Source organism: Marinobacter sp. bablab_jr008, assembly GCF_016464145.1.
Taxonomy (GTDB): Bacteria; Pseudomonadota; Gammaproteobacteria; order Pseudomonadales; family Oleiphilaceae; genus Marinobacter; species Marinobacter nauticus.
In genome coordinates, this window is sequence record NZ_JACDWW010000059.1 from 288358 (window position 1) to 344282 (window position 55925).

Annotated in this window: 60 protein-coding genes (2 of these 60 only partly in view); 29 read left to right on the forward strand and 31 right to left on the reverse strand. The window is 57.0% G+C overall.

Going from position 1 to position 55925, the window contains the following annotated elements; genetic code table 11:
• Positions 1-773: the 3' portion of a Leu/Phe/Val dehydrogenase gene (locus JIF53_RS09925; RefSeq protein ID WP_153740993.1), read on the forward strand. The gene continues 325 nt to the left of window position 1, outside the view; only the last 773 of its 1098 coding nucleotides appear in the window; its start codon lies beyond the left edge, outside the window; it ends in the stop codon at positions 771-773.
• Positions 774-863: 90 nt separating this feature from the next.
• Positions 864-2276, forward strand: coding sequence for a sodium-dependent transporter (locus JIF53_RS09930; RefSeq protein ID WP_199452384.1), 1413 nt, complete (start codon positions 864-866; stop codon positions 2274-2276).
• Positions 2277-2283: 7 nt separating this feature from the next.
• On the opposite strand, the gene JIF53_RS09935 is transcribed toward JIF53_RS09930, so the two are convergent.
• Genes JIF53_RS09935 through JIF53_RS09945 form a run of 3 tightly spaced genes read right to left on the reverse strand, consistent with a single transcriptional unit; the run spans position 2284 to position 5343 of the window.
• Positions 2284-3180 carry an NAD-dependent protein deacetylase gene (locus JIF53_RS09935; protein WP_023009147.1) on the reverse strand — a complete coding sequence of 299 codons (897 nt, stop codon included), beginning with the start codon at positions 3178-3180 and terminating at the stop codon, positions 2284-2286.
• A gap of 28 nt (positions 3181-3208) precedes the next feature.
• Positions 3209-3760 (reverse strand): DUF1415 domain-containing protein, encoded by a 552-nt coding sequence (locus JIF53_RS09940; RefSeq protein ID WP_183576603.1) that lies wholly within the window; start codon positions 3758-3760, stop codon positions 3209-3211.
• Positions 3757-5343 carry an ABC-F family ATPase gene (locus JIF53_RS09945; RefSeq protein ID WP_023009149.1) on the reverse strand — a complete coding sequence of 529 codons (1587 nt, stop codon included), beginning with the start codon at positions 5341-5343 and terminating at the stop codon, positions 3757-3759. Before JIF53_RS09945 ends, JIF53_RS09940 begins: the two co-directional genes overlap by 4 nt.
• Before the next feature lie 180 nt (positions 5344-5523).
• Between JIF53_RS09945 and JIF53_RS09950 the strand changes: the two genes are divergently transcribed.
• The gene (locus JIF53_RS09950) at positions 5524-5802 is read left to right on the forward strand and encodes a peptidylprolyl isomerase (RefSeq protein ID WP_199452385.1); all 279 of its coding nucleotides are present in this window, start codon (positions 5524-5526) and stop codon (positions 5800-5802) included.
• A 57-nt stretch (positions 5803-5859) separates the two neighbouring features.
• Here the strand turns inward: JIF53_RS09950 and JIF53_RS09955 are convergent, their stop codons facing one another.
• The gene (locus JIF53_RS09955) at positions 5860-6687 is read right to left on the reverse strand and encodes a DUF2059 domain-containing protein (protein ID WP_011786327.1); all 828 of its coding nucleotides are present in this window, start codon (positions 6685-6687) and stop codon (positions 5860-5862) included.
• Between the two features lie 189 nt (positions 6688-6876).
• Here JIF53_RS09955 and JIF53_RS09960 point away from each other — a divergent pair, with 189 nt between their 5' ends.
• Positions 6877-7506: a lysozyme-like domain containing protein gene (locus JIF53_RS09960; RefSeq protein ID WP_183576605.1), complete on the forward strand. Its 630-nt coding sequence runs from the start codon at positions 6877-6879 to the stop codon at positions 7504-7506.
• A gap of 1 nt (position 7507) precedes the next feature.
• On the opposite strand, the gene JIF53_RS09965 is transcribed toward JIF53_RS09960, so the two are convergent.
• On the reverse strand, positions 7508-8407 hold the full coding sequence (locus JIF53_RS09965) for a LysR family transcriptional regulator (RefSeq protein WP_031210210.1): 900 nt from the start codon (positions 8405-8407) through the stop codon (positions 7508-7510).
• A 127-nt stretch (positions 8408-8534) separates the two neighbouring features.
• Between JIF53_RS09965 and JIF53_RS09970 the strand changes: the two genes are divergently transcribed.
• Entirely contained in the window at positions 8535-8729 is a 195-nt protein-coding gene (locus JIF53_RS09970; RefSeq protein ID WP_014422246.1) for a hypothetical protein, read from the forward strand.
• Positions 8730-8815: 86 nt separating this feature from the next.
• Here JIF53_RS09970 and JIF53_RS09975 read toward each other — a convergent pair whose 3' ends face one another.
• Together JIF53_RS09975 and JIF53_RS09980 are read right to left on the reverse strand one after the other, a co-directional pair.
• Positions 8816-10498 carry an AMP-binding protein gene (locus JIF53_RS09975; protein ID WP_199452386.1) on the reverse strand — a complete coding sequence of 561 codons (1683 nt, stop codon included), beginning with the start codon at positions 10496-10498 and terminating at the stop codon, positions 8816-8818.
• A 315-nt stretch (positions 10499-10813) separates the two neighbouring features.
• A complete protein-coding gene (locus JIF53_RS09980; protein WP_031211329.1) occupies positions 10814-11242 on the reverse strand; it encodes an Lrp/AsnC family transcriptional regulator in 429 nt (142 codons plus the stop codon).
• A gap of 115 nt (positions 11243-11357) precedes the next feature.
• Between JIF53_RS09980 and JIF53_RS09985 the strand changes: the two genes are divergently transcribed.
• Both JIF53_RS09985 and JIF53_RS09990 read left to right on the forward strand, forming a co-directional pair.
• A complete protein-coding gene (locus JIF53_RS09985; protein WP_199452387.1) occupies positions 11358-12458 on the forward strand; it encodes an arginine N-succinyltransferase in 1101 nt (366 codons plus the stop codon).
• A complete protein-coding gene (locus JIF53_RS09990; RefSeq protein ID WP_199452388.1) occupies positions 12448-13248 on the forward strand; it encodes a DUF1338 domain-containing protein in 801 nt (266 codons plus the stop codon). The genes JIF53_RS09985 and JIF53_RS09990 overlap by 11 nt, the downstream gene beginning before the upstream one ends.
• Positions 13249-13260: 12 nt before the next feature.
• Here JIF53_RS09990 and JIF53_RS09995 read toward each other — a convergent pair whose 3' ends face one another.
• Positions 13261-13920 (reverse strand): protein-L-isoaspartate(D-aspartate) O-methyltransferase, encoded by a 660-nt coding sequence (locus JIF53_RS09995; RefSeq protein WP_023009156.1) that lies wholly within the window; start codon positions 13918-13920, stop codon positions 13261-13263.
• 176 nt (positions 13921-14096) lie between these two features.
• On the opposite strand from JIF53_RS09995, the gene JIF53_RS10000 reads away from it, so the two are divergent.
• The 4 genes from JIF53_RS10000 to JIF53_RS10015 all read left to right on the forward strand — a co-directional run bounded on the left by JIF53_RS10000 (position 14097) and on the right by JIF53_RS10015 (position 17344).
• Complete coding sequence (locus JIF53_RS10000; protein WP_023009157.1) at positions 14097-14762, forward strand: hypothetical protein; 666 nt, start codon at positions 14097-14099, stop codon at positions 14760-14762.
• 162 nt (positions 14763-14924) lie between these two features.
• Positions 14925-16583 carry a L,D-transpeptidase family protein gene (locus tag JIF53_RS10005; protein ID WP_199452389.1) on the forward strand — a complete coding sequence of 553 codons (1659 nt, stop codon included), beginning with the start codon at positions 14925-14927 and terminating at the stop codon, positions 16581-16583.
• A complete protein-coding gene (locus tag JIF53_RS10010; RefSeq protein WP_199452390.1) occupies positions 16583-17038 on the forward strand; it encodes a hypothetical protein in 456 nt (151 codons plus the stop codon). The genes JIF53_RS10005 and JIF53_RS10010 overlap by 1 nt, the downstream gene beginning before the upstream one ends.
• Positions 17039-17167: 129 nt before the next feature.
• A complete protein-coding gene (locus JIF53_RS10015; protein WP_011786343.1) occupies positions 17168-17344 on the forward strand; it encodes a DUF1328 domain-containing protein in 177 nt (58 codons plus the stop codon).
• A gap of 2 nt (positions 17345-17346) precedes the next feature.
• On the opposite strand, the gene JIF53_RS10020 is transcribed toward JIF53_RS10015, so the two are convergent.
• Positions 17347-18243: a DMT family transporter gene (locus JIF53_RS10020; protein ID WP_011786344.1), complete on the reverse strand. Its 897-nt coding sequence runs from the start codon at positions 18241-18243 to the stop codon at positions 17347-17349.
• 95 nt (positions 18244-18338) lie between these two features.
• Positions 18339-18578, reverse strand: coding sequence for a TIGR02647 family protein (locus tag JIF53_RS10025; protein ID WP_011786345.1), 240 nt, complete (start codon positions 18576-18578; stop codon positions 18339-18341).
• Between the two features lie 181 nt (positions 18579-18759).
• Here JIF53_RS10025 and JIF53_RS10030 point away from each other — a divergent pair, with 181 nt between their 5' ends.
• The 5 genes from JIF53_RS10030 (at position 18760) to JIF53_RS10050 (ending at position 24521) form a co-directional block, all read left to right on the forward strand.
• On the forward strand, positions 18760-20115 hold the full coding sequence (locus JIF53_RS10030) for a dicarboxylate/amino acid:cation symporter (RefSeq protein ID WP_114434135.1): 1356 nt from the start codon (positions 18760-18762) through the stop codon (positions 20113-20115).
• Between the two features lie 129 nt (positions 20116-20244).
• Positions 20245-20958, forward strand: a complete 714-nt coding sequence (locus JIF53_RS10035; protein ID WP_114434134.1) for a lytic transglycosylase domain-containing protein — start codon at positions 20245-20247, stop codon at positions 20956-20958.
• Positions 20958-21719, forward strand: a complete 762-nt coding sequence (locus tag JIF53_RS10040) for a spermidine synthase (RefSeq protein ID WP_114434133.1) — start codon at positions 20958-20960, stop codon at positions 21717-21719. Before JIF53_RS10035 ends, JIF53_RS10040 begins: the two co-directional genes overlap by 1 nt.
• Positions 21720-21856: 137 nt before the next feature.
• Positions 21857-23770: a hypothetical protein gene (locus tag JIF53_RS10045; protein WP_199452391.1), complete on the forward strand. Its 1914-nt coding sequence runs from the start codon at positions 21857-21859 to the stop codon at positions 23768-23770.
• A gap of 58 nt (positions 23771-23828) precedes the next feature.
• Positions 23829-24521, forward strand: coding sequence for a pseudouridine synthase (locus tag JIF53_RS10050; protein ID WP_011786350.1), 693 nt, complete (start codon positions 23829-23831; stop codon positions 24519-24521).
• Between the two features lie 15 nt (positions 24522-24536).
• On the opposite strand, the gene yeiP is transcribed toward JIF53_RS10050, so the two are convergent.
• Positions 24537-25103, reverse strand: coding sequence for an elongation factor P-like protein YeiP (gene yeiP, locus JIF53_RS10055; RefSeq protein WP_011786351.1), 567 nt, complete (start codon positions 25101-25103; stop codon positions 24537-24539).
• 73 nt (positions 25104-25176) lie between these two features.
• Entirely contained in the window at positions 25177-25674 is a 498-nt protein-coding gene (locus tag JIF53_RS10060; protein WP_011786352.1) for an acyl-CoA thioesterase, read from the reverse strand.
• Positions 25675-25877: 203 nt separating this feature from the next.
• Here JIF53_RS10060 and JIF53_RS10065 point away from each other — a divergent pair, with 203 nt between their 5' ends.
• Positions 25878-27743 carry an alkaline phosphatase D family protein gene (locus JIF53_RS10065; protein ID WP_199452392.1) on the forward strand — a complete coding sequence of 622 codons (1866 nt, stop codon included), beginning with the start codon at positions 25878-25880 and terminating at the stop codon, positions 27741-27743.
• Between the two features lie 38 nt (positions 27744-27781).
• Here the strand turns inward: JIF53_RS10065 and JIF53_RS10070 are convergent, their stop codons facing one another.
• From JIF53_RS10070 to JIF53_RS10080, 3 genes are all read right to left on the reverse strand, one after another.
• Positions 27782-28480: a crotonase/enoyl-CoA hydratase family protein gene (locus JIF53_RS10070; protein WP_022991508.1), complete on the reverse strand. Its 699-nt coding sequence runs from the start codon at positions 28478-28480 to the stop codon at positions 27782-27784.
• Positions 28481-28576: 96 nt separating this feature from the next.
• Positions 28577-31156 (reverse strand): DUF2339 domain-containing protein, encoded by a 2580-nt coding sequence (locus JIF53_RS10075; protein ID WP_199452393.1) that lies wholly within the window; start codon positions 31154-31156, stop codon positions 28577-28579.
• Between the two features lie 27 nt (positions 31157-31183).
• Positions 31184-31558, reverse strand: a complete 375-nt coding sequence (locus JIF53_RS10080) for a hypothetical protein (RefSeq protein ID WP_121207245.1) — start codon at positions 31556-31558, stop codon at positions 31184-31186.
• A 122-nt stretch (positions 31559-31680) separates the two neighbouring features.
• Between JIF53_RS10080 and JIF53_RS10085 the strand changes: the two genes are divergently transcribed.
• Positions 31681-32424 (forward strand): substrate-binding periplasmic protein, encoded by a 744-nt coding sequence (locus JIF53_RS10085; protein ID WP_199452394.1) that lies wholly within the window; start codon positions 31681-31683, stop codon positions 32422-32424.
• Between the two features lie 57 nt (positions 32425-32481).
• Here the strand turns inward: JIF53_RS10085 and JIF53_RS10090 are convergent, their stop codons facing one another.
• From JIF53_RS10090 to JIF53_RS10100, 3 genes are all read right to left on the reverse strand, one after another.
• A complete protein-coding gene (locus tag JIF53_RS10090; protein WP_199452395.1) occupies positions 32482-34623 on the reverse strand; it encodes a methyl-accepting chemotaxis protein in 2142 nt (713 codons plus the stop codon).
• A 221-nt stretch (positions 34624-34844) separates the two neighbouring features.
• Positions 34845-35699, reverse strand: a complete 855-nt coding sequence (locus JIF53_RS10095) for a hypothetical protein (RefSeq protein ID WP_153740972.1) — start codon at positions 35697-35699, stop codon at positions 34845-34847.
• Between the two features lie 63 nt (positions 35700-35762).
• The gene (locus JIF53_RS10100) at positions 35763-36440 is read right to left on the reverse strand and encodes an NAD(P)H-binding protein (RefSeq protein WP_199452396.1); all 678 of its coding nucleotides are present in this window, start codon (positions 36438-36440) and stop codon (positions 35763-35765) included.
• Positions 36441-36537: 97 nt separating this feature from the next.
• Here JIF53_RS10100 and arfB point away from each other — a divergent pair, with 97 nt between their 5' ends.
• Positions 36538-36951: an alternative ribosome rescue aminoacyl-tRNA hydrolase ArfB gene (arfB, locus tag JIF53_RS10105; RefSeq protein WP_199452397.1), complete on the forward strand. Its 414-nt coding sequence runs from the start codon at positions 36538-36540 to the stop codon at positions 36949-36951.
• 429 nt (positions 36952-37380) lie between these two features.
• Positions 37381-37554 (forward strand): hypothetical protein, encoded by a 174-nt coding sequence (locus tag JIF53_RS19425; protein ID WP_226538144.1) that lies wholly within the window; start codon positions 37381-37383, stop codon positions 37552-37554.
• A gap of 168 nt (positions 37555-37722) precedes the next feature.
• Here JIF53_RS19425 and merR read toward each other — a convergent pair whose 3' ends face one another.
• Positions 37723-38157 (reverse strand): Hg(II)-responsive transcriptional regulator, encoded by a 435-nt coding sequence (gene merR / locus JIF53_RS10115; protein WP_011783479.1) that lies wholly within the window; start codon positions 38155-38157, stop codon positions 37723-37725.
• Positions 38158-38230: 73 nt separating this feature from the next.
• Here merR and merT point away from each other — a divergent pair, with 73 nt between their 5' ends.
• The 5 genes from merT (at position 38231) to JIF53_RS10140 (ending at position 41407) form a co-directional block, all read left to right on the forward strand.
• Positions 38231-38587, forward strand: a complete 357-nt coding sequence (merT, locus tag JIF53_RS10120; protein WP_011783480.1) for a mercuric ion transporter MerT — start codon at positions 38231-38233, stop codon at positions 38585-38587.
• A 15-nt stretch (positions 38588-38602) separates the two neighbouring features.
• A complete protein-coding gene (gene merP, locus JIF53_RS10125; protein WP_011783481.1) occupies positions 38603-38905 on the forward strand; it encodes a mercury resistance system periplasmic binding protein MerP in 303 nt (100 codons plus the stop codon).
• A complete protein-coding gene (merF, locus tag JIF53_RS10130) occupies positions 38902-39162 on the forward strand; it encodes a mercury resistance system transport protein MerF (protein WP_014421551.1) in 261 nt (86 codons plus the stop codon). Before merP ends, merF begins: the two co-directional genes overlap by 4 nt.
• Entirely contained in the window at positions 39104-40558 is a 1455-nt protein-coding gene (gene merA / locus JIF53_RS10135) for a mercury(II) reductase (RefSeq protein WP_206769573.1), read from the forward strand. Before merF ends, merA begins: the two co-directional genes overlap by 59 nt.
• A gap of 357 nt (positions 40559-40915) precedes the next feature.
• Positions 40916-41407 (forward strand): hypothetical protein, encoded by a 492-nt coding sequence (locus tag JIF53_RS10140; protein WP_011786374.1) that lies wholly within the window; start codon positions 40916-40918, stop codon positions 41405-41407.
• A gap of 16 nt (positions 41408-41423) precedes the next feature.
• On the opposite strand, the gene JIF53_RS10145 is transcribed toward JIF53_RS10140, so the two are convergent.
• Positions 41424-42329: a DMT family transporter gene (locus JIF53_RS10145; protein ID WP_023009181.1), complete on the reverse strand. Its 906-nt coding sequence runs from the start codon at positions 42327-42329 to the stop codon at positions 41424-41426.
• A gap of 120 nt (positions 42330-42449) precedes the next feature.
• On the opposite strand from JIF53_RS10145, the gene JIF53_RS10150 reads away from it, so the two are divergent.
• Positions 42450-43382 carry a helix-turn-helix domain-containing protein gene (locus JIF53_RS10150; RefSeq protein ID WP_199452398.1) on the forward strand — a complete coding sequence of 311 codons (933 nt, stop codon included), beginning with the start codon at positions 42450-42452 and terminating at the stop codon, positions 43380-43382.
• A 21-nt stretch (positions 43383-43403) separates the two neighbouring features.
• Here the strand turns inward: JIF53_RS10150 and mtgA are convergent, their stop codons facing one another.
• From mtgA to JIF53_RS10185, 7 genes are all read right to left on the reverse strand, one after another.
• Positions 43404-44111 (reverse strand): monofunctional biosynthetic peptidoglycan transglycosylase, encoded by a 708-nt coding sequence (gene mtgA, locus JIF53_RS10155; protein ID WP_011786377.1) that lies wholly within the window; start codon positions 44109-44111, stop codon positions 43404-43406.
• 11 nt (positions 44112-44122) lie between these two features.
• Entirely contained in the window at positions 44123-45862 is a 1740-nt protein-coding gene (locus JIF53_RS10160; protein WP_199452399.1) for an N-acyl-D-amino-acid deacylase family protein, read from the reverse strand.
• Between the two features lie 77 nt (positions 45863-45939).
• Complete coding sequence (locus JIF53_RS10165) at positions 45940-47247, reverse strand: MFS transporter (RefSeq protein WP_183576677.1); 1308 nt, start codon at positions 47245-47247, stop codon at positions 45940-45942.
• A 17-nt stretch (positions 47248-47264) separates the two neighbouring features.
• Positions 47265-47774 carry a hypothetical protein gene (locus tag JIF53_RS10170; protein WP_199452400.1) on the reverse strand — a complete coding sequence of 170 codons (510 nt, stop codon included), beginning with the start codon at positions 47772-47774 and terminating at the stop codon, positions 47265-47267.
• On the reverse strand, positions 47774-48103 hold the full coding sequence (locus JIF53_RS10175) for a DUF883 family protein (RefSeq protein WP_011786381.1): 330 nt from the start codon (positions 48101-48103) through the stop codon (positions 47774-47776). The genes JIF53_RS10170 and JIF53_RS10175 overlap by 1 nt, the downstream gene beginning before the upstream one ends.
• Before the next feature lie 149 nt (positions 48104-48252).
• Positions 48253-49713, reverse strand: coding sequence for a diguanylate cyclase (locus tag JIF53_RS10180; RefSeq protein ID WP_228285520.1), 1461 nt, complete (start codon positions 49711-49713; stop codon positions 48253-48255).
• Between the two features lie 77 nt (positions 49714-49790).
• Complete coding sequence (locus JIF53_RS10185; protein ID WP_199452401.1) at positions 49791-51107, reverse strand: methyl-accepting chemotaxis protein; 1317 nt, start codon at positions 51105-51107, stop codon at positions 49791-49793.
• Positions 51108-51301: 194 nt separating this feature from the next.
• Between JIF53_RS10185 and JIF53_RS10190 the strand changes: the two genes are divergently transcribed.
• Both JIF53_RS10190 and eutC read left to right on the forward strand, forming a co-directional pair.
• Entirely contained in the window at positions 51302-52705 is a 1404-nt protein-coding gene (locus JIF53_RS10190; RefSeq protein WP_199452402.1) for an ethanolamine ammonia-lyase subunit EutB, read from the forward strand.
• A gap of 2 nt (positions 52706-52707) precedes the next feature.
• Positions 52708-53532 carry an ethanolamine ammonia-lyase subunit EutC gene (eutC, locus tag JIF53_RS10195; protein WP_199452403.1) on the forward strand — a complete coding sequence of 275 codons (825 nt, stop codon included), beginning with the start codon at positions 52708-52710 and terminating at the stop codon, positions 53530-53532.
• A gap of 6 nt (positions 53533-53538) precedes the next feature.
• On the opposite strand, the gene JIF53_RS10200 is transcribed toward eutC, so the two are convergent.
• The 4 genes from JIF53_RS10200 to JIF53_RS10215 form a co-directional block, all read right to left on the reverse strand.
• Positions 53539-53925 (reverse strand): DUF2750 domain-containing protein, encoded by a 387-nt coding sequence (locus JIF53_RS10200; RefSeq protein WP_041654930.1) that lies wholly within the window; start codon positions 53923-53925, stop codon positions 53539-53541.
• A gap of 36 nt (positions 53926-53961) precedes the next feature.
• Positions 53962-54600, reverse strand: a complete 639-nt coding sequence (locus tag JIF53_RS10205; protein ID WP_199452404.1) for an SDR family oxidoreductase — start codon at positions 54598-54600, stop codon at positions 53962-53964.
• Positions 54601-54668: 68 nt separating this feature from the next.
• Positions 54669-55001 carry a ribbon-helix-helix domain-containing protein gene (locus JIF53_RS10210; RefSeq protein ID WP_199452405.1) on the reverse strand — a complete coding sequence of 111 codons (333 nt, stop codon included), beginning with the start codon at positions 54999-55001 and terminating at the stop codon, positions 54669-54671.
• A 54-nt stretch (positions 55002-55055) separates the two neighbouring features.
• Positions 55056-55637, reverse strand: a complete 582-nt coding sequence (locus JIF53_RS10215; protein ID WP_199452406.1) for a DJ-1/PfpI family protein — start codon at positions 55635-55637, stop codon at positions 55056-55058.
• Positions 55638-55796: 159 nt separating this feature from the next.
• Here JIF53_RS10215 and JIF53_RS10220 point away from each other — a divergent pair, with 159 nt between their 5' ends.
• Positions 55797-55925: the start of a glutathione S-transferase family protein gene (locus JIF53_RS10220; RefSeq protein ID WP_114435461.1), read on the forward strand. It continues 540 nt past the right edge of the window; 129 of the gene's 669 nt are visible here — the first part of the coding sequence; it begins with the start codon at positions 55797-55799; its stop codon lies off the right edge, out of view.

The window sequence follows — 55925 nt, forward strand, 5'->3', positions numbered from 1 at the left end:
ACATTGCGGCCGAAGACTCCGGCACCAGCGTGCCGGATCTGAAAGTGATGGGGCGCCATACCCGCCATGTGGCCGGCGTTGCCTACCGTACCGGATTCGACGGCACCCCCAGTAACGGGGATCCCTCTCCTGTCACCGCTTACGGCACCTTTGTTGGCCTCAGAGCAGCAGTAAAACACCGGCTCGGCAGCGACGACCTTACCGGCCTGAAAGTAGCCATCCAGGGCATCGGTAATGTCGGGTTCCGTCTGGCCCAACACCTGAAAGACGCTGGCGCTGAACTCTGGGTGAACGATATTCACGCCGACAACATGCAGCGGGCTGTCGACCAGCTCGGCGCACACGCCGCCTCGGCGGAAGACATACTGACTCTGCCCGTAGATGTTATCGCACCCTGCGCCATGGGCGCCGTCCTGAACGACCGCAGTATTCCTGCCATTCGCGCCGGTATCGTCGCAGGCGCGGCCAATAATCTGCTGGATCGCCCGGAACACGACGCGGCACTGAAACAGCGGGGCATTCTGTACGCTCCAGACTTTGCGATTAACGCCGGCGGCATCATTGATGTGTTCTACGAACGCACAGGCGCATCCCCGGAAAAAGTGCGCGCCCATGTGGAAACCATCGGCGACACCCTGACCGAAATTTTTAACCGTTCTGACCGCACCGGGCTCCCTACCGGTGAAATTGCCAATGAACTGGCTGAAGAACGGTTCACCAAGCATGCCGCGGGTGCTGGGCTGGCGCCCCAGCGGCTGTCTCGCACCGGATAACCTGACACCGGTGCTTCCCCTTGGGAGTCGCAGTCTCTGCGGCTCCATTTTTAACCCCAGTAACAAAAACAAGACCTTCGGGAGAAAACCATGTCTGTCTCATCATCCGGTTCTGCTGCCTATTCCGGCAGCCTTGAGGGCTCCAATGCCCAGCGCGGGCTCTGGTCATCACGGCTCGCGTTCATCCTCGCGGCCACCGGTTCCGCTGTGGGCCTCGGAAACATCTGGAAATTCCCCTACGTAACCGGCGAAAACGGCGGTGGCGCTTTTGTGTTGGTGTACCTGCTGTGCATCGCCATCATCGGTATTCCCATCATGATGGCCGAGGTGATGATCGGCCGTCGTGGTGGCCACAGCCCGGTTAACAGCATCAAGGCGATTGCCCAGCGGGACGGACTGAACCCGGCCTGGAAACTGGTCGGCGCCGTGGGCATTCTTGCAGGCTTCCTGATTCTGTCGTTTTACTCGGTGATTGGTGGCTGGGCCATTTCCTACGTTGGCACCACCGCCAGCGGCCAGCTCTCCGGTCAGACCGCAGACGCCGTGGGTGCTATTTTCTCGGGTCTGCTGAGCAATCCCGGCACCCTGTTGCTGTGGCACACCGTATTCATGGCCCTGGTGATGCTGGTGGTGGCGAAAGGTGTGCGCTCCGGCCTGGAGCGGGCCGTCAGCATTCTGATGCCGGCGCTGTTTGTGCTGCTACTGATTGTGGTGGGCTACGCCATGACCACCGGCCACTTTGGCCAGGCAGCAGCCTTCCTGTTCCAGCCGGACTTCTCGAAACTCACCACGTCCGGCGTACTGGTGGCTCTGGGGCACGCATTCTTTACCCTGAGCCTGGGTATGGCGGTGATGATGGCCTATGGTTCTTACCTGCCCAAGAAGATATCCATTGCCAAAACTTCCATTACCGTCTCGGTGATTGATACCGGTGTCGCCCTGCTGGCCGGCCTGGCCATTTTCCCGATCGTCTTTGCCAACGGTCTGGAGCCCGGTGCTGGCCCCGGCCTGATTTTCCAGACCCTGCCCCTGGCCTTCGGTCAGATGCCCATGGGCTCACTGTTCGGCACCTTGTTCTTTATACTTCTGATTTTCGCCGCCTGGACCTCTGGCATTTCCCTGCTGGAACCGATCGTTGAATGGCTGGAAGAACAAAAAGGCATGAACCGCACCGTCAGTACGCTGGGTGCCGGTGTGGTGTGCTGGGCTCTGGGTATTGCCTCTATTCTGTCGCTGAACCTGTGGGCGGATTTCGCACCACTGGGCTTCATCCCGATGCTGGAAGGCAAAACCATCTTCGACCTGCTGGACTTCTTCACCGCCAACATCCTGCTGCCGCTGGGTGGGCTACTGGTCGCGCTGATGGCCGGCTGGGTAATGTCGAAACCGGCCATGGAGAAGGAGCTGGCCCTGTCACCGGGTACGTTCAACCTGTGGTTTGTCACCGTGCGCTTCATCACCCCGATTGCGGTGGGCGTGGTGTTCATCTACAACCTGATGTAAATAACGCTCACAACTGATCGAGGGAGGCCTTCAGGGTCTCCCCGATCCTCGCGTTCAGTTTCAGATCCACCAGATCCTCAGCCCGGGTCCGCCCCAGATTCAGGGTGGCAATGGGCTTTTTCCACTCGCTGGCGTAGCGGCAGAAACGGAAGCCGGAATACACCATCAACGACGAACCGATCACCAACAGGCCATCGCTCGCCTTGAGTACATCAAGCGCAGAGTACACCCTGTCCTTTGGCACATAATCCCCGAAGAACACTACATCCGGTTTCAGGATACCGGCGCATCTGGGGCAGTCCACCGGTCGGAACTCGGAAAAATCCACATCCAGATCGGCATCCCCATCCGGTGCCGTCTCCGCTGTGTACTTCCGAAATCCGGGATTGAGCTCGGCGCAACGGTCATGTACCTCATCCCGGGGGCAACGATAGCCGCAGCCCATACACACGACTTCGTCCGCCCGCCCGTGTAGATCCGTCACCGCCCGGGTGCCCGCCTTCTGGTGAAGACGATCCACGTTCTGGGTAACCACCAGGCTGCTGTGGTTGAGCAGTTCCAGATCCGAAATGTAGTGATGGGACGGGTTAGGCGCGGCATTACGCATGACCGGCCAGCCAATCAGACTGCGCGCCCAGTATCGCTGGCGGGTGAGGAAGTCCTCCATGAACGCCTTATGCTGCACCGGTTGCTTACGCTTCCAGGCACCATCGCCATCACGATAATCCGGAATACCGGAATCCGTGCTCACGCCGGCTCCGGTGAGAATCATCAATCTTGGATGTTGTTGGATAAACTCCGCCAGCAACGCCCCGGCTTCGTTCGGGTTATGCATCACAGGCGGCGTTTCCAGCTCGGGCAGGCGCTGGCTGGAACTGAATGGGCGGGTTCGATGCTCAGTCATTTCCGTTACAACTCAGAGGCTCGGAATGTCAGGTTTCGGCGTCGGTGCACCGTTTCAGAATAGTACGCATCTTCTCCACACCGAGCTCATTCATCAACGCAATATTCCGGTCGGGAATACCATCTACGTCCGGATAGTGATCAATAGCCGCTTCCAGACTCGCCTCCCGCAACAGGTGCAGCATGGGGTACGGTGATCGATTGGTGTAGTTTTCCGCGGCCTCTGCATCGGTGCCGGCGAACTGATAGTCCGGATGGAAACTGGCAACCTGAAAGACACCTTCCAGCTCCAGATAGCTCAGCAAGGCATCCGCGGCATCGAGAAATTCGTTGTAAGCGAGAAAATCCTGCAACACACCAGGATGGATCAACAACGTGGTTTCGACGTCCGGCTCGTCTTCCAGGCGCTGCAACTCTGACTGCAACGCCTGTAGCAGCTCATCCTCGTTCTCCGCCTCGCTGACGACAAAACGCACGCGGTTCTTGACCAACTCGCGCTTGGCGAAGGGGCAGAGATTGTAACCAACCACCACATCTTCAACCCATTGCCGGGTGGCGCTTACAACCTGTGGTTCATTCATAGGTAGCCCTGGCTCCGAAGATAATCGTCATAGGAGCCACTGAAGTCAGTCACTCCATCAGCTGTGAGCTCAATAATCCGCGTCGCCAGCGAGGAGACAAACTCGCGATCATGGCTTACGAAAATCAGCGTTCCCGGATAGTTCTCCAGCGCCAGGTTCAAAGCCTCGATAGACTCCATATCCAGGTGGTTGGTGGGCTCGTCCATCAGCATCACATTCGGTTTCTGCAGGATCAGTTTGCCGAACAGCATGCGGCCCTGCTCACCCCCCGAGATTACCTTTACAGACTTGCCAATATCATCACCGGAAAACAGCATCCGCCCCAGCGTACCGCGCACTAATTGTTCGCCGCCGGTGGTCCATTGCGCCATCCAGTCGGTGAGGGTCTCGTCGCGGGCAAAATCCGCGGTGTGGTCCTGGGCGAAATATCCAACCTCGGCACTGTCGGTCCACTTCACCTCGCCGGAATCTGGCTCATAAGCGCCAGCCAGGCATTGCAGGAGTGTGGTTTTACCAATCCCGTTCGGGCCAATAACAGCCACGCGTTCTCCCGCCTCAATCTGCAGATCCAGGTTTTTGAACAAGGGGCCTTCATCGAAGCCCTTGGTCAGACCTTTCAGAGTCACGGCCTGACGATGCAGCTTCTTGCCCTGCTCGAAGCGGATAAAGGGACTCACGCGGCTTGAGGGCTTCACCTCTTCCAACTGGATCTTGTCGATCTGACGGGCGCGAGAGGTGGCCTGTTTGGCCTTGGAGGCGTTGGCGGAGAAGCGGCTGACGAACTGCTGCAATTCCGCAATCTGGGCTTTTTTCTTGGCGTTGTCCGCCAGCATGCGCTCTCGGGCCTGGGTGGCGGCGGTCATGTATTCGTCGTAGTTGCCGGGGAACAGACGCAGCTCACCATAATCCAGGTCCGCCATGTGGGTACATACACTGTTCAGAAAGTGACGGTCGTGAGAGATGATGATCATGGTGCTGTTGCGGGCCACCAGAATGTTTTCCAGCCAGCGGATGGTGTTGATGTCCAGGTGGTTGGTGGGCTCATCCAGCAACAGTACGTCGGGGTCAGAAAACAAAGCCTGTGCCAGCAGCACACGCAGTTTCCAGCCCGGCGCCAGAGCACTCATGGGGCCGTTGTGCTGCTCCAGAGGAATATCCAGGCCCAGCAGCAACTCACCGGCTCGGGATTCCGCGGTGTAGCCATCCATTTCGGCAAACTGCACTTCCAGGTCTGCCACGGCCATACCGTCTTCCTCACTCATCTCCGGCAGCGAATAAATGCGGTCCCGCTCTTTTTTCACATTCCAGAGTTCTTCGTGGCCCATAATCACAGTGTCCATCACTGAGCACTGTTCATAGGCAAACTGATCCTGACGGAGCTTACCCAGCCGGGTATTCGGTTCCAGCATGACCTGGCCCGCCGATGGCTCCAGATCACCACCCAGAATTTTCATCAGGGTGGATTTACCGCAACCATTCGCCCCGATCAGGCCGTAACGGTTGCCGTTGCCGAATTTGGCCGACACATTTTCAAACAGGGGCCTGGCCCCGAACTGCATGGTGAGATTGGCGGTGGAGATCAAGAAACAAACCTGTCGAAGTAGAGGCCGACGAGCGCCGGCGAAAAGAAAGCCGGCATTGTACAGGTTTGCACCAGAGACTGTGAGGCCGCAGAAACACGGACAAAAACCGCTTGCCTCAGGGCGCCGCTGCGGGCAGCATTCCGGTCTGTGTTCCATTCACCCAACGACAGGAAATTGATCATGGCACAAGCAACCGCACGCCACATTCTGGTAGACAGTGAAGCCAAGTGTGAGGAACTGAAGAAAGCCATCGAAGGTGGCCAGGGTTTCGCAGAAGTCGCCAAGCAGCACTCGTCCTGCCCTTCCGGCCGTAACGGCGGCGACCTGGGTTCTTTCGGGCCGGGCCAGATGGTTCCGGAGTTCGACAAAGCCGTTTTCAACAGCGAGCTCAATACTGTGATCGGCCCCATCAAGACCCAGTTTGGCTACCACCTGCTGGAAGTCACCAGCCGCAGCTGATCCGATGATTGGCCCGGCCGGTGTTCGGAATATCTCCGACGCCGGCCGGAGTGCGTCCTACTCCGATCCTGCCGGCGGTGCCATAAACCTCGATATCTGCCGTCCAATGCTCTCGACAGGCTCCATGATCGCCTGCTGAATACTGCTGGTCACAACCTGAGAAAACTGCTTACCGGCGGGGCTTTCGAGGAAGTCCAGGTACAATGCCAGCTCCTGGGCGCTGATCTTGTCGTAGGTATAAAGATAGCTGTCGTAGACCTGCTGGCCAACCACACCCCGAAGCATTCCTCGCTGGTTTTCGATACGGCGCTCCAACTGCTCATAGTGCATTGATTCGCTGCTGAGTGCCGACATGGCAGTGGCCAACCCCAACTGAACAGCAATGGTGGTATCCACCGCGCTTTCGGTTGCCCGGGCGGCCCGGTCGAATCGATCGAACATCTCGGCTTTGGGAGTGCCTTTGTACTTTCGATTCAATTCCGGCGCGCTGGCCTGAATCTGCGGCCAGGCTTCCGGCGCCGAGGCGGCAATCTCTGCGCTCGAAATTTTTCGGGCGACGGGTGTCTGGTACCACTCACTTACCGCCTGAAGCTGTTCGTCCGTCAGCTGTGCTTGCAGATCGGTAATGATCTGCTGCTCAATTTTGTCGGCGCTGAAACTGCTGCTCACGACATAGCCAACGGTATCCGCCACCATGGGCGGCACCTGACCGCGTTGTTTCAGCCCTTCCCGAATACCCTGGCTTAGCATCGCCGGGTATTGCTCAACAATGTCGTCAATCGGGGAGGCTTCGAGCACACTGGCGGCATCCGGGGCCGCCTGAGCTGAGCCCACGCCAAGCATGGCAACGACTAAAACAGGTTTAACTAGGGCCAATCGCTTCATTTACCTATCATCCTGACTAATGCAATAACTCTCTTATGCCATGGGCCCAAGGCTGGCAGCAAGCAATCCAGGGGTTCAGGAGATGACAGTTTGGTAGGAATACGCAACAGGTCAGGCCGAAAGAAAAAGAGCCGCCATAAGGCTGAAAAAGCACGCTGGCTTCGCTTGGCAAAATGGTATGGGCCACCGGTGGCCGGCCTACTGATCGGGATCTGGGCCACGCTCCGCTTCAGCCTGCTGGCTCCGGATCCCCCGGCGAGACCGGAAAATCTTTGCGACATTTTCCGGGAGCATCCGGTCTGGTACGACTATGCCAGCGGGTCACAACAACGCTGGGGAACCCCCATTGCCACCCAGATGGCCTTTGTCTATTACGAATCATCGTTTCGAAGCCATGCCAGACCACCGCGTACCCGGCTATGGGGTCTGATTCCGTGGGCAAGACCAACCACAGCCTTCGGTTACGCCCAGGCCCTTGATCCAGCCTGGCAGGAATACCTGGCAGCAAACGATGGTGACTGGCTGACGGTGCGCAGCGATATGCAGTATGCCCTGGATTTCGTCGGCTGGTATAACCGCCTGAGCCACCAGCAACTGGGTATCCCCTATACCGCCCCGAGGGAACTGTACCTGGCCTACCATGAAGGCAGAACCGGCTATGCCCGGCGCTCCTTCGACCGTAAGCCGCAGCTTCAGGCCCTGGCCAGCCGGGTCCGGGCCAGGGCTTACCGCTACCACAACCAGTTGCAGCAGTGCGAAGCGGAGTTCCAGTGCTGGCGCTGGTACCAGTTCTGGCCGTTCTGCTCGGCTGAAGACTGAGCTACAGGGCTCCCGAAATCTCGATCACCGACTCCAGACCCTGCAAGCGCTCTACCAGAAACTCCATGACCATTCTGACCCGGGCCATCTGCTGGGTATCCTGGTTTACATGGAGCCAGAGGTCGATGCTTTCGCCCTCCAGAGGATCGGACAGCCGCCGCAATTCCCTGGTGGCGTCGCCCAGGTAACAGGGCAGTACTGCCAGGCCTGCCCCGGCCCGGGCAAGGGCATGCATGGACTGCAGGCTATTGCAGCGAATCACCGACGTGACATTTTTCAGCTGTTTGCGGTACCAACGCCCCGTTGCCAGGTGGCTGAAGGATTCGTCTGGCAGTATCCAGGTACAGCCTTCCGGCTGATTCTCGATATCCATGTTCCGGTGCCGGCGGCAGTATTTTGCTGCGCCATAGACCGCGGATTCGATTGCGGCAATCCTCTCACCTTCCAGCGTTGCCTGGGGCTTGTTCTCCGGCCGAAGGGTAAGGTCGGCTTCCCGGTGGCTGAGATTGGCCACATCGTTATCAGTGAGAACCTCCAGCTCAATCTCGGGATAGGTGCGCACCATCTCGGCCAGAATCGGGCTGAGCAGTTCATTCATCATCACGTCTTCGGCGGCCACACGAACCTTGCCAACCGGTGCGGAATCATCCCCCACCAGTTTGCGTTCAAGGTTTTCCATATCGGTAGCCAGCCGTTCAGCCTCCCGAAAGGCCATTTCTCCCACGGGTGTGAGCTGCAATCCGCTCTGGTTACGCTCAAAAAATTGCACCCCCAGCGACTCTTCCATCTGATCAAGTCGCCGTAAAACAGTCGTTTGGTGAACACCCAGAATTTCACCGGCTTTTGCAAGCGTTCCGCCTATTGCAAGGGCCCTTATATATCGAAGATAATCCCAGTCCATAATCACTGCATATTTGCAACAAGGGTACGGATTTTAACGTATTCAAGCTGCAAAAAAGAATCCTTAGAATTGAACGTAAATTAAAGATAGATCGCTAACAATCCACCAGATGAAGGAGGAAGGCGCTATGACTCAGAACCATATCGCAACCGTTAAACCGCTGCCGTCCAGTATCCTCCACAACAGTACTGAGGTCAGGCGCCAGTATACCCGCGCTGCCGCAAGGCAGGCGATGCAGTTTATCAGCCGCAAGGTGCGAATTTTCAATCGCAAGGCGGTAGCCGTGGCGCAGGATATGCCCCAGGTTCAGGGCGGCCACTAAAACAGACTGCACGCCTTTCGGGGTTGCTGAATAAAAAACGCCGGCATGTTTCCATGCCGGCGTTTTTTTTGTTCGCTTGTACCCGGTCAGAATTCCCAGATCACTTTGCGTTTCTGCTCAAACCACTCGTCCATCTTGCGGTTGTAGAAATCCTCGATGACATTGCGTTTGATCTTCATGGTGGGCGTGAGCATACCGTTTTCCATGGTCCAGGGTTCACGTACCACGACGACAAAAGCCACCTTTTCGTGGGACTCACATTCCGCATTCACGGAGTCCAGTTCCTCCGCCAGCTCTTGTTCCAGCTCGCTGCGACTGCCTCCCCGCTCCAGTTCATCGCGGGCCTCCTCGGAGAGCAGTACCATCAGGCACGGCTGGGGCTGGTTGGCACCCGCCACACACACCACTTCCGCCTTGGGGTGATTGAACCGGTTCTCGATAGGCACCGGCACCACGTATTTCCCCTTTGATGTTTTGAACAGGTCTTTTACCCGCCCGGTAATGCGCAGGCATCCATCACGGTCAATTTCACCCATGTCACCGGTTTTGAGAAAACCGTCATCCGTCAGGTCTTCCCGGGTTTTTTCCTCGTTCTTGTAATAACCGAGCATCTGGCCCGGACTCCTCACCTGAACCTCGCCTCCTTCCCCGATTCGATGCTCAACACCCGGGTTGGCCATACCAACGGTGCCCACCTTGGCCTGGCCCGGACGGTTGGCATGGGAATAGCCGAAGTTCTCGGACATGCCGTAGACCTCCAGCAACTCCAGACCAAGGTTTCGGTACCAGCCGATGATCTCTGCCGAGAGCGGAGCCGCACCGGTGAGTGCCGCCCGGCAATGATCCAGCCCCAGCTGTTTGAGCACCTTCTTCTTAACCAGCGTGTTCAGAATCGGGATATTGAACAGCAATTTCTGCTTCTTGGGCGGCAACTTCGCATTCACCCCCAGGTAGAATTTCATCCACAGGCGAGGCACCGAGAAAAACAGGGTTGGCCGGGCCCGCTGCAGATCCTCCTGAAAGGTATCCAGCGAGTTGGCAAAGTACAGATGGAAACCGTAATACAGTGACTGGGTCTCCACCGCCGCCCGTTCGGCCACATGGGCCAGGGGCAGATAGGACAACATACGTTCGCTGGCCGATACGGGGAATAGCTGCTGCAGCCCGTCAGCAACCGAGATCATGGTCCGGAAGCTGTGCATCACGCCTTTCGGCCGCCCGGTACTGCCAGAGGTGTAAACAATGGTGGCCAGATCATCGGGATCGGGCAGTTTCGGTATCGCCGGGGACTGTTCGGCGATGATGTCCTGCCATTTGGGCGTGTCGTCCCGAGGCGATAGGGGCAGCGAGATAATCGGTAATTGCTCGGGAATATGGCCTTTGATGTCATGCCAGCCATCGGCCGTGCCATCGAGTTTGCCGAGAAACAGCATCTGAGTTTCACTGTGGTCCAGAATATAGGCTGCGGTCTCGCCATTCAGAGTTGGATAGAGCGGTACGCTGACGTGCCCTGCTGCCCAGATGGCCAGATCGGACAGAATCCAGTGGGCGCTGTTTTTGCCCAGAATCCCGATATTGCTTCGCTGAGGCAACCCCAGCGTGTTCAGGTGGGCGGCCATGCGCGACACCTGGTCGGCGGCTTCACGCCAGGTAATATCTTCAACACGCCCGTCTGGGTAGGGCTGGGTCAAAAAAACGTTGTCGGGAGTATGCTCTGCCCAGTAATAAAGGCAATGCAGTGAAGTCTGCTTGTTCGGGTCTACGGCCATTGTGCGTCCTTGTTATTGTTTTCTTCCTCTCCATACTAGCCAACTTTCCGACTCCCTCAATAGCAATAACAATCCCGGTGATTGGCCGTTTAGCTCGAATCTGAGACCTGTCACTCAAAATACTTCGTGACATCCGTCAAGTCTGGTCTAGATTGAAAGTTGCAGCGTAAAGATTGTCATCACCTCAGGAGGTCGTTATGAAATCGTCAACGCGCTCTGTTCTGATCTTTCCGGCCTGGGCCCTGATTCTGGTCGGTTCCGGTGCCTTCCTCTACAGCGCCTGGGCAGGCATGCTCGGCTCCTGACCGTCAAACGCTAACGTTTGAAGCGGGTTTCCAGCACGACGGCTGAATTGGTTCGTTCGACGCCTTCGAGATTGCCGATGTCGTCCAGCACCTTACTTAACTCCTCCAGAGTACGGGCCTGGACAATCGCTATAAGGTCATATTCCCCGCTCACGGCAAATAACTGTGCCACCTGGCTGATACGCTCCAGTTCCGTGTTGGTTCGGGCGGTCAGCTTCTGCCGGACCTTGATAGACACGTGGGCTTCCACCTGCCCTTGCAGATAATCCCCTCCCAGAATCACTGAATAGCCGCGAATGACGCCGCTGGCCTCCAGCCTGGCAATGCGATTCTGAATCGTTGATCGGGACACGTGCAGTGCTTTGGCCAGTTCGGTCACACTCGTACGGGCATTGCGCCGGAGCAGAGCAAGCAGTTTCTGATCGCGACTTTCTGTCATTTTGATCCCCAAACTTATCATTTCAACAAAACAATAGATCATTTCGAACATTCTGACACTGCAAACCGGCGGCTTACGCACTCATACTGATAAAAAACAATTTTGAGGTGCCGCCATGATTATTCGCCCGGTTCGTCATGACGACCTGAACGATCTGTACGAGATAGCCTGCGAGTCCGGCCCGGGATTTACTTCCCTGATGCCGGACAAAGACCGGCTATCCCGAAAAATTGAGGGCTCAATTCGCAGCTTCCGCTCACAGGCCGTCGACCACAGCGAACAACGCTACCTGTTTGTGCTTGAAGAGGAGACTTCCGGGCAGATCATGGGCACAACCGGCATTACCTCTGGAACCGGCCGGTCGCAACCGCTTTACCATTTTCGCCACAGCACCCTCACTCATCACTCCAGAGAGTTGGGGCTACGGCGCTCCGTGGGCGCGCTCACCCGCTGCGTGCACTACCGGAACTGTACGGAGTTCTGCTCACTGTATCTGCGCCCGGCTTTTCGCCGCGCCAATGCCGGCAAATTACTCTCCAAAGTCCGCTTCGCCTTTATCGCCCAACATCTGGACCGCTTTCCGAACCTGGCCATTGCCCAGATGCGGGGTGTGGCCGATGAACTCGGCCAGTCGCCCTTCTGGGACTGGCTGCGGGATCACTTTATTGATCTGGAGTTCAGCCATGTCACGCAACTGGCGGGTGCTGGTTCACTGGACTTCGTCGAGGACCTGATGCCTTCATTACCTCTCTATACTCATTTAATGAGCAATCCGGCCCGGGCTGTCATCGGTCAGGTGCATCCGGACACCAGGCCCGCGCTGGCCATGCTCAAGGCAGAGGGGTTCCGCCATCGGGGAATGGTGGATCTGTTCGACGCCGGCCCCACCGTTGAATGCCGGACAGATGACATCCGCAGTGTCCGGGAAGCTGCACTGATGTCGGCAGAGATCAGCACAACCGGAAACCAACACCTTACAGACACAGGCCGCCCGGTGCTTGTGACTAATACCGGGCTCGAGGGCTTTCGCGCGATGGTTGTGAATACAGACACTCACGCCCTGGCCAGCGGCCGGATCGAGCTTTCAACCAAGCAAGCCGATGCGCTGGACCTCAGTGTGGGCGCATCAGTACGAGCCCTGCCCCTGGGCCAGCAAGCCATTCCGGCGGCCTCAATCCATGTCACAGATTCTGCGGAGGTTCACTATGCACTCTGACGTCGACACCCTGTTTCGCGCGCTCTGGGAAGACTACCGGGCCGTAACACCTTCGGCAGACCGCATTCATGCCCTGCTGGCCGAGCGCGAGAACACCGCCATCGTCAATGATCATATCGCCCTGAGAACCTTCAACCCGGCGCCGGTGGGTCTGGACGCCCTGGCTGCGCATTTCCTGGCTTTAGGTTACCAACCCTGTGGCGAATACCATTTTGAAGCCAAGAAGCTCTACGCCCGGCATTACGAGCACCCGGACCCGGAGGTGCCAAAAGTGTTTATCTCCGAACTGCTGGTCGAACAATGCTCAGACCAGCTGCAAGCGGTAGTGCAGGGTCTGGTAGACCAGATCGACCCGAAAAGGGTACAGGCTGATGACTTTCTCTACTCAGGCCGACACTGGAATCTGGATTACTCAACCTATCGACAGTTGCTTGAGGAAAGTGAATACGCCGGCTGGCTGGCAGCCTGGGGCTATCGCGCCAACCACTTTACCGTGAGCATAAACCACCTGGACACGATTCACTCGGTACCAGACATCAACACGCTGCTGAAAGAACAGGGTTTTTCCGTGAATGCCAGTGGTGGAGAAGTGAAAGGCTCACCGCAGGACTGCCTGGAACAGTCGTCCACTATGGCCGACCGTGTTACCGCGCACTTTACCGACCAGGACGCAGTCATTCCGAGCTGCTTTTACGAATTTGCCAAGCGCTACCCAATGGCCAACGGCAAACTCTATAGCGGTTTTGTTGCCGCCTCCGCCGATCGGATTTTCGAGAGCACCCATAGTTAAACCAGGGAAGGCTTAAGGCCAGCCTTCCTCACCCAGCAGCGGGACAAAGCGTACATCGCCGTAGCTCGCCTGCTCATACTCGGAATCCGACAGCCGGGTGATGCAGAGCAGTTGCTGAAGGCCGCCCTCTGTGCCCACCGGAATCACCAGCCGCCCGCCGACCGCCAGTTGTTGCTTGAGGGCCGCTGGCACCGCAGGGGCTCCGGCAGCCACGCAGATGCCATCAAATGGTGCTGCCTCTGGCCAGCCTAACGTACCGTCTGCGCATTTCACATGCACCTGGGTGAAGCCTGTTCGGTCCAGATTTTTGCGCGCCTGGGCCGCCAGTTCCGGAATACGCTCAATGGAAAAAACTTCCAGAGCGAGACTGGCCAGGACGGCGGCGGCGTAGCCCGAACCAGTGCCAATATCGAGCACTCGCTCGCGGCCCTTTAGACACAGAGCTTCTGCCATCAGGGCAACGATGTAAGGCTGAGAAATGGTCTGACCCTGGCCAATGGGTACCGGGTGGTCCTCATAAGCCTCGAAGCGCAGATGTTCGGGAACAAACTGCTCTCTGGGCACACGCTCCATGGCCTCCAGCACCCGTCCATCGGAAATACCCCGAGGCACCAGCTGGCACCGGACCATGGCCCGTCGCATATCACTCAGATCCTGTCCGTCTTTGTTCATAAGGTGTCCCTCCTCATGCTTACCTGTCGTTACAAAGGCATAACTTTTTTACAACAGTGCGAACACCCGGGACTGACTACTTTTTAACCACAGGTTACTCCTGATGCCGACACAGGAGAACCAGACAACAACAAAAAGATCAGGGCCCATAAACCGGCCCGAATGGAGCGCAGACCATGTCAACATCCGTGGATCATCTTCAGGAACGTACCCAGGACGCCAGCGACCTGCTAACGGACATCGTACCCTCGGCCATTACGCTCGCCACCATGCTACGCCACCGGAAAATGGCGGCCTGGTTGCGGGAAGAATTTGATGGCTACACCGACAAGGACAAGGCCCCGCCCTACCGACGCGACCTGCCCGGTCACATTGTTGCAAAATCACCCCAGTACGGCTGGATTCCAGCGCCGGTGGATGAGCGCCAGACCGCGGAATACGGTCACCTGGACCTTCCGGAGGGCATCAAGTCCCTGGAGCAGGTGTGCCTGAACTGCAAGAAAGGCAATGGTCATCGGGCGTTGCTGGACAAAGACGACATGGCCCATGTGCAAAAGCAAATCAACCTCAAGGCGGAACTGGCGATCAATCTCAGCCGTGAAGTTTACTGCCGCCTGCTGCGCACCATCCGCTCGGCGATCTACCTGTGGACAGAGTCCCTGGCCGACGCCGGCATGACCGGGGAACACAATCATTACAGCCCGGAAGAACGTAAGACCGTGGAGCACCTGGACACCCCTGAGGCTTTCTGGCGCCAGGCCATGGAACAGGTGGATGAACTGCCCGTGCCCGATGTCAGGGAACTGGGTTTCCTTGAACGTATGTTTGGGCGCGCTGGCTAAGCCCCAGCCATTGCCGCCCGCAGCCTCGGGCGGCAGAAGCCAACCGCGCTTTGCCCCTACCGGGATTGAACGATCAGGCTATACTGCCGTCAGATAGACTGCCCAGGCATTACGGACACCGCAGGGACAGCCTTTGATCGTACACCGCAATAGAGGCGCAGAATGCAGGAAGCTCGTTACCCACTCACCCTGTACTGGCTTCTCCTGGCTCTGGTGTTTGCGGTTCCGGCCAGGGCCCAGGGCAATGATGGACTGATCAACCGCATTGAAGCCCTGCAGGCTGGTTACCCGGTATCGGTGCTGGAATCCCGGCTATATGCCAAGGAAGCGCTGACGCGATTCTACGAAGCCAGAGGGTACACGCTGGCCTGGGAGGACCCAAGCAATCGCAGGGAATTGCTCGAAGCCATCAGGGAAGTGGCCGGTGACGGCCTCAACCCCGGCGACTACCACTACGACACCCTTGCAGCACTCGCCCTGAAAGACCTGAATGACAGTGCCGAGGAATTACAGACCGACCTTGACCTTGTACTCTCGGATGCCTTCCTGCTACTGGCGTCCCACCTGCACCACGGCAAGGTCAACCCCACAACCATCCATGCGGAATGGACCGCCAACCGCCAGCAAAGGGAGATGCAGTCGGTCTTGGCCGAAGCCCTGGCCAGCGGCACCGTCTACACCACCCTGCAGGATCTGAAACCCCGCTCTGCGGCCTACCATCAACTGGTACAACGACGTAAAGCGCTGGGTGAGCTGATCAGCGCAGACTGGCCGGCTATCGTTTCGGGACCAAGTATCCGACCAGGCGATACCGATAACCGCATACCCGACATTCGTCGCCGCCTGGCAATGCTGGGCGACCTCTCCGGCGACTCGCCAGAAGCCTCGAATCACCAACACTACGACGACGCCCTGGCCACTGCGATCCCCTTATTCCAGGCCCGACACGGCCTGGAACCAGATGGAATCGTCGGCCGGGACACTCTGACAGCGCTGAACCTGTTGCCCCTGGAACGGATATACCGCCTGGACGCCAACCTGGAACGGTGGCGGTGGTTACCGGAATCCCTGGGAGAAACCTATGTCGTCGTTAACATCGCCGGTTTTGAGCTGGTGCTCGTAGAGAGCGGCGAGCAGGTCCATCGCCAACGGGTAATTGTTGGCAGGCCATACCGGCAGACGCCAGTATTCAGCGATCGCATTCGCTACCTGGTTTTCAATCCGACCTGGACGGTACCCCGGAAGCTGATGATCGAAGACCAGCTACCGATCATACGGTCAGATCCGGAGTATCTGGAGCGCCTGGGCTTCAAGGTTTTCAGAGGCTGGGGCGCAAACCAGAGCGAAGTCGATCCAGCAGAAATCGACTGGACGAAACTCTCGAAGAACAACTTTCCCTACCAGCTGATTCAGCAGCCCGGCCCCCAGAATGCGCTGGGCCAGGTCAAATTCATGTTCCCGAACCAGTACGATATCTACCTCCACGATACCCCGGCGCAATCGTTGTTCAGTCGGCTGGAGCGAACCCTGAGCTCCGGCTGCATCCGTCTGGAACGCCCCTTTGAGCTGGCCGAACGATTGCTGGCAAACACCAACGGATGGAACAAAAAGCGAATTGAGCAGACCCTGGCAACCGCCGAACCGGCAACCGTAGTGCTATCGGAACCGGTGCCTGTGTACCTGCAATACTGGACCACCTGGATTGATCCGGCCGGCGTTCTCCAGTTCCGGAACGATGTGTATGATCGTGACCGCCGTTTGCTGCAGGCACTGCGTGCAGATTCTGAGGGTAAAGCGTCACTGACACCAAGGAGCCTCTGATGAGACTGAAGCTTACAATGCTGGCGATCTCGGCCATCGTACTGTCCGGATGCCAGAACCTTCCGAACGCAAAGGAAGGGGCCAACCGTAATGTTGTTTTTCTCAAGGCCACACACTGTCTGGAGGAACCCGTCGGCGACCAGGATCGTATTCATTTTGGCCCCTGCCTGAAGATTACCGACATCAATGGAGAAGCGCCGACCGTGCGCAGCGACGGCTTTATTGAGCTGCCCGTTGCCCGGCCTGTAACCCTCGGTACCAGCTGTGTCTACCGCCATGCCGATGGCACTCCGATTCCTGCAACCGTGGGCACCGCAGAGTTTCAGGTGGACAGCACCACGTTTCCGGAAGGCGGCCAGCGTTGGTACCTGCATGCCCACGAGCAGGCACGAGGTGTCGTTGGCTGTCAGCCAACACTCTCCACGTCGGTGTTTCCGACCCGAAAAACGGACTGAAAAGAACTCTATTGCGGCGATGGCCAAATGACGGGGCCGTTACCATCCCTCCACAAAACCCGCTGAAAATTGCGTACCTGGAAGCCCTGTGCCACGGTTAAAAAGCAACCCTTGAAAGGAGGACACGAAATGCTCTATTGGGCTATTGTTTGTCTCGTAATTGCAGTGATCGCAGGTATTCTGGGTTTTGGCGGTATTGCAGGCACAGCAGCCGGCTTCGCGAAGATACTGTTTTTCGTCTTTCTGGTGCTTCTGGTGGTGTCGCTGGTCGTTAACGCCCTGCGCGGTAAGGGGCCAAAGGTATAGCATCAGCGATTTAACGGTCGTGGCCCTCCAGTAACCACGAGGGCCACCCCGGCTACCGCCACCACTCCCCCGGCAATGGCCAACGGCCCCAACCGCTCATTGAACAGAATAAAGGCTTCCAGAGCCGTTACCGGTGGCACCAGATAAAACAGACTGGCCACCTGCGAAGCCGCACCACGACGAATAAGCCACATCAAAATCAGAATGGCACTTACCGACAGCCCGAACACCAGCCATCCCAGCGCCAGACTGAATTGCACTGTCCATTCGATGTGCCGGGTCTCCAGCGTAAAAGCACCAATCGCGAAGAACGCTGCAGCCGCTGTGTACTGAATCATGGTGCCAGATATCAGGTCCACTCCGGTTCCGAAGCGCTTCTGATAGACCGTACCCAGGGAAATGCCGATCAACGACAAGCCTGCCCACAGAATGGTGACCGGTGAAAAACTACCGCCATTGGCACCGCTGCCCAACTTTTCCGCCAGCACCAACGCCACTCCGGCCAGCCCCATGACCAGCCCCAGCCACTGCCTGCCAGCAACCGACTCCCGCAGAATCAGAACGGCTGCCAGCGCTGTTACCAGCGGTTGCAAGCCAACAATCAGTGAGACCAGGCCCGAGGGCATGCCCTGATCGATGGCATAGAACACCCCGCCCAGATAGGTTCCCTGCACCAACAACCCGGTAATCGCCAGATGCCCGGCCCCACGCCAGCCCGGCCAACGGGATTTCATGGCCACGGCGAGAATAGCCAACGGCACCAGCGTCAGCAGCATACGGATCAGCAGCAGGGTAAAGGGTTCCGCATAAGGCAGACCATACTTGGCGCCAATGAACCCGGTGCTCCACAACCAGACAAACAGGGCGGGCACAAAAAAGGAGTAATAGATCGGTGGCATAAGTCCTGGCAGAGGCTGGAAAAAGAGCCTCGACTATACCCGGCCAATCAGGCCGGGAACAGGTACAGCCTTGCCATTACAGAGCCACAGTCACCCTATGGGGCGGTGAGCATTGTCTGAAGCTTCTGGGTAAACTCCACCGCTTCGCAACCAAGCGGCGTCAGGTAACCACCATCCTTCTGGCTTATCAGCCCCTTGGCAAACAAGGATTCCGCCGCGCGCAGCGTTTCCGGCGCCGCACTGTGAGCGTGCACCTTGATGCCCTCCTGAGTAGAGGCGGACGGAAACTGCAGCAACAGGTTCAGCTCAGCAAGGTGGTTTGGAGAGAACGGCATAAAAGCTCCTTATCGTCAGCGTTCTCTGCAGTTTAGCCCAAACAGTCGTGGACCGAAGCGGAATCACAAAGAAATTGATCCAGATGCATAGTTTGCCTGACTATCCTATGGTTATTGTCTTCAAAGGCCCGATCTCTGCCTGTCACCGACACAGAAAAACGGCAACACGGACACGTTGATCATGGATAACACACCAGCTCAGACCACCGACAATGCACCTCGCTCGCTGCGCCATCTGAGCGTCTACCTGGCCACACTGGTCAAAGGCAGGCTTTGGCTTAAAGTGCTCATTGGCATGGGGCTTGGTCTGGTGGTGGGCACACTGCTTGGTCCTTCGGTCGGCCTGGTCGAACCGGAAACAGGCACCTTGATCGGCAACTGGCTGGCGTTTCCGGGGCAACTCTTCCTCGCCACTATACAGATGATCGTCATACCACTGGTGATTGCCTCGGTGGTGCGAGGACTGGCCGCCAGCGACAACCTGGAACAACTCCGGAAAATGGGGACCCGGGTTACCCTGTTTTTTGTCATTACAACCGCCATTGCGGCCACCATCGGGCTCTGGGTGGGCGGCCTGGTTAACCCGGGGGATCTGATGACCGGGCTGACCACACCGCCAGCCGATGCCGCGCCGGTGGCCGCCGACATCCCCGGCCTGGACGCCCTCCCCCAGACACTGATTGGACTTCTGCCCGGTAACCCCCTGGACGCCATGGTGGAAGGGCAGATGCTGCAGGTGGTGATTTTCTCCATCATCATCGGCGTTGCGCTGGTGAGTATGTCGGGCGACAAAGCCAAACCGATGCTGGACCTGCTCGATTCACTGCAGCAAATCTGCATGACCGTGGTTCGCTGGGCCATGCGCCTTGCGCCCTATGCCGTGTTTGGCCTGATGGCGCAACTCACAACTACCCTGGGTTTTCGTGCCATGATTGGCATGGCCTCCTATGTGGCAACGGTGCTGTTCGGCCTCGCCGTCCTGATGGGGTTTTATCTGGTCATTCTCAAACTGCTGGCAGGTGTACGGCCACTGCAGTTCCTGAGGGATACCCGTGATGTCTTGCTGCTGGCATTCTCAACCTCCAGCTCCGCCGCTGTCATGCCCCTGTCTATCCGTACCGCAGAGGACAAACTGGGAGTGCGCCCCTCGGTTTCCCAGTTTGTAGTCCCCCTGGGCGCCACCATCAACATGAATGGCACTGCGCTTTATCAGGCCGTCGCGACCGTTTTCCTGGCCCAGGTCTACGGCATCGACCTCAGTGTTGGCAGTATGGCCCTGGTGGTCGCCATGGCAGTGGGTGCCTCCATAGGGTCGCCGGCTACCCCGGGGGTTGGCATTGTCATTCTGGCAATGGTACTGCAATCGGTGGGTGTACCAGCCGCAGGTATTGCCTTGATCATGGGCGTGGACCGAATTCTGGATATGTGCCGAACCGCCATCAATGTGACCGGCGACCTGGTTGCCTGCCGGCTGCTGGAGAACTGGTCGGGCAAGCGAATTCCGCCGCCGGCCGGACCGAGTGCTGTCGATGCCTGAAGACAACGGCCAGTTTGTGACCCCATGAACAATCGGTATCATGAAGGCACGAAACTCCTACACTTGAACGGCCATCTACCGCGATAATAGACGTAGTGTGTCATTCAGAAACTATGCTTCGGGTTCTTGATGAATTTCAGCGGTACATCCCTGACGACTAGAGTCACCATTGCCCTTGTCACCGGACTCCTTCTCGCGGCAGCGACGGCCCATGCCGACAGCATCAAACGCATCGTGCATCCGGACGGACGGGTGGAATTCACCAATGTGAAAAGCAAAAGCCAGCCACGAGCCTCCACCAAGAGTGAAACCGTGTATCGTTACACCGACGAGCACGGTGTCGTGGCCTACAGCAGTCAGCGCCCGGGCAACGCCGACTTCGATGTTATCCGCTTCCACTGCTACGCCTGTGACCCGGAATCCAACGTCGACTGGCACAAAACGCCATTGTTCCTGAGCCCCTACCGCAGTGAAATCCAGACCGCGGCAGCTGAATTCAATGTTGACCCGGCCCTGGTGCGAGCCGTTATCCATGCCGAGTCTGCCTTCAACCCCAAGGCCATTTCACCCGTCGGTGCCCAGGGACTGATGCAGCTGATGCCGGGGACGGCACAGGAACTGGGCGTAAAAGACCCGCTGGAGGCCAGCGAAAACATCCGCGGCGGTGTCGACTATCTGGCCAAAATGCTCAAACGCTTTAATGGTGACACTCGCCTGGCGACCGCCGCCTATAACGCCGGCCCCGGCGCCGTTGGCCGCTACAGGGGCATTCCGCCTTACGCGGAAACCAAAGCCTACGTGGAACGTGTAGGTATCCTGCACCAGCGCTACGCCGCCAACTGATGGGCACCATCATCAAACGGCCCGATATCAAGGGCGATATCGTGCATGTCGCCAACGACCGCTACGGCAATATTCTGGTGATTGATGATCGCAAACACCGGATTCTCAGTTTTGATTCCGTGTTTGAGCAAAGCAAAATTCTGCGTCGGGCACCCCATGTTCCCGTCCACGAATACAGCCGGGCCATGCTGCTACCCATTGCTTTCGCCAGGCCCGACCACATCACTGTGCTTGGTTTGGGCGCAGGCGTCGTCGCCCACGGCATACACCGCCTGTTACCCGACAGTCAGGTTCATGTGGTGGAGTTGCGTCAAAAAGTGTTCGAGACCGCACGGGACTGGTTCTCGTTCCCACAACATGAGCGCCTTCATGTCACCGTCGCTGATGCCTGGCACACACTGGAAACGCTTCCGGTGGCCAGCACCGCCATGATTGTCACGGATCTGTACAGCGCAGACCGGATGTCGCCCCTTCAAGCCCAACGCCGGTTCATCAAGGCCTGTGCCCGGGCACTCAAACCTGACGGCTGGCTCGTTCTTAACTATCACCGCATGCCGGAGCCGGACGGTAATCTGCTGCGCGAGCTGAAACGCCAGTTCCCGTGTCTGCTCACCTTCAAAAGCAAAACCAACAACTGGGTTATCTATGGCTGTAATCGGGCGTTTGATCCCTGGCAGATACCCGACGCAGTCCTCAAGGCATTGGAAGAACAACTGCCGGTTGGATGGCCAGCGCTGATGAAAAAAATCCGGGTCTTATAAAATCCGCCCTCTACCGACCACGAAAAATCTTACTCCGTTTTACATTTTTTTATGTAATTGCCGGTAATTGTTCACAGTTTTCAGGCTAAACTCTGCGCCTCTCTACACCCTCTCTTACTCATGTAAAGGAACAAAGCATGGCATTTGAGTACGGAGCTCAAAAACTCAACATCCGGAATCCATTCCGGTTCGAAGGGCTGGTCCGGTCCATTCGTGGTGCAATTCTGCTGGCGATTGGCGTCTATCTCCTGTTTCAGATTCAACCTCTGCTTGGTACCGACAAACCCAGGGCCTGGGTTAACCTGTTGATCGGAGGCCTGTTTGTAACGGGCGGGTTGAAGGCGCTGGGCGGAGGCCTGTTCCAGGTCATGCGTTTCTTCGTGGGCCGCGCCGCACCGGCCTCACTGGCCAAAAACGTTGCCCGTGAAGCCGTGAACGAACGCGAGCCGACCCTGTATAACTCCAAAATGCTCCACAACATGCTCATGAGCAAGAGCAATCCGACCTTTATCGAGCCCACCGGCTGGTTCGCCCGGGCGGTTCACTCGGTCTTTCCCAACCTGATTGTCACCCCCTGGCCAATTCGCAACGTCGCTCAGAATCTGGCCATGAAACTGACCAAGAGCTTCGTGGCCATCGCCGCCTTTCTGGTGGCCAGCCTGGTGGTCACCATGGTGTTCTCGGGCACCGAAGGCGCGGATGTTGGCAGCACGGTTATCTCACTGATCCTGCAAGCGTCATTGCTGGTGTACCTGGGACTGTTGTGGGTCAAACTCGGTAACCCGCTGTCCCGCAGTAACATGACCACTCTGGGCCAGACCACCAGCAAGGGACTGGCGCTGGTGATCATCGGTGCCATCGCGGTGCCCATACTGACTGCCCAGGGCTGGCTTGGCTTCTGGGACAGTCTGCACGTCAGTGCCCGCCAGGATTTGGCAGGCCTGATGCCCCTGCTTGAACCGGTTTTCCGTACCGGGTCCCTGCTGACCCTGACTATCGTCTGTGCTCTGGCGACAGCGGCCATTGCGGTGGTTTTAATCAAAGCACGCATTGGCATGGTGCCCATCGCAACCAGCAGCTCTGAACTTAACAACAGCTGGCGATTCGATCTGCACCCACGCCAGATTTTCACGACGCTGCGCGACCTGGTGTTGATGCAAAAACGTCAGCAAGAGCTGCCGAACCGGGTATATCTGGACAGCAACGACACCGGTGATGCCAACCGGGAGAATGAGCAATTCAACGGCGACCTTCTGGTCGAGATACAACCTGTTGTCGAAGACCGCGAAGAGCCAAAATCCCTGCGTTGGGCCCGGGCAAGCGGAACCATCGCTGGCCAGATACTCCTGTTGGCGGGTGCCCTGCTGCTCTGGCTGGGTGCCGATCGCGTGATGGACCATGTTTACGCTCTGGATCAGCTTCGCGCTACCCGGCTCGATGTCGACCAGGCATTGAACCTGCTGTTCATCCCCGCAGGCGCCACTGCCGCCATCCTGCTTGCCAGCTTGCTATTGCTCGGCTTCGGCCGGACACTGTCCAGAATCTGCCATCTGTTCTGGGCCGAGATCTTCTTCAAGTCCAACCTGTTCGATATGCACTGTGAAGGCACGGTGATGCGGGCAACTCATTACCGCGGCGCCGACCGTCACAGTGCGTCCAGTGAACAGGATGTCTTCAGTTTCGACGCCACTTACTTCGCTCTGGCAACCGAAGCGGTCAGCTCAACGTTTGCGGTCTCTGGCCAGCAAAACCTGGAGCAGCCGAGGTATCTGCTGTCCCTGTCGCCATGCGATGGATTCATCAACAGCGTGGTTGGCGACCTGGAAGACCAGTTCCGTCGCCGCAACGACGAAATAAAGAGCGAAAAGCAGGCCGACCGGGAACAGCGGCTCGACTATATCCGCCAGGAGCAGGAAGCGCGCAGAACCGGGGATATGGCTGCCCAGGGCCTGGTTGCACCAGAGCAACGGGCATCACTGGAATCAGACGTGGTGTCAGATCAGGACCGTGAGAAGATTGCCCGCTGGGAGGGCGACACAGCCGATAGCTGATGGCAAATCAGACAGCACACCAGGAGCTCTTCGGAGCTCCTTTTTTGTCGGGCACAACATGAAGCTCTTACGGATACTCACCAATCAGAACGGTATTAGCCGCCGACAGGCCAAGGCCCTGCTCGCCGCCGGCCGTGTTCATGTTGATGGCGAGCGCTGCCATGATCCGGACCTTGACATCCCGCGGTTTCGTGAAGTGTGCGTTGACCAGCGAATCATCCAGAGCGCGGCCCCTTCGTATTACCTGATGCTGAATAAACCATCGGGCTATCTGAGCGCCACCCGGGATGACCAGCATCCCACCGTTATGGAACTGATTGACCCATTGCTTCGGCCGCATGTGCACATCGCAGGGCGACTGGACAGGGCAAGCACCGGACTATTGATCCTCACCAGTGACGGGGTCTGGAGCCGACGGCTGACCGAACCGGCGGTTAAAATCCCCAAGGTATACCGGGTAACCACGGCTTACGCCATCTCACCGGAGACAGAGGATCGGTTCAGGGAAGGCATCTGGTTCGAGTACGAACAACTCAGAACCTCGCCCGCGTCGCTGGAGCCATTAGGAGAGCGGGAAGTGCGGCTGACGATCTACGAGGGTCGCTATCATCAGGTAAAACGCATGTTTCACGCCGTGGGCAACCGGGTGACCTCATTGCACAGGGAAAGCATGGGCGGGCTGACTGTGGATGGGCTAGAGCCTGGCAGCTACCGCCATCTCAGCGCACAAGAGGTCAGCTCAATCGGCTGACCTCTTGCCATATCATCAGGCGCGGCTGAGGAATTTGCGCTCTTCCACGTTCACGCGAATTCGGTCACCCGTGGAAATGTGCTCAGGAACCTGTACCACCAGGCCTGTGGTCAGGCGGGCGGGTTTGGTTCTGGCGGTTGCCGAGCCACCCTTGATGGACGGGTCGGTTTCCTCAATGGTCAGTTCCACCGTCGGCGGCAGGTCAATGGCCACCGGGTTTTCGCTGACCAGAATCACCATTACCCCTTGGGTGTCCTCAGTAATGAACAGCAACTCATCCTCAATGGCACTGCGGTTGAGCATGTACTGAGTAAAGTCTTCGGTATCCATGAACACATACTCATCACCATCAGCGTAGGAGAAGGTCGCTTCCCGGCGCACCAGGTCGGCCAGATTGAGCATGTCCGAGTCCTTGAAGGTCTCATCCAGTTTCTGGTTGGTGACCACATCGTACATGCGCATCCGGTAAAGGCTGCCTCCGGCACGGCCCTGGGGCACGGAGCGCTCGATATCCTTCACGAAATAGACGCGGCCTTCGTATTCAACCGCCTGATTCTTTTTGATTTCACTTGCTTTAGGCATGACATCCGGTTCCAGAATAGTTAGTCATCACGGGCGCTGGTATACCACGACTGGCGGTAATATGCGATAGCCCTCAGCCACTCGCCTTCGACAATTCATCCCGGGTGCGCAAACGCCCCTCACGGCGTATCTGTGCCTTGGCATAACGGCGCTTCTGGTCCTCGGTTTCCGGGATTACCTGGGGCACATCCACCGGCTTGCCGTGTTCATCCAGTGCCACAAAGGTAAAGAAGGCAGACAGAATATGGCGAGTCTCGCCGGTATAGCTGTTCTCGGCCTCCACTTTCGCACCGATCTCCATGGAGGAGCCCCAACTACGGTTCAACGACAGATTGAACAACAAGGTGTCATTGCCTTTGGCGGGAGCGCGAAAATGAATGGAATCCACCGCCGCCGTCACACAGACATGGGCCGAGTGCCGCTCCGCGACCACCAGTGCCAAGCGGTCACACTTCGCCATGATCATGCCCCCGAACACCGTATTGTGGGAGTTCATGTCGTTGGGGAACACTTTATACACATGCTTTTCAATAGCTGAAGCAGAAACAGCTTTTGCAGGTTTATCGGTCATGAAATGGTCATTCCTTTGTGTGTTTACCCACACTTTCTGTGGATAACTTTGTTAGCAAGGCAAGGACATGCGATCACAGGCGGCATAAACACTGCGTTTGCGATCCCTGCGGTTAATTTGATCAGATATACTGCACGTTTTAATGACAACAACAAAGCGGGCATTACCCCCGAAAGGATTCACATACCGGAAAGGAGTTTCCCATGATCATCTGCGGCCCTATCGTACGCCACTCCAATCGCACCGTGCTCAACCTATGGCTGGTATTAGACCAGCGTCCCGAGAGCATTCAACTGAATACCTATCTGGATGATGCCAGAGCATCACCAGTTACCAGAGACTGCGACGCCGAGTTCATACCAGCAGGCGATAACTGCTATATCTGCATGCTGTCGACGGACCTTCCCCTCGACAACGCCGAGCCTTATCACCAAACCAATGAGCTCTTCTATGAAATAGTACTGGATGGCGAGCCCTTTGGAGACAGCCAGCTGCTGGCGACACTTTGCCCTGGCACGGACAAGCTGCCCAGTGTTTACCTGCCCCGGGAACATCGGCATTTCATTCAGGCCTCCTGCCGGCGCCCTCACTCCCCGGGACAAGACAAAAAGCCGGACCAACTCGCCCGGGGCGCCCGTTTGCTGGCGGAGAATCTTCGCAAGGAGAGCCGGCCAAGCCAGCTGTTTCTGACCGGCGACCAGATCTACGCCGACGATGTGTCACCCTTGCTGCTGGATTATCTGGGCAAGCTGCAGAAACACCTTGGACTGGCCGATGATCTGAAAAACCTGCCGGCGGGCAAAGACCTGCACCGGCTGTCGAAACTGGATGACCGTCACTGGGTAACCCGAAGCCCCTACGGATTCAGCTCCAGCGCCAAAAGCTCCCACCTGCTGACCCGGGCCGAATACCTGAGCATGTACCTGTTTGCCTTCTCAGGCGCCGGACACCAGTTCGGCCTCGACTTCCAGGGCCATGACGAACTCAAGCCACGGCTTGCCAAACAGCCTGCCAATACCCGGGATGGCCGGAACCCGCCGGTGCAATATGTCTACACGGAGAGACAACACGCAGAAGACCACCGTAATCTGTCTGGCTTTGCAAATCTGGCCCGCTCGGAGGTCCGCCAACTGCTCGCCAACACGGTGACCTACATGATCTTTGATGACCATGAAGTCACCGACGACTGGAACATCTCGAAACAGAACGCCCGGCAACTGAGCACCACGCCCATTGGCCGGTACGTGCTGATCAACGCTCTGCAGACTTACTTCCTCTGCCAGCACTGGGGCAATCAGCCCTCTCTGGTGAAGTCCGAAGTGGCAAAACTCAAAACGCTTCTCGAACAGGATACGCCAGCCGACCACAAAGAATGGGACTGGTTGCTTGAGCGGTACTGGGGCTACGAACTGGAACAGACACCGCCGGTGGCGGTGCTGGATACCCGCACGCACCGGGAATTCAGCAAGCGAGGCAAACACTCCCTTGGCCTGATGTCTGATCAGCAGATCCAGCAACTGGGCCAGCGACTCTCCGGGTTTCATCAGTGTCGCACGCTGATTGTGGTCTCACCGACCCCCACCTACGGGTTCAGTCATATCGAATACCTGCAGCTGAATTTTCCCATGTTCAAACGCACTCTGGATCGGGAACCTTGGAGTGCGGACACGGCATCGCTCGAGGCTCTGAAATCATCCTGCTGTCAGTTACCCGGTGTTGAGCATGTGGTGGTTTTCTCTGGCGACGTACACTACGCCTTTGCCCGAAGACGTCAAACCAGCCAGGGGCCCGTTCTCTGGCAGATCTGCAGCAGCGCCTGCAACAACGTACCCATGGGTGAGAATATCGGCTTGAGGGCCATCAACAGGATCGGAGAGTTACTGGGCAAAAACCAGGAAAGCTACCTGCTGCCGGAAGACAGCGACTTCTTCCTGACCAGTGACCGCAACATCGGCACCTTGATGCTTGACGATCAGGGCTGCCCGGTCCAGGCCGGATTGCTGTGCGCGGGAGAAAACGGCAGTTACCAGAAACGCTACGATCTGGTGAACTACCGGGAAACCAACTGAAGCGACAGGGGCCGCCAGACAGGTGGCCCCGGCAGGGATCAGCCCAGTACGTCGAAGTGGGCTGCATCCTGCTCAATGCACCAGTCCAGCTTCTCCAGATAAGCGGCCTTGGTTTTGAGCTTTGTTTGCTTATGGGCGCGCATGTTCAGTTGCTTCATTTGCGTTGCCACCGCTTTGGCGCGCTCCGCCAACTGTTCCGGCGCCACAATTTCATCCAGGAAGCCGGCCGCGATAGCCGTTTCCGGGTTAAAGATCTCAGCGTTTACCACCGAGCGGTAGAAGTAAGGGGCCGGCATACGATGGCGCGCAATCTCAATGCCCGCATGGTGCATGGTCATACCAATGGCCACTTCATTCAGGCCGAGCTTGAATCCACCCTCTACCCCGATTCGATAATCCACTGAAAGCAGAACGAACGCGCCCTTGGCGATGGCGTGGCCACTGCAGGCGGCAATAACCGGCAGCGGGAATGCAGCCAGACGACGGGTAAACGTAGAGCCCACCTTAACCAGCGCCATGGCCTCTTTCGGGCCTTTCTGCATTTCCTTGAGATCATAGCCGCCGGAAAACATTCCCGGCTGGCCAGTGAGAATGACAATGGCCTTATCCTGCTCTGCCTGGTCCAGCGCGGCATTCAGCGCGTCAAATACCTCATGGCTCAGAGCATTAGCCTTGCCATTGTTCACGGTAATGGTGGCAATGCCGTCGTTCAGTTCGTAAGTTACGAGTTCTGTCACCTGGATTTCCTCATCTACTGCCAGAATTAAGTGAGTGTTTGTTAACTGTATAGCGAACACCGCTCATGGGCAACGCCAAAATCCCGATCAACGGCCTCAGGCTTCTGACGCCTTCCCGGAGCCGGAGGTTCGCCGGTACATCCACGCCAGGCCAAGCAGCGCCAGCCCCAGCCCCATAAACGCAGCAACCCGCCACAGCCCCTGCAGCCCGGCCATATCCACCAGAAAGATCTTGCCGATGACCAGGCCAAGCAGAATCATTCCTGCCTTGTGCAGCAGTTCGCTCTGGTTACGTGTGGACCAAAGGATCGCGGCAATCGAGTAGAGCATACCAATCACCGAGTAGGTATAGAGCTCGCCCTCCCCCATTCCACTGGACAGAGTCATCGCACTGCCCTGCCACAGATGCCGTATTTCGAGCAAAGTGAACAACCCGAAAGCCACGGCGGCCGCACAAAGAGCCCAGCGAACGGGCACAAGATCGGAGTATCGAGCGCTGGCCAGAGCCAGAAGGACCGGCGCGCCATACGCCAGCAACAACAGATTGAATACCGGAGTACTGCCAATTACGCCGTCGGTCCACCAGGGGTTGTGCACCACGGCAACAACGAGATAACTCAGAACAGCGATCACCGTCAGTGCCCGCGCCAGCAACCGGTAAAGCCACCCCAGCGTTCCCGCGACCCTGGACCTGAAAACGTAGACGATGCTCAAAGCGCCCCAGAGCACGGTATTGATTGACGACTCGGTGACGCCATATTCCCGCGCAAAGATATCACCGTTGTATAGCCAGTAACGAAGCTCCACGCCCAGGAACAGTACCAGCAGATGCAAGGTGACAGCTTCCAGCCAGGGCCGAATGACCTCCTTTCTGGCCAGCCAGGTAGCAGCGCCGGCAAACAGCGTGGCCCCTCCGTAGGTCCAAAGGGACCAATGCCCACCCGCATCGTAGCTCTGCAACCATGGATTGAAGGTCAGTCTCGCCACCACAATGGCCAGTAATACCTTGAGAATCAGGAACAGCTCGGGCGCCTGGTATCGGCGTCCAAGCCAGACCAGGCTGACGAACTGAGTGGCCAGTGCCAATGTCATTGACGCTTCCTGCAACCACATGGCAACCGCCATGGAATAGCACGCGTGGGCAGCCAGTATCGCCCAGACCAGGCCAACGCGATAACCTGGCGAGTGCTCCAAGCGCCAGGCAACGACACCATAGACCGCCGCCGCCAGGAGCGCGACCAACGCCCAGCTACCTGCAGCCTGCCCGCCCTGAACAAGCAACCAACCCAGTAACAGCCAGATAACGGGCGCCAGCATCGCCAGCGACGCCCACCGCCTCAGCTCCAGCTGCGTCCGCCACTGCCAGAGGACGCTCAATACCACCAGCACAGTGGCAAGAATCAGATAGGTGATGAAGGGCTGATGGAAACTCTGTGCCAACGGCCTGAACAGAACGTCCTGACTCAGATCGGCAGAATAGAAAAGCCAGCCGGCAAACGTGGCCAACACAGTGGCCCAGGGCAAAAACCACAGTCGCTGCCGGCTTTGGGGCAACAATACGGCGACCGGCAGCATCCATAGCCACGCCAGAAAAGCGGGATCATCCGTCGATTGCCAGGCAATAGACGCTCCCCAGGCCAACAGTGTTGCCAGCAAGGCGTCTCTTCGACGCTGCAGGGGAAGCAGGCCATCTCCGGGCAAGACCGAAAACAACAGGAAAAGCACGGGAAGATAACAGGACACCGCCAGGCCGTGGCGTCCACTAACGGCAACCAGAAGCCACCAGAGTCCGGCGCCGGCCAGGGTGCCAAACCAAAGCCAGGGACGGTAGACATACTGCATCAACAGCAGGGAGCTGACGGTGATCACAACGCTGTAACTCAGCACAAAGACGGCACTTCCGCCTTCGCCCCCGACCAGCAGCGGCACCAGATAGGCACCCGATAGCCCCATAATGGCCAGTAATGGGCCATGCACAAGCGCCAGAAACATGGTCGCGACGGAAACCAGTGCCAGCGCGAAAAGCGCCGGTACGGGCCCGATCAATCCATAATGATGAACGCCCGCCAACAAGGCTGCATAGAGTGTGACACTGCCACCGCCGGCCAGTGCTGCAAAGACCTGATACGAACCCATGTGACGCCGACGAAGATATTCCGCGCCTGCATGCAGCCCCAACCCGGTCAACAACGCCATCAGCAACTGATGCACTGGTCCGATAAGTCCGGCGGAAATCGAATGGCTGACCATAAAGATCCCGGCAAGACTGACACTCAGCGCACCAATCCAGACCATCCAGTTGGCTTTGAATGCCGCCACGCCACGGGATACCAGAGCACCCGACCGATTCACGGGAACGGCAATTGCTGTGTCTTCCTGGACCAGCTCCCGAGATGTCTCTGCGTCTGTCGTTTCCGCCACCGAACGTGTGGGCTCCCGCACGTACCCGACATCCGCCGGCGCATCCGGGGTGGGCGGCGTCACCGGATCCGCTAGAGAAACCCGGGTATCGCGAAGCCTGGAAACCTCTGCCCGGAGTTCGGCGACTTCCCGAGCCAGATCCTCAACCCGGGAAGCGTGACGATCTCTTTGCCGGAAAGCCAGAAAGCCCAGGAGTGAGCCCACAGGCACCAGCAGCACGCCAGCTCCGATAACGAGAAAGAGTAATGCTTCCAATGGACGTTTCCTTGTCTTGTCGTTACTTCAGGGTTGCACCACCCCGGATTGAGGCACCAGGCAATTGATCATGGTAATCGACAGATCCCGGAATACCGCTTCCGACATCACGTTATCCGGAAACTGGCCGACCATCGTTCGCCGGCAGGATGAGGATCGACTGTTTGCTAGCTGCACACAATCGTTGAATGTCTCCCCGCTATCCCGTCCCGTCGCCTCGCTGCAAAAAACGGGAACCCGGCTGACCACAAAATCAAGTACCTCCCCCCGGCTTGCAGGGCTGGTCGCCAGGTTACTGAAACGCTCTGCACTGGCCGGAGCCGGGGTTCCCCTGGTCTGGTCCCACAATACGTAGAGCAATGCGGCAGAAACCAGCGTTACTGTGACAACGGGCATCTTCATTACAAATCCTTAAAACAGAGTGGCGCGCCATTGTAAAGAAGAACAATCCGAGCTGCCTCATTGAACACCGGTTGAATACCATAGTGAACTCCCAAATTCTGAACCGAAAACGGAGCATCCTCATGAAAGGGAAACTCGGACTTCTTGCTGCCATGCTCGTTCTGGCCGGCTGTGCCACCGCTTCCGAGCAACTGCGCGTTTACACCGAACAATATCCTCCTTATAACATGACCACCAGCGGTCAGCCCTTTGCCCATTCAGAATCCGAAATCACCGGCCTCTGCACCGATGTACTCAAAGCTGTTCTTGAGAATGCCAAGGTCGACTACAGCATCAAACTGCGTGACCTCAGCTATGGCATGAACCGCGCCCAACGGCACGAAGACCACGGTATCTACTGCGTATCCAAGACAGACGAACGGGAGCCCTTCTTTGAATGGGTGGGACCACTCTCCAGCATCAAGTGGACCCTGTTTGCCAAGCCCGGCTCCAGCATCAAACTGGACGATCTTGAGGATGCCCGTGACTACCGTATCGGTGGCTACAAGGGCGATGTGATGACGGGATACCTGGAAGACAAAGGATTCGATGTTTCCGCCATCACCAACAATGGACTGAATGCCAAGCGGCTGGAACAGGATCAGATCGATCTATGGGTGGCCGATGGCCTGGCAGGCCCCTACCTGGCCGCCGATGCCTCCGACGTGACCGGCCTTGAGGCAGTTCTTGTTTTCCGCGAAACCCCGATGTATCTGGCCATTAACAAGGACTTTGATCCCGACTTGATCAAAGCCCTTAATACGGCTTACCAGGCTATGCAGGAAAGCGGTGAGATAGACACCATTTCGCGTTCTTACGGGCTCTGATCGCCAAGTGGCTTTTGCCGGCCCCGCCAGCTCTCAGGCTAACGCGGGGCCAGCAGCTTACGCATTGCTCACCTGAAACTGACCGGTGAGGTTTTTCAGCTTGTTTGCCGACACGTGCGTCATCTCAGAACTGGCCGTCAACCCCGCGATCACCGTCGTCATGAAGCTTACGCTGTCAGCAACGCCACTGGTCTGGGCACTCTGGACCGCGTTGGTTTCCGCAATGCCCGAGATCGCCCGGAAGAGCTTGTCGACCATGTGATGCAGTTCGGCATTGTCATCCGACGCCGCCCGGGCCTGAGCCAGACGGGCCTCCATCTCTGCCATGCCTTCTTCCATTGTGGTTACGGCGCGCTGAGTTTCTTCCCGCACCCGATACAGACGCTCATCAATTTCCGTCGTGGCCTGGGCTGTCCGACTGGCCAGTTGCCGGACCTCATCGGCGACGACTGCAAATCCCCGCCCTGCCTCACCAGCCCGAGCCGCTTCTATGGCTGCATTGAGCGCTAGAAGATTGGTCTGGGCAGCAATGTCGTTAATCATTTCTGCCGCCTTGCCGATCTCGTCCGTGCGTTCACTCGCGGCGCGAATACCCTCGGCCGAACGCACGATAACGTCGCGAATGCTCTCGGTTTCACGGCTGACACGGGCAAACTGATCTTTGGCACGAGCCACCACATCTTCCATGCTAACTCGCATTTCCTGCGCTGTGGTCGAGGCATTTTCGATTTCGTTCTGCTGCAGATCAGCGCCCTTCAGCATCTGCTCTATGTCGTGTACCACCTGCTGAATCTTTTCATCCGCCTGGCGGTTCTGACCCACAAGGTGTTCACTGGCGGAGCGGGATTCACCCGCAAGACTGATGACCTGACCCACCATGCCGTCGAGGGTATCCAGAAAGCTGTTCATCCAGCGCGCGAGATCCCCGCTCTCATCCCGCTTGGTCTTGCCGACATCGAGACGCTGGCGCAGATTCCCGCCTCCTTCGGCAATGTTTCGTATGACATCCGCGAGTGATGACAGGCTATCTGCCAATGGCTTGGCGGAACTTGCCCGGAAGATGACAAGACCCAGGAGCGCAACCATCGCGTTCACGGAGGCTTCCAGCCACAGGGGAGCACCGCTTGCCGAAACCGCTACGTTGGCTGCCCAGATAAGCGCCATAAGGACCCCGAGCCGCGCTGTCAGTCGATAGCTGACCGAACGTTTCCGATACACCTCCTCCAGGTCGCCTTCACACATCATGCCCCAACGATCAGGAGACCCGGGTAACTGGAAGGTCACGCCTTTGCCAATCACCGGTATGTGGCGATAGTCGGAATAGCCGGGGTACTTAACGTAGAGGTTTTCACCGCGGGCCATGGTTTCGCGTACCCCCGGGTGCAACTGCCCCGTAGCCGGGTCGGTGAAACGTATTTCGAACTCGGTGTGTTCCCGAATCCGTACTGTACCGAAGCCCGTACGGATTCCGTCTTTGAGGTTGTCACCGTGACTGAAGGTGGCGTCTTCAAACCGCGAGCGCGACAAGGCAACTCCCGGTCTGATCGACGGATCAAACTGACTGTCGATCATGAAAATGTAGTTGTCGCCGGACTCTTCAAAAATGTGCCCGGCTTCGCGCTGAATCAGGTCACTCATGACATCGTTCGGAACCCGGGCACAGACTGCCGCTGCCTGATTGCCAGCGAGAGCGACCGGCTGGTAGAACATCAGCGTGACATCGTCATGAAACCTGGAGGTTGTGGCACCAAGCTGCAAGGTGACCGGATCACTGTAGGGCCCGTGGAGAAACCGCTCTCTCACCCCTCGTTGCACGGCCGCGGGCATGAGACCTGCGGCTCCGGTTCTGCCGGTCACCGTCGAGGCGACAACAGAGCCATCTTCTTTCACAACGAAAAGCTCGGAAATTTCCCGGAGGCGCGTAACGGCCGAATCCAGTACCTCTGAAATGCTATCGTGTTCGCTACCCTCAAGTCGTGCCGCAAGCCCCTCAAGGAAGGCCCACTTGCCATTTGCCCAGTTAATCAGCGCTTCGCGACGGGTTTTCGCGATGCTCTCGAATATCTCTTCATTCGTTGCATATTGCTGGCGGTTCAAAAAACAGGACCATCCCATCCGCAACTTACCTGTGGCCCCAAACCAGGGCAACCAACCCCGCTCATCGGATGAAAGGTTCATGGAATCACTGCGTAAAGTCATAGCGCGCCTTCCTCAATCGGTACTGCATGCCTGCACTACAACGAGGTGGTGCAAACATACCTGCTTTCAGAAGGAAGCTAAGCAAAGAGCGGGCCTGAACCGGCGGACCGGTCAAAACCTGAAGGGAAGTAGCAACTGCCGGATTCAAACGATGAGAGAGGCGCACCATCGGGGTGCGCCATCAAAAATATGCACTAAAGAAGGGCGAGGCGCCCCTGGGCTCAGCGGGTCTTCAGATTCTCCAGAAACTCAGCCATTTCTGCTTGCATGTCGACAACACGTTGCCGCCATTCCGCCTTGTAGGCCGCAAACTCCTCGCTCAATTCGCCCAATTGCAGCTGGGCTTCGGCGGCGGTCGCGGTGCTCTCCGCAAGCGTCTTCAAGTTGACTTCAGACAACTGCTCCCGCTGGTCTTCAAGCCTGATTACCGTTTCGTTCAAGGTACGTCTGTCCTGCGGCGTTGCAGATGGGGTAGATTTAAGCGCTTCCCGCAGGGATTCAGACAGCTCTTCCAGATGCTGGCTCAGCTGGTCACCGTACTCTTCAGGCAACGCCGACATATCTTCATTCATACTCTGGGCCTGTTGCTGCAACTCCCGCCCCAGCCTCTCAAGCTCTACCGCCATCTCATCGGATTGATTTGCCCAGCGACTCTTGAGATCTTCACCCAGTTTTTCCAGCTGCCCAACAAGACTTCCCCAAACCGGGCCCTGTTTCAGGGCATCGCCGGTGCGATAATAATCCACCAGCCAGTCGTCACCTTTACGTACCAGATAGGTTAAGGACTCCGTGGCTTCGTTCTGGCCCTCCAGACCACTCAGGGTGGTGGTTACCCGGGCCAGATTGTCATCAATGACCACACGCCCCCACTCAATGCTCACGTTCTGCCATTGCTGTTCAAAACCATCGAATGCCGCTTCATCGACCAGGGTTGAATAATCTGCGGCCGCTTCAGCATCCTCTTCAAGTACAGCTTGCCAAAACGCTTCCGATACTTCCTGGGGCGATTCCGGGCGACTGCACCCTGTCGCCATGAGTACGGAAAACACCAGAAAAGGAAAAAGTACATATTTCATTAATCAACCTCATCGATCGCTCGGGAACAGTGACCCAGATTTTACATCAGGTGAAGGACCGCATTAGCGACGATTGCCCATCGTTAAGATATCGTCGTACTCCCACACTCTCACCACTGCACCGCCCGAAGTGATTCCGCTAATGGTCTCGAGCTCGTTGACCATGGCCGACGCTACGGCTTCCGCTTCAATCGCCCGATATTTTCTCAGTGGCCCGATCAACGCCCGATTCGCAACCGGCATGACGGCCACACCAAGAGCCTCGGCCGTTCGAGCCTCCTTGCGCTGCCCCAGCAACAGGCTCGGGTGGTAGATCGCAAGATAAGGAAATTTCAGCGCCCGGACATTTTCCTCAAGCTCTCCTTTGACTCGATTGTAGAAAACCGGGGATTGCGAAGATGCTCCGATGGCCGACATCAGAATCAATGCCCGTGCACCGGCGTTACGGGCCATCTGAGCTGCCTTCAATGCATAGTCATGATCGACCTTGCGAAAGGCTTCTCTGGAGCCTGCCTTTTTCAGGGTTGTTCCAAGACAACAGATCAGGACATCCACCTGGAAAGCGTCAGGCTGAGCCTCCATCGCATCAAAATCCATGAAGCGCTGCTCCAGTTTCGAATTTTCCACGACCATCGGCCGGCGAACCGGAGCGATCACAGTCGATATCTCCGGCTGCTCGAGGAGCTTCTCCACCACCATGCCTCCGGTCAGGCCGGTAGCGCCTAAAACCATCACCTTCATTCGGTGTCTCCCTGTGTTCATCGCTTCTGATTGGTTGCCGGATTGCGTAGGATGATACTCGTAAACACCCGAATCCGAGCTCTCAACACGTGCCACTATGCTGAAATTATCCAATGCCGTCGAACTGGCAGACTGGGAAATCCAGATTACGCAGATACGATCCCAGGGGGCCGGCGGTCAGAATGTGAATAAGGTTGCCTCTGCCGTACACCTCCGGTTCGACATCCTGCATTCCACCCTGCCGCCGTTTTACAAAGAACGTTTGATGGCATTGTCCGACCAGCGCATCAGTAAAGACGGCGTGATTGTGATCAAGGGGCAGTCTTTCCGCACGTTTGAGCAGAACAAAGAGGACGCGCTGAACCGACTCAAGACTCTCATTCAGGAGGCAGTAAAACCGCAAAAAGCCCGCCGGCCAACGCGACCGACGAAATCCTCCCAACGGCGGCGTGTGGACTCAAAGACAAAACGTGGTGCTGTCAAGTCATTGCGGGGTAATGTCAAGGTTTAGAACGACCATCCGAACTCGGACAATTTGCCCACAGAATCTGTGGATAACTCTGTGTGAAGTCTCAGGATAGGTGTGCCGGAACCCCATCATCCCTGGGGTGCCCGATGTTGGAGGCTATTTGATCAGGTTGTCCGATTCCGCCAACGGGGCCCAACAAGCTGGCGTAAATGAACACAGGATTTCACTGCGAGTATGGCACGATGGAATCTCAGCTACTCCCTGTAAGAGGTGATTCATGATTGGCTTTCCGGTCGCCCTGATTTTTGCCAACGGCGTTGAATGGTATGCCCATAAATACATCCTCCACGGGACACCACGGCCGGGAAAACCCAGATACAGCCCGGTACCGAAGTCCATGAAAAGCCACTGGCAGCATCACAAGATCTTGCGCACCAAGGATTACCGCGACGAAGTCTATGAGGAACCCGAGTGGGAAAGAAGGCCATTCCCTGGCATTACAATCACCATATGAACACCAATTGGGACGCCAACTGGTGCGTCACCCGTCCCTGGTTCGACTACATCATGGGGACCCGCATTAAAGCGAACCCGGACCTCGCGGAATGCAACCCTCTCGGAGTGAAGTTACCCACCTTTGTCTAACAACCGTTGAACCGTCTATTTCATCGTCTTTTTGCGTAGTGCAATCATAAATTGTCCGAACCTAAACAAAAGCGAACGTTCGCGCACCTCGGTTCGATAAATCTTCCTATCTTTTCGTAGTGTCCGCAGTGACGGGGTAGAGCCTCAAGAGGTCGATTGGTTCAGAAGCTAATCCCTTTGGCTTTTTGTTCCAATGTCTCCCTCATGTAGAGATGCAATGAGCGGGCACGCGATGCTGTCCGGCCGTGCGTGGCATTGACTGACCATGTCGCTCAGAGCCTTCTCAATTTTGACCAGCCTTTCGATCTTTTCACGCACATCCTTCAGCTTGTGCTCGGCGAGCGCACTGGCTTCCTGACAGTGAGTGCCATCTTCCAACCTTAAAAGGTCGCCGACCTCGTCGAGACTGAAACCCAGCTGCTGCGCCGTTTTAACAAATGTTAGCCGATCAATATCGGCGGAACCGTAGCGTCGAATACCACCTAGAGGTCGTTTGGGTTCCGACAACAGACCTCGCCGCTGGTAATAGCGGATCGTCTCGACATTTACATTGGCCGCCTTGGCCAAGCCGCCAATAGTCAGTGAACTGGCTTTAACCGACATACTGCTTGACTCCGTACTTGACTACGGAAGTAACCTTATCGCATCGAGTCCATGGGCAACAGGTGTCAGCGTCATGTCGAAATTCAAATCTAAATCCGGAGGTGCTTCTCTCGCTGTCGGGGGCATGGCTGGACTTCTCGCCTCGGCGTGCTGTCTCGGGCCATTGGTACTTATCACTCTGGGCGTTTCCGGTGCCTGGATCGGCAACCTGACAGCTTTGGAGCCCTATCGACCGCTGTTCATTGGCGCGGCCACCGTCGCCATGTTCTTTGCCTGGCGACGAATCTATCGCCCTGTAGAGCAATGCTCACCCGGTGAAACGTGTGCGATCCCTCAAGTCCGAAAGACCTATAAGGTGATCTTTTGGGTAGTTACGGCTCTGGTACTGGTCGCATTAGTGTTCCCTTACATTTTGCCTCTATTCTACTAAACGGAGATTTTTCTCATGCGTAAACAGTTTGTACTTGCCATGTTCCTCACTTTGCTCAGCATGTCCTCCTGGGCTGCGTCTCAAACAGTAACTCTCTCGGTGCCTGACATGACCTGTGCCGCGTGTCCGATCACCGTCAAGTTGGCCTTAAGTAAGGTGGAAGGGGTGTCGCAAGTTTCCGTGAGCTACCCTGATCGAGAAGCCGTCGTCACCTTTAACGATGCGCTCACTTCCATAGAGGCGCTCACCGAGGCCACGAGCGACGCTGGTTACCCCTCCACTCCCACGGCCTCAGAGGCGACTCCGGAGGGGCAATGAAGAATCCGAAGAACCTGCTCAGGGTCGGCATAGTAGGGACTATTCTGGTTGCACTATGCTGCTTCACACCGATTCTGGTCATTTTGATGGCCACCGTGGGACTGGCCGCCCTGACGGGCTATCTCGACTATGTGCTTCTTCCGGCACTGGCGGTATTCATCGGCCTGACGGTTTATGCGTTCTGGCGGAAAAAGCACTATGACGCCAGCTACGAGAGCAACTTCAAAGCTCCAAGGAGTTTCCCGAGTGAAAAATGACAACAAACTGCATATTGCGGTAATCGGCAGTGGTGGTGCCGCCATGGCGGCTGCCCTGAAGGCAACAGAGCGCGGTGCCCGCGTCACCCTGATTGAACGTGGGACTGTCGGCGGCACCTGCGTAAATGTTGGCTGCGTGCCCTCGAAGATTATGATTCGTGCAGCACATATCGCGCACCTGCGAAAAGAAAGCCCGTTTGACGCGGGCATCAGTGCTGAGGCTCCTCAGGTAGACCGAGCAAAACTGCTTCAGCAACAGCAGGCACGAGTGGAGGAGCTGCGTGACACCAAGTACGAAAAGATACTTCGAGAACACAAGGACATCACAGTCCTGAACGGTGAGGCCCGGTTTGTCGATACCAATAGCCTGGTAGTCACGCTGGCTGAGGGTGGTGAAAAACCGGTTCATTTTGATCGCGCCTTTATTGGAACCGGAGCCAGACCGGCAGAGCCGCCAATAACGGGGCTGGCAGACACTCCTTACCTGACATCAACCAGTGCCTTGGCGCTGGATACCGTTCCCAAACGGCTGATCGTGATTGGTGCCGGTTTCGTTTCCTTGGAATTGGCTCAGGCATTCGACAGACTCGGCAGCAAGGTTACCGTTTTAGCCCGGAGCCGTGTGTTGTCCAGCGAAGATCCTACGATCGGAGAGGCCATAGAGGCGGCTTTTAAACGGGAAGGGATTGAGGTGCTTCGCCAGACCACGCCCAGCAACGTGGACTATAGCGACAACGAGTTTATCGTCGAGACGCCTGCCGGCACCTTGCGAGCCGACCAACTACTGGTGGCGACCGGTCGAACGCCCAATACCGAGGCCCTGAACCTGGCGAGCATTGGCGTGGAAACTTCACGCGGCGCAATTCAGGTGGATGAGCATCTGCAAACCACGGTCACCGGAATATACGCTGCTGGTGACTGCACCAATCAACCGCAGTTTGTCTATGTCGCAGCTGCCGCAGGCAGCCGAGCCGCCGTCAACATGACGGGAGGCGAGGCCAAACTCGACCTCAGTGCCATGCCCGGGGTCATGTTCACCGATCCTCAAGTCGCCACCGTTGGCCTCACTGAAGCCGAAGCAGTTGCTCGGGGTTATAGCGTGGACACCAGGCTGCTCGACTTGGAAAACGTGCCGCGTGCGCTAGTAAACTTTGACACCCATGGATTTATTAAAATGGTAGCAGAGCGCAGCACAGGCCGTTTGCTCGGGGTGCAGGTTGTCGCAGCGGAAGGCGGTGAAATTATCCAAACGGCAGTGATGGCGTTACGAGCAGGTTTGACCGTTCAGGAAATCGGCGATGACTTGTTCCCTTATCTGACCATGGTTGAAGGACTCAAACTCTGTGCGCAAACGTTCACCAAGGATGTAAAGCAGTTGTCCTGCTGTGCCGGTTAATCGCTCCGGCTCTGGTCAACGCGAGCACTGTCCAAAATTTGAACGTTCGCTTTGCGACCGTAGCGTTTACTACGCCTTGAAAGCGCCGAGTTATGGTTTCAATAACCGCCTCCACAACCAGCGAAACAATGATCAAACAGCAAAGAGTTTTCCCACAGAATCTGTGGATAACTGTGTTGGCAACCCAAGGATAGCCGCTGTGAATGGCTCAACCACAAGGCCTGGCGATGAGCGGAGGTAAAATAATCAACTCGCCCTTTGCTTCAAGGTTACCGCGCTGTGTGCAACCTGTAATCGCAGCCTTTACGAAATATCCGTAGCCTGTCTCATCACATCCACAGGTCACGGTGAAAACGCATGCTCGACAGGTTGAGAAGTATTCCAGTACGCGGTTTGTTCGCCAGGCTGTTCTCCTGGTTGTTTTTCGGATTGGCCTTCGCTCTTGTGGCAGCAACCATCGTCGATGTCTTTGAGCTCCTGAATTCCGATGAGCCCTTGATGCAGGCCATGATTAATGGCGTCAACGGCAGCATTATCGCACTGGCCGTTTACGAACTGGCCATGGTGATCCGCTCGGAATACAGCGGCCGTTCAGAAACTCACGATATAGTGACTATGATGCGCCGCACCCTGCCCCGCTTCATCAGTACCGTTTGCGTGGCCATGTCGCTTGAAGGCCTGATCATGATCATCAAATACAGCCAGCTTGATTTGGCGGGGAATCTCGTTTATCCGGTTGCGATTATTGCGAGTACAGCATTGTTGTTGGCCGCACTGGGTGTGTTTTTAAAAATGGCCCCCAAAGAGATCGGTGCGAACGGGTGCGATGAGTCCTGCACGACAAAGTGAGCCCACGGTAGCAGCGTCAGGTCCGTTGCTCTGGAACGCTGGTTGCGCTGACGCTCTGACGCTTGCCGGGACGAAACAACACATAGTTTCCCAATATGGCCAGCAGGGCGCCCAGCATAGCCGGCGTCGTCCACTCGAATCCCTCCAGCCAGGTGGAGACCGAAAGAGCGACAACCGGGAACAGTACCGCGGCATAGCCTGCCTTGTCGGCGCCCAGAACCTGGATGACCGTAATGTAGCAGTAGAACGCCACAATAGAGCCGGGAACGGCAAGGAACACGGTCGCTCCCCAGAATACTGAGGTGGCAGGCAGCATCCACTCTACCCCCTGGATCAGGCACCACAATCCGAGAATAAGTGCTCCATAAACCATTGCCCAGGCATTGGCCGTAAACAACGGAACCCCTGCGGCCCTCACCTTCACGCTCACCAGGTTACCCATGGAAAACCAGAAGGTTCCAGCGACCGCAAACAGTATGCTCGCGCCAGTGGCATTGCCGAGTTGGAGGTCATGCCAGAACAGCAGCGCGACACCGGTCACACCAAGGGCCACGGCGGGGTAGAGCCTCGCTGTCGGTCTGGTTCGCAACCAGAGCCAACCGTTGAACGCGTTGAACAGTGCCGCCAGAGAAAACACGACCGCCAACAACCCACTGGTCATCGATTCGGCGGCCCGATAGATCAGGAGAAAATTCACGCTATATAGCGTCAGCCCTTGCAAAAAAAGCCAGCCATGCTGGCCAGGCGTCAACCTGCTCAGCCGCCGGGTAACGGCAAGAACCGCAAGTGCAACCACAGAAGCCATCACAAAGCGATAGAACACTGCCAAATCCACAGACGCAGATTCGACCTGCAGTCGAATCGCCGTCCAGGTCAGACCCCATATCAATACAGTCAGTCCATAATGGGCACTAATGGGCATGATTCGAATGCTCCGCGTTGAATTGAAAGTTCGTGCGTCAGGTGGTCAGATTATGGAAACGAACGCGCGATAGCTTGTCAGATCCTGCGGAACCATGGATGATTCTTGCGGAGGCCTTCCATGATCGATAATCCAACGACAGCAAACCACTCACCGGTGCAAGACAGACCGGGGCAGCTGGACATTGCCGACAGCCTTCGCACGGCGGGCGTTGCGCCGCAGCGAATGATGAACCTGGAGCATGGAAAAACCCTCGCCCAATGGCAGAACCGCGAGGGTGAGGTTCGCTACGAGCGCCCTCGTCATCACGCCCTGAGCATCTACATCGACAAGGGCCAGCAAGCCCAGCGGATGGTCAACGGAAAGGCGGTCAGCCGCGGCTTTCCCGGCGCCATGTGCCTGTTTCCTGCGGGCAGCCGCTCCATCTGGCAAATCGGCGGACAATTCGAGTTTTTCCATTTCTATTTCAATGATGTCGATGTCGCGCGATGTGCCAGTCAAACCTGGGATTCCGACCCGTATAAGATTCAACTGAACGAGTGCTACCACCGTGAGGATCCGATCCTGGCCCAGGCAGGTAAACTCCTGGTGCTTAGCGACTGGCAGGCACCCGGCCAGGCAATGGCGATGGATCACCTGGCACAGTGGCTCCTGCTACAGGTGGTCAGCCGACACGCCAGCGTCACCAAAGCACCTCCCGCAGTTACCGGGCAACTGTCCCATCAGTACCGGCGACTGTTACAGGAGCAGATTCATGCGGAACTGGACCAGCCTCTCACACTTTCTGAAATGGCCGGCTGGGTGAATCTTAGCCCCTACCATTTCGCAAGACTGTTCCGGGCCACGTTTGGCTGCGCCCCCTACCAATATGTACAGGAACAACGGCTCATCCGGGCACGCGATCATCTGCGCCAATCAACCACCAAAATCACTGCCATCGCTCTCGCCTGCGGCTTCAACGACGCCAGCCAGTTCAGCCGGGCATTCAAAGCCCGGTTTGGTATGACACCATCCCAGTGCCGGAGCGAGACCCACTCATCAAAGAGCCGGTGAACCATCAACAACGGTTTGGCATTACCTGCCAGCGTTGATTTCGGCGAGATACCCCGCCCTCGATAGCCGAGCCATCTGCCCCTCAATCCAGGCCACTCGTTCCTGAACGTAAGGCGTGGGCGAAAGCACGCTCAACACGTTCGGGTTAGGAAGGACTGCAGCGAGATGTGCAGCCTGGAGTGGCGACAGCACGCCCGCCGGAATTCGGTAGTAGGCGCGGCTGGCTGCCTGTACACCGTAGATGCCCGGTCCGAATTCTGCGATGTTCAGATAGACTTCAAGAATCCGCTGTTTAGGCCAGATCGCATCAATTGCCAGTGCCAGACCCGCCTCGATGGCTTTTCGGACAAAGCTTCGATCATTCCAGAGAAACAGATTCTTGGCCGTTTGCTGCGTGATAGTACTGGCACCTCGCAAGCCCTCTCCAGCCTGATATTCAGAGACCGCCTTATGAACAGCCTTGAAATCAACCCCGTGGTGCTCCGGGAATCGCTGGTCTTCACTGGCGATCACCGCCAACGCCATCCATTCGGATACCTCAGATATTGGCACCCATTCGTGCTGCAAAGGCTCGCGGGCATCACCCATCTGATAACCCAGCATGAAGGCAGAAGTCGGTGGGTTCACGAACCTGAACAGCAGAATAATTGAAAACATCAGCACCAGTGCGGCTACAACTACCCAGAACATCAGCCGCAGTGACTTTCTAGCAAAAGAGGCCTTGGCCATAACCTGATTAATTACCTCGCCGGGATAAACTGTCCATAGCCCATTTCACGACCGAATGACGGCGAGAATTGCTCGTCGTCGACCGCCAGCCGTCCATTGATCAGAACCGTTTTTACAATGCCGGGGTTGCGATTGACCAAACGCTGCAGATCAAAGTTTTCCATCTCGCCCCAGTGCACCTGCTCAAGCTCCTGATTGAACCCCGCCGGATCAATAACCACAACATCGGCGCGGTCCCCTTCACGAATCTTGCCCGCATCCACACCGAACCAGTCGGCCTGGTCTCCAGTCAACCGATGTACGGCCTGCTCCATGGTCATGATGGGGTCTCCGTCATTGATAGACTCATGAACGAGCTTGAGCATGCGCAGTGGCAGGTTGTAGAACGCCATATTCCGAATATGGGCGCCGGCATCACTGAAGGTAATCAACGACCGGGGGTCTTTCACCAGGCGTTTGAGTACCTGTTTTCGATGGTTCCCGACGGTGGTGTACCAACGAATATTCCTGCCGAACTCCACCACCAGATCCAGGAACAGATCGACGACATGCACACCACGGGCTCTGGCCACCTCTTCGAAATTCTTGCCGATCAGGGCTGCATCCGGGCAGTCGATAATCATGGCATCACCGAAATCCCTTTGCCACACCCGGGGGCTGAGCTTCTCACCATAGAACTTCCGGAATTGTCGACGGTACGACTCGTCTTTCAGGAGATCATTGCGTTCCACCGCATCTTTCAGGTCCAGCGCCATCTCACCGGCGCCAAACTCCTCGAAGAACACGACATCAATGCCATCGGCATACACGGTGAAGGGCGTCGGCAATACCTGCCAACGGAAGTCGCCCCGAAGCGCATTTGTCACCCGCGAGGTCAGTTTGGTCAGATTGGTCAGGTAAGCGCTGCCTTTGAGATCCATCTGACTGATCAGTGTTGTCTTGAGCGGTTGGCGCAACCACCCCAGACATTCACGCACGTACTGTAGGATCTGTAATGGCGTGGCCGCATTGGGCGCCCCCTGGTGCACGCGGTTGTAGGCCCGCACCAGTTTATTCAGGCGCGCAATCTCGCTCCAGCGCGCGTAGGTGCTGGGCAGGCTTTTGGACCACTCACGGTCGCCATCCACCTTGTCCCACTTCAGACACATGGTCGAAAGTCCCAGGAAGCCCTCATCCAATGCTTCCTTCAACAAGCGTTCCATGGTTTTCAACTCTTCCTCGGTAGGCTGTGTTGAGAGATCCGTTGCCCGACTGAGCCCCATCACCCCCACCCGCAAATCACTGTGCCCGAGAAAGCTGATAATGTTTGGGCCCAGAGGAACCTGACGAAGATGCTCCACCCATTGACGCGGCGTCGACCAGGTCTTGTGAGCTTTCAGAATTGGCAACACCCGCTCCCTGGGTACAGTCTCGACCCGCGTAAAGATATCCGAGGCATCCTCGTAGTCGCTGCACACCATGCTCAAGGAGCAGCTCCCCACCAGCACGGTTGTCACGCCGTGGCGCACAGATTCCGAGAGGCTTGGGCTTACCAGCAGCTCGGCATCGTAATGCGTGTGGGTATCGAGAAAACCTGGCATCACCCAAAGCCCGGAGGCATCGATCACGCGCTCGGCATCGTCATCAGCAATCGGATCGGCCGTCACACGGACAACCCGGCCATCCTTGATAGCAAGGTTGCGGGTAAACGAGAGTGCCCCGGTGCCGTCGAAATAGCGGCCGCCCTTGATGATGAAGTCATATCTGGCCATGGCAAAACGCCCCTCAGGATCTTGTTGTTGTGGGATGGCTATGAATCAGAATAGCCGAAGCTGGGGCAGATACCGTGTCAGTCCTCCGCTTTTCGGGCCTCAGTCGCAGGCACTTTCAGCATCAGCACAAACCCGATCAGCAGGAACAGCAAGATCGTACTCATGCCCCAACGCTGGCTGTCGGTAACCGACGTCACCCAACCCACCAGCAACGGGCCGGCAAACGCGGTTGCCTTCCCGGAAAAGGCGAACAGGCCGAACATCTGAGTCTGCAGATGCGGCGGGGCCACACGGGCCAGATGAGAACGACTGGCCGATTGCAGCGGCCCCACGAAAATGCCCAGAATCATGCCCCATATCCAGAACGCGGTGGCCCCATCCACCACCAGAATCGCGAACGCACTGCAGCCCAGGCCCACCAGCGACAGCAGGATGGTATTGCGACCACCCAGGGCATCGTCAATCCAGGCAAAGCCCAGTGCCCCCAGCCCGGCAGTGACGTTCAGGGCAATGGCGAACTGCAGCACTTCCGTGGGACTCATGTTGAACGTGCCGGCAGCATAGACGCCACCGAAGGTAAAAATCGTCGCCAGGCCATCGGTGTACAGCATCCTCGCAATCAGAAACCGCACGATGTCCCGGTACTGCCGTACATGAGCAATGGATTGTTTCAGTTGGGCCAGTCCGGCCCGCGTCGCCGCCCCCAGACTCAAACCGGTTGACGGACGATCCGGGATAAAAAAGAACGCCGGCAAGGCAAATACCAGATACCACACGGCCACCAGAACAAAGGTTGCCCGCACGTGCTCTGCGGCGTCTCGATCAAGGTTAAATAACGTGCCGTCCGCTTCGATAAAGCCGTAGAGCGCCACCACCAGACTGGCGATACCGCCCACATAACCCAGTCCCCAGGCCCAGCCAGACCACCGTCCGGTACGCTCCGGCCGAGCCAGATCCGGCAACATCGAGTTATAGAAGATGAAAGCGAACTCAGCCCCGAGTGTACCCAACCCCACCCACAGAGCGGCCGTCCAGAACTGACTCTGATCCGGCGTCACCGTCCACAACATGGCCGACGAAACCACACACAGGAGTGTAAAACTGATCAACCAGGGTTTGCGCCGGCCTGACTGATCGGCAATAGCACCGAGAATTGGAGCAAGTATGGCAATCACCACCCCAGCTATACCAACGATGTTGCCCCATGCCCGCGTGCCCGCCACTTCATCCTGAATCACCGAGACGCTGAAGTACTGGGCGAAGACAAACGTAAGAATGATCGTAAAGAAGGCACTGTTTGCCCAGTCGTAGAGCGCCCAAGACCAGAGTGCGCGTTTATTCTCAGGCGCACCAGGTAGGCTGGACTGTAATGGTGATGGTGGCATGTCTTGCTCTTGGTCTGTTACTGCGTTGTTTCCGACGGGCTATCGGAAGGTTGTGAGCCAGGCATATGCTCAGGCTTGGAAGCACGTTCAGCTTCGGCTTCCTTCATCAAAACCATACCGCCCTGAAGCAACAGAGACTTCAACCGGGGATCTCCCTGTTCGGCGATGCCCAGCACAAAAGCAATAGACGCCGATTCCAGAGGGTTCTTTCGAATCAGGTTCCTTAAAGATTCTACCGGCGATGACATGCCTGAACTTTCGCCGGAATCGGCCTGTCCGTGAGACCTGGCCGGCCGTGTCATACGATAGAAAAAAAGCACTAACAGGAAAATGCAGAAAAAGCCCGTCACGGCCATAGCACCGGCTTCACCCAGCACAGGAGCCAGGGCCAGCGTGGCGGCGTTGACGAGCATGTAAAAACCGGTAATGAGCAGGGCCACCAGCAAAACCAGCGCCAGCAGTAAACCCAGAACTGCCGCGACTACCTTGCGCAGCGCGCCCTGCAACCAGGCCGAGTCAGGCATCATCAGCGATCCAACAAGCGACCCACCAACAACCCGGCCAGAAACATAAGAACAATACTGAGGAATGGACGCTCCTCAATTTTGTGTTCCACGTTTTCCACCGCTTTGCCGCTGACATCCTTTGCGCGATCAAGGGCTTCATCGCCCCGCCGCTTTACCTGGTCAAACGCTTCCCGGCTTTCGCGGCGTATCTCGTCTCGGAGATGACTGATGTTGTTCTTCTGGCCTTCAGCGACGCTTCTGGTCAGCTTGGCCATATCTTCCTGAAGACGGCGCAGATCCTCACGTACCTGTTCGTACTCATTTTGTTGACCGGATTTCGCTTCCATCATCTTGCCTCCTTATCAGTATGATTACTGCTATTTCGGCTATGGCTGCGTGTATCCAAAAGCAACCACGGTCACTCCAACTCTAGCACAGGGTTCAAACAACGTGATTAGCGCTTCTTAATGTGCGGGACGCCATTGGAGGATCTCCACCCTCAGGTGGGTAGGGCCTTGCCTGCCGGACCATCATAGCCACAAACCCGGTTGCGGCCCCCGGCCTTGGCCTCATACAGTGAACGGTCGGCCCGTTTGACCGCCCCCTCCACAGATTCCAGAAGGGGGTTTACCTCAGCCACACCGACACTTACTGTGACTTGAACCACCAACCCATCGCCTCCATCAATGATCATGGCTTCGACAGCGTTCCTGATACGTTCAGCACAGCCAAACGCCTCTGCCAGATCCGCACCCGGCAGGAGAATGACGAATTCCTCGCCACCGAAGCGCGCGACCAGATCCCTGTCCCGGCTGAACTGACGAAATACGGAGGCAACTTCTACCAGAACCAGGTCGCCCACATTGTGGCCATGGGTGTCATTGACCGCTTTGAAATGATCGATATCAATGGCAATAACCGACAACGGCTCACCCGAGGTCCGGGCCTGTTCCAGCACGTACTCTCCCTCTGCCATGAAATACCGGCGATTGAAGAGCCGTGTCAGAGGGTCCGTCGAGGCCTGGCGTTTCAGCTCATCCTGCTTTGACCGGATATCCTCCAACACCTTGATCCTGTAAGAAATAATGAAAGCCAGGGTGAGCGCTTCCAGAACTATACCAATACCGACTCCATGACTATTGATATAGTTCGGTTGAACCAGACCTTTGTAGTACAGAACGGCAAACCCGTTGAACACCACAAAAAAGGTGTGACCAACAAGGAAGAATTTGACCAGAGGGTGCCCCTTCCTGAACAGCGAAATGCTCACGGAGAAGGTCACTACCATCATCAGGGCGGCAAGACTGCTGGCAGGCTTCAGGGCCGTCGCGATATCAAACAGGCCGTAAACAAACGTCACCACCAGCAATGCCAGCATACCTTGAAGCACGCGATGTTCGGTTCGGAAATACTCATGTGTTTCGAAAATGGCCATCATGAACAACAGCAGGAAAATCGGCATGGTTATCAACGAGAGATTCAGGACAAACACTGCGTCGCCGTAAGCGTTGAACGCCTTCGCCACCAAACCGTAAGACAGCGCGATCCAGACCAGGCCTGAAATCAGATAGAGTGAGTAGTAAATGTTTTCCTTCTTGCTGGTGGCGAAATACAAAAGGCCGTTATAGAAGACCAGCGCCAGCATCATCCCCACCATAAGGGCAATATCGAGGTGCCCCCCGGCCAGCGCCCGCCGGGAATTCTCGTCATCGTATACCTTCAACGAGAACCACTGGTGTGAGTATGCGTGACTGCGCACATACACAACCGTCGTTTTCCCGGCTTGCAGTTCGAACGGGTACACCAGTGTTCCCCAATACATGGCAGGGTGGGCGTCAGCCTCATTGAGGTTAACGGAAAGCCGATTGACGACGCGTGAGGAGCGCTCTTCAACATTATCGATTGAACGAACGTGATAAGCCTTGGGAAGGTGCAGAAACAGCAAACGGCCAAGCACCATTGAGGGTTTCCTTACACCTGCAGAGATTCCAAGTCTAGCACCTGTCGCAATTCAGGGCAGTAGAACCTTAGGCCGAGTCAGTTGCCCAACCGGTTGGCAAATTGAGAGACAGCATCAACAACCTCACGGGCGGCCTCCTGAATCTCATTGATCACATCCCCGGCCTCGCCAACGAGCGACCGCACCTCTTCCGCCCTGGATTTTCCGGATTCGATCACACCCACCGCTCTGGAAGTCAGCTCCTGGTTACGACTGACAACCGAGGTGATCTCTTCGGTCGCTTCCGACGTCCGGGATGCCAGCTTTCTTACCTCATCGGCCACCACCGCAAAACCCCGTCCCTGATCGCCCGCCCGGGCCGCCTCAATGGCAGCGTTGAGCGCAAGCAGATTGGTCTGCTCCGCGATTCCGCTAATACTCTGGATCAGTGCATTGATGGTCTGGGATTGCTGATCAAGTTCGCCAATACGTTCAACCGCCCGACTCATTTCGTCCGCCAGCTGCTGCATCACCGTGACCGTATTCTCCATGACTTCCTTGCCTCGCTTGGCGCTGGCATCCGTCGCTTTAGAGGTGTCATAGGCGACACCTGCAGCGTTGGAGACTTCCCGTTCCTGAAGGACCTGCTCGGTGATCACCGTTGCAAATTTCACAACTTTGTAGAGCTCATCACGGGCATTCATCAACGGGTTATAGGAAGCTTCAAGCCAGACTTCACGGCCCGCCTTGTCAACCCGCTTGAAGCGTTCAGCGACAAAATCACCGTTGCGCAGTCGCTGCCAGAACTGCTCGTAGTTTGGGGAGTTATATACTTCCGGAGGACAAAAGATGCGGTGGTGTTTTCCCTTGATTTCGTCGAGCCGATAGCCCATCGCATCCAGAAACAGGTGGTTGGCGGTCAGCACATGGCCATGGAGGTCAAACTCGATCACCGCTGTCGAACGCTGCATCGCCCGAATCAGGTTTTCGTGCTCACAAGAGGTCTCAATGGTCCGGGTAAGGTTGTTGGCGAAGATCGTGATGTGGTCCAGCTCACCGTCCCGCCGTTTGATCGGACATACCATGGCCCGGAACCAAAGATGAGTGCCTGCGCCATTCTGCACCTGCCAGGCGCCTACCCATACACGTCCTTTGCTGACCGCCTCCGTCATCAACCGGAAATGCTGGGTAGATCTCAGGTATTCGGGCACCAGATCTCTGGGGTGCCGGCCAATCACCGAATCACTGCCGGCACCAAACTCGCTTTGGAAACGCGAATTGACGGACTTGATCTGGCCACCGGAGTCCAACTCCAGGGCCATCATCTCCTCCGCGACGTATTCAACGAGTTGCTGCAACATGTACAGCTCTTCCTTGAGGTTCTCGTTTTCTTGTTGCAGTTTTTTGCCGAACATTTGTCCAGTGCTCCTAGTCGCCCCAAACCATCAGCCAGACTGACAGTATTTTCACTTTTCAACTAACGGCTCAACCGATCTAAACTTAAGGCTTCACGCCCTTGTGACAGCATTTGCTTCCAGAAACTACAGTGTAGTTAAAGGAATCTGATCGTGGGCGCGCCGGAGTCACCCCAGGACCAAAGGAGAAGACCATGAGTGGCCAGTATACGTACCGTATGGGATTTCAGACCATGGATTTCGGGGACCTGGGGAGCGTGATGGCAAAGGCAACACCAGAGCGCTCAGGCGATCATCTCGCCGGCGTTGGCGCAGCGTCGGCCGAAGAGCGGGTACTGGCACAAATGTGTCTGGCCGACCTGCCACTCAAGACGTTTCTGACCGACGCCCTGATTCCCTATGAAACGGATGAGGTAACCCGCCTGATCATGGACTCTCATGACGCCACCGCCTTCGCCCCCGTTTCTCACCTGACGGTCGGCGATTTCCGGAACTGGCTTCTGAGCGATAACGCCTCGCCGGAGATGCTGGCACGACTACGCCCCGGTCTGACGCCGGAAATGGTGGCTGCGGTCAGCAAGCTCATGCGCAACCAGGATCTGATCCTGGTTGCCCAGAAATGCCAGATAACCACAGCGTTCCGAAACACCGTCGGGTTGCCGGGGCGCCTTTCCACCCGGCTGCAACCGAACCACCCTACAGATGACATGGCAGGCATCGCCGCCAGCATTCTTGATGGCCTGCTTTATGGCAATGGCGACGCCGTCATCGGCATTAATCCAGCGACCGATAACGTGGCTCAAACCAAGCGGCTACTGACCATGGTCGACGAGGTAATCCAGCGCTACAACATTCCAACTCAGTCTTGTGTGCTTACGCACGTGACCAACACCCTCGAAGCCATCGAGCAGGGAGCGCCCGTAGATCTGGTTTTCCAGTCTATAGGCGGCACCGAAGCCACCAACCAGAGTTTCGGATTCAACCTCGCCACCCTGAAAGAGGCCCAGGAAGCCGCTCTGAGCCTGAAACGCGGGTCCGTCGGCCAAAACGTAATGTACTTTGAAACCGGTCAGGGTAGCGCCCTCTCCGCCAATGCTCACCACGGCCTTGACCAGCAAACCTGCGAGGCCAGGGCCTACGCGGTCGCCCGCCATTTTGACCCGCTGCTGGTGAATACGGTGGTCGGCTTTATCGGTCCGGAGTATCTCTACGATGGCAAGCAGATCACCCGGGCAGGCCTGGAGGATCATTTCTGCGGAAAGCTGCTCGGGCTGCCGATGGGTTGCGACATCTGCTACACCAACCACGCCGAAGCCGACCAGAATGATATGGATAACCTGCTGACGCTGCTCGGAGTCGCCGGGTGCACATTCATCATGGGCATTCCAGGGTCAGATGACATCATGCTCAATTACCAGACCACGTCATTCCACGACGCCCTTTACGCCCGCCGTGTGCTCAACCTGAAACCGGCACCGGAGTTCGAGCAATGGTTGCGTGCCATGCAGATTTTCGAGGATTCGGATCGGGTGGCGCTGAATAACGACATACCAGCGGCCTTCCGCCACAGCCTCTCCGGCCCGCGAAGGAGAGCATAACCATGACCAACTCAAAGTTCCCGACCGTCGTTCACAACCCCTGGCGAGGTCTGCGCCAGTACACCCCAGCCCGCATCGGCCTTGGCAGGGCGGGCGTCAGCCTCCCCACAGCAGAGCTTCTTGAGTTTCAGCTGGCCCATGCCCGCGCCAGGGATGCCGTGCACCATCCACTGGATATTGAGCAGTTGATCGTCGAATTCCAGCAGATACCCGAGATGTCGGCCCTGGGCCCACCGATTCAACTTCAGAGCCAGGCACCAGACCGGGCCTGCTACCTGCAAAGGCCGGATCTGGGGCGTGTTCTGAGCGAATCATCCAGCAGCCGTCTACAATCGTCGAAAACAGGCTCTGCTGAGCCCCCTGATCTGGCCATCGTGATCGCCGACGGACTGTCAGCCAGAGCCGTGCAGCAAAACGCCCCGGCGTTCATGCGCAGCTTCCTCCGGAAACTGGCCCATGACGGCCCTGAGTGGCGGGTTGCAGCACCCCTGCTGGTAGAACAGGGGCGCGTAGCGATTGGCGACCACATAGGCCAGGTGCTCGGGACACAACAAGTGGTGGTACTGATCGGCGAGCGACCGGGGCTCAGCTCACCCGACAGCCTCGGCGTCTACCTTACTCATCATCCCGAGCCGGGGCTGCCAGACGCCCGCCGCAACTGCGTATCCAACATCCGCCCTGCCGGACTGGGGGTGGAACAGGCGAGCGAGAAAGTGATCTACCTTCTTAAGGAAGCCAGGCGACTGGGCACCTCAGGGGTCGCCCTGAAGGATCGAAGCGAAGAAGTGGAACTGACCGTATCAGAGAGGGGGAATTTTCTGGTGTAGCCGGGATCAGAAAGATCCCGACAACACGTCCTGAAGATCCTGCTTCAGCTCTTCCGGCTGCGTTATCCATAGCTCACTGTCGGCGCCCGGAAAAACACCCACCTCAAGCCCGTCACGGCTTAACCCGGGCACCCACTTTTTGAAGAAGTCCGGCAATGAAATCGCTTTGGGGCTCAGGTCACCCGAAGGCCCTGCATAATCTGCTGCAAAGTCCTCAGCGGGCCACACCGGGAGATACCCGACGCCATCTTCCTCCGAGACAATTTTGAGAAACTGGTTATCGCCATTGACCAGTATCCAGAGCTCGCGCTCTTCCACCACAGCATCCAGAAAATAGTCGTAGCGTTCTTCGCCATCCATTTCCAGAATCGAGGCTAACGGGTTATCGCTCATTGCGGCTCTCTTGTTGATCATGCCGGCGGATGCGGCTTACAGGTTCGCCAGCGCATCACGCACCGGCACATCTCCAGACACTACATCAAAAACGCAATTGCCGGTATTGTCAGAATCCAGCACAGCCGACAGAACCCGGGCAACGTCCTGGCGAGGAATCTCTCCGAACGCGTCCAGTCGCTCGCTGACCGACACCTTACCGTTGCCATCGTCATTGGTAAGTCGGCCAGGGCGCACAATGGTGTAATTCAGACCACTGTTTTTCAGGTGTTCATCGGCATTACGCTTGGCACGCAGGTAATGCTGAAGCTTTTCAGGGCCTTTTTCGGGCTCTTCAGCTCGCATACTGCTGACCATGATGAAACGTTTGATGCCCATGGCCTTGGCGGTATCCACGAGTCGAATCGCGCCATCCTGATCCACATCTACCGTCTTGTCCGGACCAGTATGGGGGCCGGACCCGGCAGTAAAGATAACGGCGTCACAGCCCCGCATCGCTTCGCTGCAATCCTGCTCCAGGTCGCCAATCACCGTTTCCGTGGCACCAAGCTGCTGCAACTCCGGCCCCTGGTCTGCGTGGCGAACCAGTGCTCGTGCCTCATGCCTGCTATCCGCGATTTCCTGTAATAGAAAACGCCCGATCTGCCCGTTGGCTCCGGCAATGAATACATGCATGGGGTGCCTCCCCTGCCAGTTGTGTGAAATGAACCTACCCTACTAGCTGCGCCCGGACGGCGGATAATTCAAGGGACCGACACGACCCGGGACTGGGCCTTACCCGATGAATGAGCCGTTATCAGGGGAACGGGACGGGCTTCGCGCTGCGCCAGATAGCGTGTGCAGCTTACACGGAGAAAGGAGGCGAAGTTCTCTACTTCACCTCTCAGTTCCATCACCTCTTCGTGGAGTTTGGTGATGAGCTGATTGGTGGTCATGCCGTCCACTTCGGCAATCTCCCGGAGAATATCCCAGAACTGGTTCTCAAGCCGAAGCGTTGTGACCACCCCCCGGATACGGAGAGAACGGGACCGACTTTCAAACAGGATCGGGTCGGCTTTCACATAGAGTTCACACATGGAGTCCGTCTCCTGTGATAACGGCAGCCTCCCGCGGAGGCTGCCGGGTTAAGACTAGATCGAGATCTGAGCACCAAGCAGTTTAGCAAACGCTGACAGCCATGCCGGATGGGCAGGCCAGGCCGGAGCCGTCACCAGGTTGCCCTGAACGTGTGCCTGATCGACCGGAATGTCCATGTAGCGACCACCGGCCATCTTTACGTCCGGCCCGCAGGCCGGATAGGCGCTGCACTCGCGCCCCTCCAGCACTCCAGCGGCGGCCAGAATCTGGGCGCCATGACAAACCGACGCAATGGGTTTGCCCGCGTTGTTGAACGCCTGCACGATCTCAATCACCCGCTCATTCAGGCGCAGGTACTCCGGGCCTCGACCACCGGGAATCACCAGCCCCGCATAGTCATCAACCTGAACCTTATCGAAATCGTAATTGAGCGCGAAGTTGTGGCCCGGCTTTTCGGTGTATGTCTGGTCACCTTCGAAATCGTGGATGGCGGTTTTCACGCTGTCGCCGGATTTCTTGTCCGGGCAAACCGCGTGTACTTCGTAGCCCAGCATGGTCAGTGCCTGGAACGGCACCATGGTCTCGTAGTCTTCGGTGAAATCGCCGGCCAGCAGCAACAGTTTTTTATTCGACATGTTCATTCCTCCCTGTTTGATCAACAATGCATATCCATCATGCGCCACTTTCAACAGGGATAGGTAACAGCGGAATACTACATTTCGAGTGAACCAATCAGCCTTTTTCAGCCTACTGTACTACCCTGACCACTTATAAAACGGGAACGGAGCTTCCGAATGATCACAGTTCACCACCTCAATAATTCACGTTCACAACGCATTCTCTGGATGCTGGAAGAACTGGGCGTACCCTACGAGATCCAGCGCTATGAGCGCGACCCTGAAACCATGCTGGCTCCAGCCAGT

Coding starts and splice junctions, on each gene's coding strand:
- merF (WP_014421551.1), top strand. CDS start 38,902: ATGAAGAATCCGAAGAACCTGCTCAGGGTCGGCATAGTAGGGACTATT.
- JIF53_RS10020 (WP_011786344.1), bottom strand. CDS start 18,243: ATGCCACCGATCTATTACTCCTTTTTTGTGCCCGCCCTGTTTGTCTGG.
- JIF53_RS10060 (WP_011786352.1), bottom strand. CDS start 25,674: ATGACCGATAAACCTGCAAAAGCTGTTTCTGCTTCAGCTATTGAAAAG.
- eutC (WP_199452403.1), top strand. CDS start 52,708: ATGACCAACTCAAAGTTCCCGACCGTCGTTCACAACCCCTGGCGAGGT.
- JIF53_RS10215 (WP_199452406.1), bottom strand. CDS start 55,637: ATGTCGAATAAAAAACTGTTGCTGCTGGCCGGCGATTTCACCGAAGAC.
- merP (WP_011783481.1), top strand. CDS start 38,603: ATGCGTAAACAGTTTGTACTTGCCATGTTCCTCACTTTGCTCAGCATG.
- JIF53_RS10205 (WP_199452404.1), bottom strand. CDS start 54,600: ATGCATGTATTCATTGCCGGAGCCAACGGGCAGATCGGGCGTTTTCTA.
- JIF53_RS09940 (WP_183576603.1), bottom strand. CDS start 3,760: ATGAATGAACCACAGGTTGTAAGCGCCACCCGGCAATGGGTTGAAGAT.
- JIF53_RS10065 (WP_199452392.1), top strand. CDS start 25,878: ATGATCATCTGCGGCCCTATCGTACGCCACTCCAATCGCACCGTGCTC.
- JIF53_RS10160 (WP_199452399.1), bottom strand. CDS start 45,862: ATGGCCAGATATGACTTCATCATCAAGGGCGGCCGCTATTTCGACGGC.
- JIF53_RS10145 (WP_023009181.1), bottom strand. CDS start 42,329: ATGCCCATTAGTGCCCATTATGGACTGACTGTATTGATATGGGGTCTG.
- JIF53_RS10095 (WP_153740972.1), bottom strand. CDS start 35,699: ATGAAATATGTACTTTTTCCTTTTCTGGTGTTTTCCGTACTCATGGCG.
- JIF53_RS10185 (WP_199452401.1), bottom strand. CDS start 51,107: ATGTTCGGCAAAAAACTGCAACAAGAAAACGAGAACCTCAAGGAAGAG.
- mtgA (WP_011786377.1), bottom strand. CDS start 44,111: ATGGCCAAGGCCTCTTTTGCTAGAAAGTCACTGCGGCTGATGTTCTGG.
- JIF53_RS10050 (WP_011786350.1), top strand. CDS start 23,829: ATGAAGCTCTTACGGATACTCACCAATCAGAACGGTATTAGCCGCCGA.
- JIF53_RS09990 (WP_199452388.1), top strand. CDS start 12,448: ATGCACTCTGACGTCGACACCCTGTTTCGCGCGCTCTGGGAAGACTAC.
- merA (WP_206769573.1), top strand. CDS start 39,104: ATGACGCCAGCTACGAGAGCAACTTCAAAGCTCCAAGGAGTTTCCCGA.
- JIF53_RS09975 (WP_199452386.1), bottom strand. CDS start 10,498: ATGGCCGTAGACCCGAACAAGCAGACTTCACTGCATTGCCTTTATTAC.
- JIF53_RS10085 (WP_199452394.1), top strand. CDS start 31,681: ATGAAAGGGAAACTCGGACTTCTTGCTGCCATGCTCGTTCTGGCCGGC.
- JIF53_RS10045 (WP_199452391.1), top strand. CDS start 21,857: ATGGCATTTGAGTACGGAGCTCAAAAACTCAACATCCGGAATCCATTC.
- JIF53_RS10100 (WP_199452396.1), bottom strand. CDS start 36,440: ATGAAGGTGATGGTTTTAGGCGCTACCGGCCTGACCGGAGGCATGGTG.
- JIF53_RS10010 (WP_199452390.1), top strand. CDS start 16,583: ATGAGACTGAAGCTTACAATGCTGGCGATCTCGGCCATCGTACTGTCC.
- JIF53_RS09935 (WP_023009147.1), bottom strand. CDS start 3,180: ATGACTGAGCATCGAACCCGCCCATTCAGTTCCAGCCAGCGCCTGCCC.
- JIF53_RS10175 (WP_011786381.1), bottom strand. CDS start 48,103: ATGATGGAAGCGAAATCCGGTCAACAAAATGAGTACGAACAGGTACGT.
- JIF53_RS10170 (WP_199452400.1), bottom strand. CDS start 47,774: ATGATGCCTGACTCGGCCTGGTTGCAGGGCGCGCTGCGCAAGGTAGTC.
- JIF53_RS10040 (WP_114434133.1), top strand. CDS start 20,958: ATGGGCACCATCATCAAACGGCCCGATATCAAGGGCGATATCGTGCAT.
- JIF53_RS09965 (WP_031210210.1), bottom strand. CDS start 8,407: ATGGACTGGGATTATCTTCGATATATAAGGGCCCTTGCAATAGGCGGA.
- JIF53_RS10190 (WP_199452402.1), top strand. CDS start 51,302: ATGAGTGGCCAGTATACGTACCGTATGGGATTTCAGACCATGGATTTC.
- JIF53_RS10005 (WP_199452389.1), top strand. CDS start 14,925: ATGCAGGAAGCTCGTTACCCACTCACCCTGTACTGGCTTCTCCTGGCT.
- JIF53_RS10025 (WP_011786345.1), bottom strand. CDS start 18,578: ATGCCGTTCTCTCCAAACCACCTTGCTGAGCTGAACCTGTTGCTGCAG.
- JIF53_RS10165 (WP_183576677.1), bottom strand. CDS start 47,247: ATGCCACCATCACCATTACAGTCCAGCCTACCTGGTGCGCCTGAGAAT.
- JIF53_RS10090 (WP_199452395.1), bottom strand. CDS start 34,623: ATGACTTTACGCAGTGATTCCATGAACCTTTCATCCGATGAGCGGGGT.
- arfB (WP_199452397.1), top strand. CDS start 36,538: ATGCTGAAATTATCCAATGCCGTCGAACTGGCAGACTGGGAAATCCAG.
- merT (WP_011783480.1), top strand. CDS start 38,231: ATGTCGAAATTCAAATCTAAATCCGGAGGTGCTTCTCTCGCTGTCGGG.
- JIF53_RS09955 (WP_011786327.1), bottom strand. CDS start 6,687: ATGAAGCGATTGGCCCTAGTTAAACCTGTTTTAGTCGTTGCCATGCTT.
- JIF53_RS10000 (WP_023009157.1), top strand. CDS start 14,097: ATGTCAACATCCGTGGATCATCTTCAGGAACGTACCCAGGACGCCAGC.
- JIF53_RS09970 (WP_014422246.1), top strand. CDS start 8,535: ATGACTCAGAACCATATCGCAACCGTTAAACCGCTGCCGTCCAGTATC.
- JIF53_RS09980 (WP_031211329.1), bottom strand. CDS start 11,242: ATGACAGAAAGTCGCGATCAGAAACTGCTTGCTCTGCTCCGGCGCAAT.
- JIF53_RS10015 (WP_011786343.1), top strand. CDS start 17,168: ATGCTCTATTGGGCTATTGTTTGTCTCGTAATTGCAGTGATCGCAGGT.
- JIF53_RS09930 (WP_199452384.1), top strand. CDS start 864: ATGTCTGTCTCATCATCCGGTTCTGCTGCCTATTCCGGCAGCCTTGAG.
- JIF53_RS09950 (WP_199452385.1), top strand. CDS start 5,524: ATGGCACAAGCAACCGCACGCCACATTCTGGTAGACAGTGAAGCCAAG.
- JIF53_RS10210 (WP_199452405.1), bottom strand. CDS start 55,001: ATGTGTGAACTCTATGTGAAAGCCGACCCGATCCTGTTTGAAAGTCGG.
- yeiP (WP_011786351.1), bottom strand. CDS start 25,103: ATGCCTAAAGCAAGTGAAATCAAAAAGAATCAGGCGGTTGAATACGAA.
- JIF53_RS10140 (WP_011786374.1), top strand. CDS start 40,916: ATGCTCGACAGGTTGAGAAGTATTCCAGTACGCGGTTTGTTCGCCAGG.
- JIF53_RS09985 (WP_199452387.1), top strand. CDS start 11,358: ATGATTATTCGCCCGGTTCGTCATGACGACCTGAACGATCTGTACGAG.
- merR (WP_011783479.1), bottom strand. CDS start 38,157: ATGTCGGTTAAAGCCAGTTCACTGACTATTGGCGGCTTGGCCAAGGCG.
- JIF53_RS10080 (WP_121207245.1), bottom strand. CDS start 31,558: ATGAAGATGCCCGTTGTCACAGTAACGCTGGTTTCTGCCGCATTGCTC.
- JIF53_RS10030 (WP_114434135.1), top strand. CDS start 18,760: ATGGATAACACACCAGCTCAGACCACCGACAATGCACCTCGCTCGCTG.
- JIF53_RS09995 (WP_023009156.1), bottom strand. CDS start 13,920: ATGAACAAAGACGGACAGGATCTGAGTGATATGCGACGGGCCATGGTC.
- JIF53_RS10200 (WP_041654930.1), bottom strand. CDS start 53,925: ATGAGCGATAACCCGTTAGCCTCGATTCTGGAAATGGATGGCGAAGAA.
- JIF53_RS10150 (WP_199452398.1), top strand. CDS start 42,450: ATGATCGATAATCCAACGACAGCAAACCACTCACCGGTGCAAGACAGA.
- JIF53_RS10035 (WP_114434134.1), top strand. CDS start 20,245: ATGAATTTCAGCGGTACATCCCTGACGACTAGAGTCACCATTGCCCTT.
- JIF53_RS10180 (WP_228285520.1), bottom strand. CDS start 49,713: ATGGTGCTTGGCCGTTTGCTGTTTCTGCACCTTCCCAAGGCTTATCAC.